Here is a 57671-nt window from a genome sequence, read left to right on the forward strand (position 1 = left end):
TGACGACTGGGAAGACAAAGTACGACAGGTACAAAGCTTAGACCCGATGCTCATGATCGAAGCGGTCAACAGCCTAGATCAAGACTCAACCCAAGTACTTTCACCTTGGTGTAAAACCGGCAAGACCGTCGCGCTAATGGGCTCTTCTGGTGTGGGTAAGTCAACTTTGGTTAACTCATTGCTAGGTGAAGCATCGCAGGCAACTGGTGGTATTCGTGAAGACGACAGTAAAGGACGTCATACAACGACATCACGATCGCTCCACTTGCTCGAGTCAGGTGGCTTGCTACTCGACACTCCTGGAATGCGAGAGCTACAACTTGCAGACTGCGCTGAAGGCGTAAGTGAAACCTTTTCAGACGTAGAAGAGTTAGCAATGCACTGCCGCTTCTCTGATTGTCATCATGAATCAGAGCCGGGATGCAAGATAAGGGCTGCTATTGAGAGTGGTGAACTGTCTGAAAGACGATTTACTAACTATCAAAAGCTACTGAGAGAACAAGCAAGAAACGGCGCTTCTCTAGCAGAGCAACGCGCTAACAATAAGCAGCTGTCCAAAATGTACCGAAACGTACAGTCAGAAAGCCGCAACATTAAGAAAGGCTCTGCTTAAACAGTTGACGCATGGCCGCGAGCTAAGTTCATAGCTCATCGTTTAACTGAAAACTTCAAGCCCCATGATGTTTATCGCAAGGGGCTTTTTTTCAACGTGATGGGGAAGCGACTATTTACGCACACAATGTTCTCACCAATCGCCATTTACACCCTCTAATTTACAGTATATTAGCTCCATCAAATATGAATTTGCAGATTTATAGCTCAATCAAAATACATTTATTTAACATTTAGCTCTAAAAACACCACGTAGTGCAAACAATCACACTAAAAGTAAACTATTCCTAGACACCCGCTACGATCCAGCTAATATGACCGCCCATTCCACTAGTGTATAGTCGGATTCGGTACAACTTTATAAAAGATACATCACTATAATAAATTAACAATTGCAGGTATTTTATGCAAAATCACAACATGCTCGCCCGCATCGCTCGTGGGAATCTTGTCCTACAGATCCTTGCTGGTATTGTTTTCGGTGTCGTTCTCGCCATGGTTTCTCCTTCAGCAGCTCAAGACGCAGGCCTTTTAGGTAGTCTGTTTGTTGGCGCTCTGAAAGCTGTTGCCCCAATTTTAGTATTCATTCTTGTTGCAGCTTCTATCGCAAACCAAAAGAAAGGTCAGCATACTCATATGCGTCCAATTATCGTGCTTTACTTGATTGGTACCTTCTCTGCAGCACTAACAGCAGTAGTACTGAGCTTCATGTTCCCAACCACTTTGACGCTAGTTGCTGGCGCAGAAGGTGCTACTCCTCCTCAAGGTATCGGTGAAGTTCTTCACACGCTTCTATTTAAACTTGTAGACAACCCAGTAAGCGCGCTAATGAACGCAAACTACATCGGTATTCTTGCTTGGGCTATCGGTCTTGGTCTTGCTCTGCACCACGCATCTGCAACAACAAAAGCGGTTTTCGAAGATCTAAGCCACAGTGTTTCACACATTGTTCGCTTCATCATTCGCCTAGCGCCATTTGGTATCTTCGGTCTCGTTTCAGCGACTTTCGCAACCACTGGTTTTGAGGCGCTAGCAAGCTACGGTCAACTTCTAGCGGTACTACTAGGTTCAATGCTAATCATTGCTCTAGTGGTTAACCCACTGCTTGTTTTCGTTAAAACAAAGCAGAACCCATACCCTCTAGTATTCCAATGTATTCGTGAATCAGGTGTAACTGCATTCTTCACTCGTTCAAGTGCTGCGAACATCCCAGTAAACATGAACCTTTGTAAGAAACTAAACCTAGACGAAGACACTTACTCTGTATCTATCCCACTAGGTGCAACCATCAACATGGCTGGCGCTGCAATCACTATCACTGTGTTAACGCTGGCTGCTGTACACACTATGGGTATTGAGATTGATATCTTCACTGCTATCCTACTAAGCCTTGTTGCTGCGGTATCTGCATGTGGTGCATCTGGTGTTGCGGGTGGCTCACTGCTGCTTATCCCTCTAGCATGTGGTCTATTCGGTATTTCGAACGATGTTGCGATGCAAGTGGTAGCGGTAGGTTTCATCATCGGTGTGATTCAAGACTCTGCTGAAACTGCGCTTAACAGCTCGACAGACGTAGTGTTCACAGCTGCAGTATGTAAAGCTGAGCAGAACAAAGCTTAATTAGCCTTTATTCGCTCGTAAGCCAAAGCTATATAAAGAAAAAGGGAAGCATCGGCTTCCCTTTTTTGTTGTCTGAATTTCATTATATCCACTCAAGCTGTATTAACTTATCACGATGGATAACATGTCCCATGGATAATCCAGTGAACACCACTAACTAGCTTCTGCTCCAATTAGACTGACTAAAATCTAGAGGGTCACTAGTCTGATTGGCTTGCTTCTCTACTGGTGCTTGCTCTGTATTCGATAGCGACGTTTCTAGATGGCTAGCCTCTACATTTAATGACTCACCCTCTTCATCAGACGCTTCTTTCACTTTCTTTGGAATCGGTATATTGCGTTTGTAGAGCTTATTGAGCGCTTTGATTATTGAATGCTTGGTGATCGCTTGTTGAGTAAGCTTCGTCATGATCGGTTTAGTCAGCGCTTGTAAGCCCACAACCGCATCGACACCCAGCTCACCACCTACTTTATCTCGCTGCTGCTTAGCTTCTGAATAGCCAAAGTGAGCAGATAGGAATAGCCAGATATAAGCAATCGCATTACCGTTGTCACCATGGTCTATCCATGCATCACCGGCTCTAAACATCGCCTCTGCACTGTTCTTTTCTGCTGCAGTTTCAAACCAGTACACCGCCTCACCATGATTTGGTTCTACGCCGACGCCATTTAAGTAGCTCATGCCAAGTTTAATCTTACCATCTAGGTTGTTTTTCTCAGCCGCTTTGCGATACCAATCAACAGAGCTTTCTGCGGAGTAGTCTGGGTTTTCTTTGTCTAGGCACCAGTCACCCATGAACAGCATCGCTTCGGTATTACCACCAGCGGCAGATTCCTCAATATAGGTGTAACCCTTGGGAATGTTCTTTACGGTTCCACGGCCATGAACCAGCGCTTTACCCATCTCAAATTTCGCCGACATATCGTTGTCTAAGGCCGCGATCGCAAGCTGCCAAAAGTTAGCTTGCTCTCTTAAGATCAGGTCTTCTTTGCGCTTCATACTTATACGCACAATGCCGTACATACCGTTAACGTTATCCAAATGTGCTGCTTTATCGTACCAATATAACGCTTCCTTAATATTGTTGCGCTCCGCCTCTTTCGCCAAAAATAGAATCGACGGGACATGTCCGGTTTCGGCTTTAAAGTGGCGCTCTTTTTGCTCTTGGATACGTGCTTTTTCAATCGCCTTTCGGTAAGCAACAGCACGCGCTTTACGCTCTTGTTCCAAGCGCTGTTTTCTCAGTGATAAAGAAATCAGCCACACGGCAATAAGTATTAACGAAAGAGCAGTCGCACCAATTGCGATTCCCATTGTACTCATAGAATGTTTAACCTAATTCGGTTTCGTTCTACCCTATATCGACCACAAGCAGACTATATTGAGTAGTTAATTTCTGAGGCTATTAGCCCTGATGGTGACAAGAGACGCAGTCTCTACACGCTCCGCCTTAAACTCGGTTCAGTATCTCAGGAATACATAACGATAAGAAGTCTGCAAAGACTAATCCGTACGCACTCCATAAATCGTGTGATCTTGCTTCAATAAAGATTGTTATCTCTAGCTTGCCTTTCATCAAATAAGGCTCAACCGCTCACCAGAAACCCATGGTTAAAGACCTGTACCTGAATGCAGCGGTGATGCATCCCCCACCAAGTGTGACAACGTCACTCTAACGTAAAATATTAAGATCTATGAAACGGGCACTGATCGTCGATCAAGAAGTAGAAATTGATGACCACTTGGGTACAAAAGCTTACCCAAGTGGTAATGAGGTGATTCACGAGCACTAACTGCGATTGAAGACGTACTCTTTGTGGAATAATAGCCGCTCACGCTAGCTATAGCTGAACTTTACATTGTAAATTAGTGAGCGCTAGAAAAGTAAAAAGAAGCCAGTTCGTGTGACGTTCTGGCTTCTTTTTTGATTTGATATGGCAGAGAAACCGCTAACCTTGCTGCATCTTCTCCCAAATCGTTGGTGACCCAATATAATCTTGCACTGAGGTGATGAACTCTTTTACTAGCTTGGTCTGCTTACGGTGTGGGTAGACAGCGTAAATGGCGGTATCCGCTGTTGAGATGGCGTAATCAGGAAGCAGTGTCACTAAGCCTAACTCTTTCATCGATGCGTACAGGTTTGATTGATCAAGGAAGCCATAACCTAAGCCATCTTTCACACAAGACACCATAGTACGAACATCACTCACCTTGTAGTTACCACGAATCGTCAGGCTCTGGAAAATGTTGCCATGCGGCTCTTCACTGATACGCAGATGATCCACCGTCATATCACCGTTGGTATAAATCACCGCAGGCAGAGACAACAGATCTTGTGGCGTTTTCGGCTTACCATGCCGCTTCACAAAGTCATTCGAGGCGACCAGCATGAAGTTACTGTCGGCTATCTTCTTCGCAATTAGATTTGATTCCACCAACTTACTGAAACGAAACGCGATATCAAACTGCCCAGCAATGATATTAGCGATCTTGTCGTCTAGTGAAAGTACGATCTGTACATCTGGGTACTTTCTCATGAACTGCGTGATGATAGGTTGCAGGTATTGCTGACCAAAATAGATGGGCGACGTAATTCGCAGCACACCTTTAGGCTCAGACTGATACGAATCAGCAATGCCTTGAATCTGATTAATGGTGTCTTTCAACACATAGGTTTGCGCAAGAATATCTTCCCCAGCTGACGTCAAAGAAAGCGAACGAGTAGAACGGTTGAGTAACTGAACACCTAAGTCTTGCTCAAGCTTTTTGATCTGTTTAGAAAGTGAGGAATTGTCCATATCGTGCAAGGTTGCCGCTTTAGTAAACGACCCTTGTTGAACCACATCTAAGAACAATAACAACTGATTGGTATTGGGCACTGAGCCGCTCCTGATATTTAAGATCGATTAACGTTCATCTTTAGGAGTGTCCATCACTACCATGGTTGTGATGGATTGAACCTGAGCACACTCCCCTAGCACATCGGCATGAAACTTCTTATAGCTCTGCAAGTCTTTAGTCTCGACTCGCAACAAGTACTCATTGGCACCGGTGATGTTGTGACACTCGACCACCTCTTTCTCCATAGCGACGTGCTCTTCAAACTCCAATTGAGCAGATTTTTTGTGGCTTGATAAACCAATTGAAACATAGGCGATAAAACCCACGCCCATTAAGCCGTTATCTAGAACCGCACGATAACCTTGAATGATGCCTTTGCGCTCAAGATCTTGTACACGCCTTAACGTCGCTGAAGCCGATAAACCAATTCGCTCTGAGAGCTCAATGTTGGAGATTCTGCCGTCCAACTTAAGCTCTTGCAATATCCTTTCGTCAAACCTATCCATAAGTACTTATTATTGTGCATTTAGTGATAATAGAGGAAATAAAAGCACATAATTGCCTCACTTTCCACCTACTATGTTTCTCAACACGTGAAAGTCATGACCGGTCAGTCACTTCGTTCATTTTATTGCTGGAGAACCATTATGCCTTTAGAACAACTTAGCGCACTTGCCTTGTTTGCGTTTGTCTCGACCTTCACGCCGGGTCCAAATAACATCATGCTCATGACTTCTGGTGCCAATGTTGGCTTTGCCCGCACCATTCCACACATGCTTGGCATTGCTCTAGGTTTTGCTGCTATGTTGCTATTGGTTGGCTTTGGTTTAATGGGGGTTTTCAACGCCTATCCGGTGACTCACCAAGTATTGAAATACCTGAGCCTTGCTTACTTGGTGTACCTCGCAATTAAAATAGCCAAGAGTGGAAAAGCGAAAAGCACTGAAGCTTATAAACCGATGACCTTCATCGGCGCGGCAAGTTTTCAATGGGTTAACCCGAAAGGTTGGTCAATGGCACTGACAGCCATTTCTGTTTATAGCAGTGGCAGTTCATGGTGGGAACTTGCAATCATCGCAGCCGTTTTTACGCTAGCTAACCTGCCATCGGTGACCTTCTGGACAGCAGCAGGCAAGCAGCTACAACACTGGCTAACAACGCCAGTCCGCATCAAAAGCTTCAACTATGGTATGGCAGGCTTGCTGTTAGCATCGACCATTCCGATGCTCTAATCGAATAACTTCTATATCTTAACGGTTAGTACTCCGCTGCTAACCGTTATTCTCGTTATAAATACCCCACAAGTTCACCAAGCCAACGACCAAACATCGCCTGCCAGTTAGGCGTTAACGTCCAGGCAAACGCCGCTACATTGATGACCACTGTCGACCAATAAATCGCTCTGAACGGCTGTTTTTGTGTTTTATGACGCAGCTTATCTTGTGCGATCAAAGCCCCTAACCAACCACCAGCTACCGAAAAGATGTGCAGGGTTTTCTCTGGCACGCGCCAATTACCATTAATCGCGGCTCGCTTGTCTTTTGCATACACAAAAAACGTCACGACACCGATAACGAAATACCACGCCAATAGCGCTTTTGAGCTTTCCGCAAACAACGCAGACACCGCTACTAGAGCCAAATAAGTGATAGCGATTTGAATAGATGAAGACAACATCAACTCCTTTTGGGTAACAGCTCACATACTGTGGCAATTACGCCCTGTAGATTTTGATAAGGATGAGTAAGGCGTATTGTAATTCGGTTAGCCTGCAAAAAATAAACAAGCCCTTTCATCCCTACATAACATGATGGAAGTTAAAGGAATTATAAATATGTGCAACCAAAAGTACGCCATCTACCAAGTTTTTACGCGTTTATTTGGCAATAAAAACACCCAACATGTCCCATGGGGCACAATCGAACAAAATGGCGTTGGCAAATTCAGTGATTTTACAGACAAAGCGCTGTCTGAAATTCGCAAGCTTGGAATGACTCACATTTGGTATACCGGAGTTCCTCACCACGCGTTAATCAATGACTACAAACACATTGGTATTTCAGACGATCACCCAAGCATAGTAAAAGGCCGTGCGGGCTCTCCTTATGCCGTAAAAGATTACTACTCGGTAAACCCTGATCTCGCTGATAATCCCGATCACAGACTAGAGGAATTTGAGGCGCTAATAAAAAGAAGTCACGACCACGGCTTAAAGGTGATCATCGATATCGTCCCTAACCACGTTGCGCGTCATTATGAGGGGCTGAATAACCCACAAGGCGTCAGTGACTTTGGTGCTCACGATGACACTACACTCGAATACCACAGAAACAATAACTTCTACTACATCCCCAACACCCCTTTTGAGCTTCCGAATATCGAGCCTGACTTTACTCCACTTGGTGGTGAACAACATCTAGCCCTAAACTCTCCATTTGTCGAAATGCCCGCTAAATGGACTGGTAATGGCTCACGCCTAGCTAAACCCAACTTCGACGATTGGTATGAAACTGTGAAGATCAATTACGGTGTGCGCCCTGACGGTTCAAAGGACTTCCCTGAATTACCGAGTAACTATGCTCAACGTGATTGCCGAGAACACTTCTATTTCTGGAAATTCATCGATGTGCCTAACTCTTGGGTTAAGTTCCGAGAGATCGCCTTGTTCTGGTTAGATAAAGGCGTCGATGGGTTTCGTTACGATATGGCTGAAATGGTACCAGTCGAGTTCTGGAGCTATCTCAACTCATCAATAAAAATGCAAAACCCCGATGCCTTTCTTATGGCAGAGGTATATCAGCCAGACTTATACCGTGACTACATTCACTTAGGAAAAGTGGACTATCTATACGACAAAGTAGACCTATACGATGGACTTAAATCTGTTATGCAGGGTAAAGCTTCAACAGCCATCATTCCCGAGATTCAGCATCAAATGATGGACATCGAACATCACATGCTGCACTTCTTAAATAACCATGATGAACAGCGCATCGCGTCTCCTGAATTTGTAGGCGACCCAAATATCGCCAAACCTGCAATGCTCGTCAGCGCCTTATTGAGCAGTTCACCAACGATGATTTACTTCGGACAAGAAGTCGGCGAACCGGGCGCGGAGAACGCAGGCTTTGGGCAACCCTCGCGTACATCCATCTTCGATTACGTCGGTGTCCCACAGCATCAAAAATGGATGAACCACGGCGCATTCGATGGCGGGCTATTGGACGATAACGAAAAGCAACTGCGTCACTTTTATCAGAAGGTGATGAACTTTTCGCTCGAGCACTCTTCAATGACTGGGCATTACCGAGACTTACACCAAAGCAATAATTTGAGTGATTCGGTTTACGCATTTCTGCGATATGACGACCAAGAACTCACCATAGTTGCTGCGAATTTCAGCCTGCACACTACAGAGCGTGTTTGCTTAGTTATTCCACGTGATGTAATCCAAGTAATCACAATTACGGATGGTAGTTACTTGCTTAATGAACATATCGAATCTATTCAGTCACAAGAATTACGTGTGGAGGAAGGAGTTGGCTGCTTCAATATTGAATTAAAACCGCTGGCATCCTTGGTTTGGGTATTACCATTAAATAATTAAAACCCTTGTCGATATTATATAGAAAAAAATATAGGCTAATTGACAATTAACTTAATTCCCAAGTTAAATTAACACCCAAACATTTCGATATCTTCCTCACATTTATAAGGATGAGCTCTCATCCTTATTCTCTACGCCCGGCCGCTACGCCCTATCCTATTGATATTAAATATATGAGTTCTTGATCCAAGTAAATCTACATAAACCAAGTACAAATCGTGATATCGACACTAGGTTTCTTATTTTTACTTATTAAAAACAACTTTACATATAGACATCACAAATAGTTGACCACCGTTAAGACTAGGATATTCATCTTCATAAAAAGTGAAATATGGATATCGAAACGTGAACAATATAAATATTAATCAATGTTTAACTCTACGAAATACCTTTAACAATACAAAGAAAAGAAGCTTCAAGAAATCGACCTTAACCAGAGCGATTTTACTTCTTTTCACCGCTACTTTAATCGCAGGTTGTGGCAGTGATAATAACAGCGACAACGGTACTGACACTGGCAGCAGTGGGCTATACCCTGCAGCAGAAAACGAAGTGGTTATCTACTATAAACGTGATGTCGCCGCAGCAAGCACTTCTGGATCGACTTATGACGGCTGGGGACTGCACCTGTGGAATGGTGAAGGCTGTACCAGTACCGATTTAGTCGGAATGGGGTTGAGTGAGACTGGAACCGATTGGAACAGCCCTTACGAATACGATGGCATTAGCGATACTTACGGCGCCTACTATGTATTGAAAGTCGATCCCGATGCCGCTGACCCGCATAAGTGTATGAACTTCATCTTACACAATGGTGACAAAAAAGCCTTTGGTAGCGCGAACTCGAAAGTTGAGCTAGATAAACTCGGTGAATCTCAAGGTGTGTTTGGTTTCCATGGCAGCAGCGAATTGTACTACGAGCCTATCTCAGAACGACCAGTGAATATTGATGGTCAAAAAGCACATTGGCTTGATGCAACGACCATAGGTTGGGAAGCGGCCAGCAATGCAGATTCTTTAAAACTCTTCTATGCATTGGATAACAGCATCTCAATGAATGATGACAAAGAGATTGTCGGTGGCACTGCAATTGAACTGAGCAAAGATGGCGAGCTATCCTCTGAATTAAAAGAACGTTTCCGCCACCTAGCAAGTTTACCAGCAGTCGCGATTGACGTTGATGACACAACACTGCGCACCATTTTGAAATCTCAGATCATTGTTGTAGCCTACAATGCCAATGGCGATGTTATCTCTTCGACCGAGATTCAGAAACCAGGCGTGCTTGACGCGGTATTTGCTAGTGAGGATGCCGGTAATGCAATGAGTGAAGAACTCGGTGCTATTATCGACGGCAGCGCAGCTACCTTTAAACTATGGGCACCTACAGCCCAAGATGTTGAGCTAGTCTTATACAGTGAAGATCTAAAAAGTTCACAAGTCATCCCAATGACGGAAAGTACTGAGACAGGCATCTGGGCAACAGAATCGGTGTCTAACGCCGTCAACATGTACTACCGCTACCAAGTGAAGGTTTACCACCCAACCACTGGCAAAATAGAAAATCGCCTTGTGACAGACCCTTACTCTCTCAGCTTGTCGAAGAACTCTGCATACTCTCAAGTGATTGACCTGAATGATTCAACCTTGAAGCCTACGAACTGGGACGACTACGAACGACCAACCGTAAAGAAAGACGAAGATCATGTACTTTACGAATCTCACCTGCGTGACTTTAGCTTCAGCGACAAACTCGGCACAGCGAGCCTAAATGGAAAATACCTTGCGCTTACGGAAGCGGATCGTGAATCAGTCAAACATCTTCAAGCGCTGAAAGATGCCGGTCTGACGACTTTGCATATCTTGCCAGCATTTGATATCGCCACCGTTGATGAAGATGAAGCAAGCCGCGTCGATATTACCGATACCGTTGGGAAACTGTGTGATGTAAAACCTGCCGCTGCCTTATGTGGTAATGAAGATGAAAACAGAGTTATCGAAGACGTACTCGACGGCTATGACCCTTCAACGGGCGATGCACAAGCGTTAATGAACGACTTACGAATGCTCGACAGCTTTAACTGGGGTTACGACCCATTCCATTACACGGTTCCTGAAGGAAGCTACGCAACGGATCCAAACGGATCAAAGCGTATTCTAGAATTCCGTCAAATGGTTAAGGCCACGCACGACATGGATCTCAAGCTGATCATGGACGTGGTGTACAACCACACCAACGCATCTGGAGTGAATGATAAGTCGGTACTAGATAAGATTGTCCCTGGGTACTACCACCGTCTTAACGTCAACACAGGTGGCGTAGAAAACTCGACTTGTTGTGACAATACTGCGACTGAAAACCTAATGATGGGTAAATTGATGGTCGACTCACTCAAGGTGTGGGCTGACGATTACAAGGTGGACGGTTTCCGTTTTGACTTAATGGGCCACCAGCCAAAAGACGTGATGGTCGAAGCGCTTGAAGAAGTGCGTAAAATTGACCCAAATACCCTGTTCTACGGGGAAGGTTGGGACTTTGGTGAAGTCGCCAACAACGCTCGCTTCGACCAAGCAAACCAAATCAACATGGCTGGTACAGAAATCGGTACATTCTCAGACCGTTTACGTGATGCAGTTCGTGGTGGTAGCCCGTTCGATGGCGGTGTTGACTCTGAAGGGAATCACCCACTTCGCTTTAATCAAGGCTTCGGTAATGCTGCGATTGCCAATGAAGAAACCAAGACAGATCAAGACTCCATCAACGGTCGTTTGCACAACCAAGACCTTGTTCGCTTAGGAATGGCAGGTAACCTCGCAGAATACGTGCTAATTGATTACAAAGGTGATACCAAACTGGGTAAAAACGTCGACTACAATGGCGCACCGGCGGGTTACACCAAGATGCCTTCAGAGAACATCTCTTACGTTTCAAAACACGACAACCAAACACTATGGGACAACAACGCATACAAAATCGCAACTGGCACAAGTTCGGCAGAACGCGCTCGCATGCAGTCGGTATCGCTTTCTACCGTAATGTTGGGCCAAGGCATACCATTCATCCACATGGGTTCGGAACTGCTGCGCTCGAAGTCGATGCAGCGTGACTCTTACGATTCTGGTGACTGGTACAACCGCGTGTTGTTCGATGGAACTGACAACAACTGGAATGTCGGCTTGCCTCGTGAGGACAAAGACGGAGCAAACTGGGATCTGATCAAAACCATCATTGCTGATCCAACGGCAAAACCAGACGCAGACGACATCGAGTTAACTAAGCAGCAATTCCTAGAGCTATTAAAGATCCGTAGCTCAAGTGAGCTTTTCCGCTTAGATACAGCTGACGAAGTCATGAAGCGAGTCGATTTCCGTAACGTTGGCGAAGACCAAGTCGCAGGCTTAATCGTGATGTCTATCGATGATGGTGTATCCGCAGGCGAAGACCTTGATCCCGCTAATGACGCCATTGTCGCAGTTGTAAACTCAACCCATGAATCTCAAACGTTCAAGATCGTCGGAGCAACAGGCTTTGCGCTTCACGATGTCCAACAAAACTCTGCCGATGACATAGTGAAAGGCGCGAGCTTTGCTAATGAATCATTCACAGTTCCAGCCCTAACGACAGCTGTGTTTGTACAAGCACAAAGCGGTGCGCAAGGCGCTGGTTTGCCGGTTGATAACTCAGACAAGGATGTATCTAGCATTCCTCCGTACGGTCAAACTACCGTGTACGTGCGTGGTGATATGAATGGTTGGAACCCTGTTGATGATTGGGCGATGAGCTTTGTTGCTAATGGGGTTTATTCTGTAACAGGCAACTTAGAAGCGGGTAGCTATGGCTTCAAGTTTGCGGATGCTGATTGGGAAACACCTAACTTTGGTTGCGATTCTGTAGAGCTTACAAGCGGGTCAATCGATATTGGCACAGGTGGCAATTGCCAATTGAGCGTAACGGAAGCGGGCAGCTACACCTTCACTTTGAATGCGATTCACGAGCTTGACGACAATGTAGACAAAGCTGTGGTATCTGTCACTAAGAATTAAGCTCCAAGCTGAGGTTCAAGTAACAGATAATAAAACAAGCGAAAGCTAGCCTTTGGGAGACGTCAGTCTCCCTTTTTTGTACCCAATAAACGCCAACCTAAGAAAGCCTTCTCCTAACACACATAAGTAACATTCAACCTTTAGTGATTGAGGAACCTTGTTGGCACTTGGTGAATATGAAGGCTTCTTTTTATTCACTTTCGGTTGCAGTTCCTGTACCCAGGATAAGCTTTCTTGAATCAAGTACATGAAATAGAGAAATGAGAGACGCTGTCTAGGCCAACGCCTACTTAATAGTAATCACGGATCCAAATGACATTGACCTACGTTAATCAGCTAGAGCGTTAGTGAATATCTATAAGCTCGCGTCTTCGAATCTCAAATATTTAACTAATTAAAGTATTTCATTTATCGCTAGCAATAAAAAAGGACCCTATTAGGGTCCCTTCTCTTAAATCAGACTTTGTAATTGTATCAGCTACTTTTTATTAACTGCTTTTACAAAGACTTCTTGTGCGCCTTCAATGCCTAGTGCTTTCGCTTCGTCTAATAGACCCAAAGCTTTTGGAATATTGTCTGCTTCGACAGCGGCTTTGATTTCATTGTGGTAGTAAGTTTGTGTCTCTGGCTGAATCGCCTCAACCTTCGCGGCTGCTGGCTTAGCATTTGATTCACTGCTTGAACCGAATGAGAAGAAACCAACTCGATCAATCGCTACTTCTATTTTGCCAACGTTCGAGTTTGGAACTGGAATATCTTCAACTTCTGGTAGGTAGTTACCACGGCCTTCCGCGTCCAAACGAGCTGGGTGAATGACATCAGTGAAACCATCAAGATCTTCTTGCTCGCTATAGATAACTAAGTAAACCGACTGAGATGTGGTCGGCGGGTAGAAATCGTTTTCAGCAACAAGTCGATTACCCAAATGTAATCTTGGTTTCGCGTATTCGAAGCTATCTTTACCATAGCGCTCTAACTCACGACCGTTCTTATCATAGATAACCGCATTAGGGACAAATGCAGTGTCGCCGATCATGCTTGTAATCTTAATAGAGTATTCACCGCGATCCGCCGGTAGCTCGATCGCGACTACAGGGCTATTTATACCCTGATAGTTCAAAATTTGGCTGTCTGGTGTTACATCGAAAATTGCCGAGCTTGGCAGCTTCATCGGGGCAAATTGAAGACCAGCAAGAGAGTTAACTTGTTCAGCTTGTGCCACTTGCACCTGCTCTACAACTTGTGCAGATTGACAACCGGCCAACGCAACACAGCCACTCAACATTAGAGCTTTAAAATACATAACTCTTCCTTCTTGTTATTTTTTTAAGAAATTTACTAACTTTAATTACCACAAAGAAAACTATTCACCTAGGGAACGATCCACTTAATCGTACATTCCTTAAAAAAATAGCCGACGCGAGCCGGCTATGAATTAGGACAGTTTAGGATTGGTTACGCTAAGTGTTTACCACCAAGCTTCAGCTTGGATACCGAACACATATTCTGTATCGTCGCCGTTGAATGCTTCTTTGTTTTCAGTATCTAGGATGTAAGAACCGTAAACGCGGATTTCAGGACGAGCCCAGAAGCTGTCACCCATAGCCCAAGCTTGAGCTACTGTGAATTTAGCGTTACCGAAATCTTCAGTTGCTAGACCACCGTCAGCGATGCGCTCACCAGCGTTGTAGCCAGCTTCAAATACTGTGCGCATTGTGTCATTCCACTTGTACATTGGACGAACTACAGCAGAGTACTGATCGATGTCGAAAGTTTTGTTTGTGTAGTTACCATCTTTATCTGCACCACCGATATCGCTACCCGCTAGGTAAGCTAGTTGGTGACCCATTTCCCAAGATTCGCCAAGGTTCATTACACCCCAGTTAATTAGACGGAAACCGGATGCTTCGTTAAATGCTTCAGTACCACGTGCGTAGTAAGAACCAGAACCCCAGAAGTTTGCAGCTTGTACGCCGTAACCGTTAGTACCGTACTGAAGTACTGTCTGGTGGAAGCCGTTGCTCGTTCCTTGGTGTAAAATTGCAGAAGCTAGTAGGCCGTCGTCAGCAGACTCGCTCGCGTTATCTGAATCAGTTGCGAAGTTGTACGCTAGTGCTAATTCTAGAGATGCATCTTGCCATAGGCCGATGTTCGCTAGACGAGCATCAAAGATGTAACCAGTTGAATCGTCAGTCGCGCCATCTTGGATTAGTGCAACAGATAGCTTTTGGTCACCGATTGAAATGTTTTCAACACCACCACCAGTACCAGATGTGTTTAGGAAATAGAAGTCAGTGATGTGGATATCTTTACGTTGGTAGTATGTTTTACCAGCCCAAAGAGTCGCTTCTTGGTCGAAAGATAGAACGCCTTTCGCTTTAACTGCAAACTGAGCAACGTTAAAATCAGAATCTTCCCAACCATTTGCGCCTGGTGCACCAGAAGCAATCATTGACTCAACGCGCCACGTTTGCTCACCAGTTTTTAGTTCTTCAGCTAGGCCAAACTCAGAGTAGTTGTCATTTTCGTTACCTAGACGACCAATACCGTTTTTGTTAACTGATACATCACCATTACCGTTGCCGCTGATACCAGTACCAGCACGCATGTAACCATTAAAGTCAACAGCGAACGCAGAGCCAGCAGCTAGCGTAGTCGCCACTGCAGCAGCAATCAAACTTACTTTTTTCATTCTTAACTCCATTAAGGACGATTTATTTTAGGTTTTTATATTTTTGCTCTCTTGCGGCAACCAAAGGCAGTTATGGTAGTCGTAAGATAGAGAGGTTTAGGGTTTCCCCTGATTCGTTTCAACGGGGTCAATATTAAGAGGGGATGACAAGTTTGACTTCCTCCACCCCCAACTAAATTAAGGGGGACTAGAGGGGAGTAGAAAATATACAGAATGGCGTTTTAAAGAGGTAGATCACTTAATCTAGGAGGAGTAGACAGCACGAAGATCTAATTATTCAGCATAAGTGAGATCTACTTCAAATATATAATTTGAACTTCATCGATCAATTATTTTTTTAACCGTAATTAATCTGTGAAGTTGCTTGACCTTACTGTGACAAAGCCTTTTACTAATAGTTCACTGATGTTGATAAACGAACAAGAAATCAAGCAATGACTAGAACGCTCGCTCGCCCTTATCCGCTAGGCGCAACGCTAGGTAACACTGGCTGCAACTTCTCTATTTATTCTCCTGACTGTAAATCTCTTTCACTCGCTCTTTTTGATGAGAACGAGGAGTTCACAACTTATAAATTGGACAATGAATACGCTGATATTCGATATGTATTTATCGAAGGTATTAAAGCGGGGCAAAAATACGGATTCATTGCAGAAACAGCTAATGGTCCAATATTACTTTCTGACCCTTATGCTAAAGCGATAAGTGAGCCGCTCCACTACACCACGCCTTATAGTAATGAGAAAAGCTTTACGATGGCGAAATGTGTCGTTGTTGATGATACCTTCGACTGGCAAGGCGTCGAAAAGCCACGAAGTAGCCGTGAAGAGACCGTTCTGTTTGAAACGCATGTTAAAGGCCTATCTCAACTTCACCCTGAAGTCGCAAGTAATATCAAAGGCCGTTACCTAGGGTTAGTCAGCCCTGAAATGCTTGCGTTCTACAAGCAACAAAACATCAACTCATTACAACTTTTGCCCATTGCGGCCTGCATGCACGAACCCCACCTGCTTGATATGGGTAAAGTGAATTACTGGGGCTACAACCCATATTTATTTATGGTACCCGACCCTCGTTATGCAGAGAAAGATGCCGTAACTGAGCTCAAAACTGCGATTCGTGAACTGCACCGCAACGGTATCGAAGTGGTCTTAGATGTGGTGTACAACCACACAGCAGAAGGCGGCGAAGATGGCACAACCTTTAACTTAAAGGCACTAGATAGCCGAACTTACATCAAGCACGGCTGCCATTATGCAAACTTCACAGGCTGTGGGAACACCGTCGACCTTACCCACCAGCCAGCACTCAACCTAGTCATGGACACGCTTCGTTACTGGGTAAGCGAATTCCAAGTCGACGGCTTCCGTTTTGACTTGGCAGCCACACTGGGGCGCGAAGGTGACAACTACAACCCTGAGGCTGCTTTCTTTAAAGCCGTAGCTCAAGACCCTGTGCTTAAAGAGACCAAATTGATCGCAGAGCCATGGGATATCGGCCCAAACGGCTACCAAGTGGGTAATTTTCCGTTTGGTTGGAACGAATGTAACGACAAGCTGAGAGACATTACACGTAGCTTCTGGCGCGGCGATCAAGGCTACCTTAAAGAGTTTGCTACACGCCTAATGGGGTCTCGTGATATCTACAGTGCAGCGCACTGGCCTTACAAACTAACCGTCAACTACATCACTTACCATGATGGCTTCACCATGCAAGACCTTGTCTCGTACAAGCATAAGCACAATGAAGAAAATGGTGAAAGTAACCGTGATGGGCATGGTGACAACCGCTCTGAAAACTACGGCGTAGAGGGTGAAACCGAAAACCTGTTGGTTATCGCGACTCGTGAAAAGCAGAAACGTAACTTCATGGCGAGCCTGCTGTTTGCTTTCGGTATTCCACACATTCTGACGGCAGACGTGTTATCCCATACTCAAAAAGGTAACAATAACGCTTACTGCCAAGATAGTGAGACGAGTTGGCTGAACTGGGAAGATTCCGAGCGCAAGACCTACTTCAAAACTTGGTTATCTGAGATGATTGCCGCACGACAGCAGTACATGGTGCCTTTTATCAAGGCATTCAGTGGCGAGAAACGTAACTCTAACCGCATCTTCTGGAGCCGTGTTGATGGCACGCTGATGGAGCATGATGATTGGAACCGCTTAAGTTCAGTAGCACTCCACATTGGTATAGGTAAAGATGGCGACGAACTGATTTACCTCATCAACCAAACCAATGCACCGGCACGTTTCAGCTTACCCAATGATCGTGAACAAAACTGGGTGACGATATGTGATACCAACCTGAGAAATGTCAAACCAGGTCACGCTGAAGGGGAAATGTTGCTCTCACCGACATCGATGGCTATTTTGCACTACTCACCAAACAAAACTGAGTTAAGTGAAAGTTAAGCTCACTCAATAATAAAGAAAAAACCATAAAAGCCAGTTATGTTTTTAGCTGGCTTTTTTGTTAGCTGAATATCACAAAACTCATTCTTTTATATGGAATCATTTGCATTGATGTGCTTAATAAAACTGTTTAGTATGGCCGTACTATAAAAATGAATCTATCACGTCTTTGGATATCATGGCTTTACCTAAAACACTTATTCGGCTTTTTAAACCATACATAATCTTATTAACCGGAGGAATGCTTTACCTCGCAGCAGCTCAATTAGAAAAAGTAGAGACCGCAGCAACCAACCAATCAGCATCAAACATTCGCATCGCAAGCGCGACTATTCGTTCCAACATCGAGGCCGTATTCGGCAAACTCTATTTCTTAGAAACCAGTCTAGGCTTACCCAACACCACCGATTTTAGCGACCAAAAATTTCGTGAACTCAGCGGTAATATTCTAAAAAGAACACCAAACTTCTCCGATATCATCCGATACCAACCTAACTCTCAGCATTACGTCTCTACCCGTGGCCTTCCTCTTTCCAATGAGCAAATCGCCACAATACAATGGTATTCAATAGACGGTGTTGTTGAAGATTTCTACATCTCTTCCGTTTACCAGAAAGCAGATGGTCGATGGGTTTTCGCGGTTAAACACACAGCAGAAAAGCTCAACGAAGAAATCTGGATTGAGTTTGATTTACTGCACACCACACAAGGCTTAAGAGATTTAAAAACGCTAAATAATGGCTATGTATTTGTTGTAGATAAAGCAACTGAACGACTCGTCTTCCATCCAGACCCAAAACGAATTGGCTCGAAGTCCATTAGCTATCATGCGGGTATTAGCCACCAACTTTCACAAGGGCAATTGGCCGGAAAGCATGAGTACTACTATCAAGATAATTTCAAAATATCGGTATTTGATGCGGACAACAGCTTGAATTGGGTGTTTATTGCGGGCACCGATCGTCACGACATCTTAACCAGCTCACATCAATTTACGTTAACAGGCGTTGTACTTGGCTCGCTCCTTCTATTGTGGATTGGTGCCAACTACCTGGCTTATCGTTTAAATGTCTCTTTATCTCAGCTCAATAAAGTAGAAGACCTTGCGAGCTTTAAACGCAAACTGAAGTCTATTTTGGATAACTTTACCTATCATAAAGGTATTCAATTCTGTCTCTACCAACCAGAGAACCACTCATTCAGTACACTTGATTATCATGGGAACAAATCAACGGTGCATTGTGACAAAGTGCTCTCAGAACGTTTTGTCGCAAATGCTATGGTCTATCGAAACGGTCAAGACGCCGATCCACTCGCCCGTAAACTCAAAATAGACCAGCGCCACTATTGTCTCCCTCTATACTCACGTCAGCAGTTAATTGCGGTGTTATATGTAAATGCGAACTTGCCTATTAGCCAGAATATCTTACGTATGATCAGAGATTACACGGAAGTCTCACTGTCTAACTTACTGCTTCAGCACCAGTTGAGTAGCAAAGACCTGATGACGCAACTGGACAATAAAAGCAGCTTCAACCTTGCATTGGAAAACTACGCCAACCAGCCAGAAACCTATATCGCTCTACTCGATATCGATAACTTTGATCACTTAAACCGTGCTTATGGTGAAGCCGTGGGTGACAAGATGATCAAGCTAACAGCTGAGGCTTTGCGCTCGTACTTTCCGAAGCCTAAAGAGCTGTGCCTTGCTCGTGTTGGAGGCAAAGAGTTCGCGGTATTATTCAAAGCAAACGACGCTAACGACGCCAAGTTCCAACTGGATCAATGCCGAATTGGCGTAGCAGAGAAAACGATTGTGACGCCAGACATCAGCCTCTCTTTAGGCGTGAGTGTCGGTTTTTCTCAAATAGAGGGAGAGCCAGATACAGCCCTAGCACTTGCGGAGCAAGCAAAACTTATCGCTCAACAACTCGGAAAAAATCGAGTTGAAGGGCACATCAGGGCAGTTGCAAAGGCTTCGTAAGTTGCCCTAGCAAATCCCTTACTCGGATACCGATGAAAACAAAGCACCTAGGGTTCACGCTCTCGGTGCTTTTGTTTTTATAGAAAGTCATTACAATGCGCGTTCAACACGACAACCTCACCTTTCCAACGATACGGACCTTATGAAGCTAAGTAACCGACTGCAAACTCTCCACTCCCTTGTCAGTAATGACTACCAACACATTTGGGACTGTTGCTGTGATCATGGCTTCTTGGGCGTTCAACTGTTGGCGGACAACAAAGCCCCTCAAATTCACTTTGTCGATATTGTTCCGTCCCTAATGAGCGAGCTAGAAAGCAAACTGCTGCGTTACTTTCCACAAAGCGAGATGGCACAACAAAAAGTCACTAGCCAATGGCAAGTCTACTGTATGGATGTCTCTGCAATCCCATTGGAAAAACACACAGGCAAGCATCTGGTCATCATTGCAGGAGTCGGTGGCGATCTAACACAGAAGCTTGTGGACGATATTCACCGCCAGCATCCAGACAAAACAATCGACTTCTTGCTCTGCCCTGTTCATCAGCAATTTGAGCTAAGAAGCCACTTAAAATCGCTCAAGTTCGGCCTGATTGATGAGGTGTTGATTGAGGAGAATCGCCGCTACTACGAAATTTTATTGGTCAGCAATAACCGAGGTGAAAGAGTAGATACTTCGACAGTAAGCGAGATTTCAAACGTCGGTGATAAGATCTGGACTCCAAACAACGATGAGCAGATTAAGGTATCTCAGCAGTACAAAGCAAAAACACTGCAGCACTACTTGCGTATCCATCAAGGGCAAGAGAAACAAGGTAAACCTAGCCAAGTGAAGCATATTATTGATGCCTACCAAGCGGTTCAGCCATAGTAAGGACTAACTTGATTGTTGAAGGTTAAGAAAGTCGAATCAATAAAAAAAGCCGATAGTTCAATGAGCTATCGGCTTTTTTAATACTATTTGTTCAGTTTGAGCTTACTGCTCTTGTTTCTTATAAAGCTTATCAGCCTCATCAACTGTCTCTACCTCAGAAGGCTTATCAACCCCATAGACCGTATCTAGGTAGGCATCTTTCTCTTTCCAAGTGTTGTTTAACCAACTATGGAAGCGACGTTTAAATGCCTTATCTTCGAAGTAGTTACCATTCACGTTCTCATCCATTGGATGCAATTTAATACGCACAACGACCTTAGTCATTTTGCCTTTCAGCATATCTTCAAACGGAGAGGTTTGGTTTTCAGGGTAAGCTAAAGTCACATCCACGATGCCATCCAAAATTGGACCCATTGCAGATAAGGCAAAAGCCACACCACCCGTTTTCGGCTTCAATAGATGGCGGTAAGGAGTTTTCGCTGACGCAAGTTTCTCGTGGTTTGCACGAGTCCCTTCAACAAAGTTGACCAATGTTGTCGGTGCTAATTTGAACTTAGTACACGCTTTATTGATTGCATTGAAGTCATCATTACGGCGTTCTGGGTTGCGTAATAGGAACTCACGAGAGTAGCGTCTCATGAATGGCATATCTAAGCCCCAGCAGGCCAAGCCAACAAATGGTACGCACAGCAATTCGTGTTTCAAGAAGTACTTCGTCATCGGCATTTTGTCTTTTAAGATCGAAGACAAAATCACAATATCTGCCCAGCTTAAGTGGTTAGACATCATCAAATACCACTGCTTGGTCGAAATATCTTCCCCCCCTTCCACTTGCCATTCGATGTCGTTGTTGGCGTTCAACATCCACAAATTAAGAGAAGCCCAACACCAGAATGTGAAGTTAGCTAAGCGAGTGCATGATTTTTGAATGACAGAGATTGGCAAAATAAGTTTGATTAGGGCAAACAGGCTCACAGCTAATGCGGTGAATGCAGTATTAATGGTCACGAACAATACGTTCAAGGCCATACGAAGATTATCAAGCATAAAACACAGTTATATTGAGAACGAAAGCCGCCATTATACGCATCTATAAATTATTCTCTTCAGTAATTGGTTGAATATCCTAGGGGTCAAACCACTCAACCTATTTCAACGATATTCAACTTGCTAAAGCCTATTAAAAAGAATCCAAAATACACCATAGTGTCATTTAAACACAATTTTAATATTGTCTTTTTGACAACACTTACTCCGACAATCACCCTTGAAGCTGGTATTGATAAGCATTCTCATTATTGGCATGGTACATGCAACTCTAAAGTGTAAATAGTTGAGTATCCTTAATGAGATAACTTCTCTTCTTATAGGTGATGATATGACAGATATTCCTCATGGTTTAGTCACAGGCAAAGTCCTAAACAAGACAGAATGGACAGATCAATTGTTCTCACTCCAAGTCAGTGCACCTGTCTCTTCTTATCAAGCAGGTCAGTTTACTAAGCTTGGTTTGCTCAATAACGAAGGTGAGTTCGTGAGACGTGCTTATTCCATGGTGAATGCACCAGAGCATGAGCAAGGCCATCAGCATCTAGAGTTTTTGATTATTAAGGATCAGAACGGTCAGCTCTCGCCTCAACTTCACGAATTGCAAGCTGGCGATGACATCTTTGTCGGCAAAGACCCAAGTGGTTTCATGACATTAGATGAGATCCCAGAGATCACAGACGATCTATGGATGCTTTCAACCGGAACCGCGGTAGGCCCGTTTATCTCAATGCTTGAGAGCATGCAGATACAGCAGAATGAGTTGGCTTCAGACAAAGCCTCTTCATTCAAAAATCTGGTTCTGGTGCATGCCGTAAGAACAGAGCAAGACCTCACTTATCGAGATCGTATAACTCAACTCGTTGATCACTTTCAAGGGAGACTTAAATATGTGCCAATTATTTCTAGAGAATCAGTTACCGGAACTTTGCGCGGACGAATCCCAGGTTTGTTACTTGGAGGCGACCTCGAGCAAGCCGCGTCTGTCACTTTCAATCAAACCCACAGTTTCTTCTACCTTTGCGGCAATCCGCAAATGGTTCGTGACACAAGTGACGCACTAACAAGTTTAGGTTTCGAGAAGCATCTACGCCGAAAGCCTGGTCAATTCAGCAGTGAAAATTACTGGTAAAGATAGGCCACCTAAAACACCGAAGTATCGATTTCAAAAAACAGTTAAAGTTAAATAAGAGGTTTTATATGAGTCATTTACGTATTCCTTCTCACTGGAAAATCCAACGTTCAACACCGTTTTTCACTAAGGACAACATCCCAGAAGCACTGCTCAATCATCACAATACAGCTGAAGGCGTGTTTGGTCAGATCTGCGTAATGGAAGGCACCGTCACTTTCTATGGCTTTGCCGATGCAGAAGCGACAGAACCAGAAACCGTTATCACTATTGAAGCAGGGCAATTTGCCACTAGTCCACCTCAATATTGGCACCGAGTAGAACTGAGTGACGACGCGCAATTCAACATTAACTTCTGGTCAGAAAAAGAGACCAAGAAGATGTTCAATACTCGAAAGTAAGACCGATTCTGCATTGATGAACTTATAAGCAAGCTACATCGTAATGTGATTTTTGATGTTCAGTAAATAACAACAAGAGACCAAATAACCATAGTAATTACAATGACTAATGGTGATAGACAATACAAAAAAACTCTAGCACACTGAACGGAGTTGTTAGTTTTTACCCCTTATCAAATAAACATAATTGGGGTATTCATTTTTTAGGTAAGAGAGGAAGCCATGCTCAACATTGCTTTTTTTAGCTCAAAATCATACGACGAAAAATCATTCAACCTTGCGAAAGGCGAACTCAACGCTGAGTTTCATTTCCATGATTTTCGCCTCACCACAACCACAGCGAAAATGGCGCACGACAATGAAGTGGTTTGTGCGTTTGTAAACGACGACCTATCGCGAGAAGTGCTAGAGATTCTTGCACAAGGCGGTACAAAACTGATTGCAATGCGCTGTGCTGGCTTTGACAAGGTCGACCTAGACGCAGCCAAAGAGCTTGGCTTACAAGTGGTGCGCGTTCCTGCTTATTCACCAGAGTCAGTAGCCGAGCACACTGTCGGTATGATGATGTGTTTGAACCGTAAACTTCACAAGGCATACCAACGCACTCGTGATGCAAACTTCTCTCTAGAAGGCTTGGTTGGCTTTAACTTCTACGGCAAAACTGTGGGTGTGATTGGTTCCGGTAAAATTGGCCTCGCGACCATGCGTATTCTGAAAGGCTTAGGCATGAACATCCTATGTTACGACCCATACCCAAATCCACTAGCCGTTGAGCTAGGCGCTAAATATGTAGAGCTAGACGAGCTTTACAAAGAGTCTGATGTGATTTCTCTGCACTGTCCGATGAGTAAAGAGAACTACCACCTGTTAGACGCGACAGCGTTTGAGAAAATGAAAGATGGCGTGATGATCGTCAACACCAGCCGTGGTGAACTACTGGATTCAACGGCTGCTATCGAAGCGCTTAAACAGAGTAAGATTGGCGCGCTTGGCCTTGATGTGTATGACAACGAGAAAGAGCTGTTCTTCCAAGACAAATCGAATGACGTAATTGTTGATGACGTGTTCCGCCGTCTATCGGCTTGTCACAACGTGCTATTCACAGGTCACCAAGCTTTCTTAACCAAAGATGCTCTGTTCAATATCGCGAACACAACCCTAACCAGTGTTGATGCTTTCTTTGCAGGCAACACCAGCGACAACGAACTCGTCGAATAACGGACTGAGTTAAAAACAAACTAGCTCTACAAATACAAAGCCACGCAGGTTCTTAAGAATAGCGTGGCTTTTTGGTTTATCTCAGTATCAAAACTAGATGCAGAAGTGGCAGTCCTCGATATCTAAACCATAGGTCCCTTTGCGAATCGCCAAGTGTTCTTCCCCTGCTTTCAGGCCCATCTCATAACCTGCATCCAATATCGCTTTATCCATAGTGAGTCGCTTAACCGCGAACGCCTCAGGTGGCGCTATCACCTTAATGATCGCATCTTCAGGCGGATTACGAATGAACTCCAAAGATTGGTTGTAGTTTTCAGCACGCACCGCCATCGATTCTGCAATGTTGGGGAATTTCTTTAACAGCTTTTTCAGCATCCATTGATACTTCTGCGGCTTCATTCGGTAGCTCAGTGGATGGGAAAGAATCACAGTTATCTCACGCGCACCTCGTCGATATGCTTCACGAACCGGAATTGAATCCGCGACCCCACCATCGGTATAACAACCACCAGAGAAACACGGTGTTTCACGATAAGCGATAGGCAGAGCGGTTGTTGCCTCAACCACGTTCGAGAGATTTTCTGGCTTGATGTGATAGTAGTCTGCACTGCCTGTGTCGACGTTAGTCACCGCCGCAATCAGTGGAATGCTTGAAAATAGCTCTCCACAATCCAGTGGGTAACGTTGGTTTGATTCATTCCATAACCACTTCACATCAACCAAGTTGCCACCTTTAGCAAAGCGGGCTGGGTTAAAGAACGTTTTATCGGTCGCCATCGTGGTAATGACACTGTAGCTGCGTTTTGGCGCCTGAGATAAGTAACCAACCAAATTAGACACACCCGCAGATACGCCAATCGCAAAATCATAAGGACGAAAATCGTCTTGCATAAAGGCGTCTAATACTCGGGCTGCAAAGATGCCTCTCATTGCCCCACCTTCAACGATTAATGCACTTTTACTCATCTCAAACTCTACTACTTTATAAACTGATAGCTGTAGGATAATCCCACCTAAATCATAAAGATAATGGGCATAATTTATTACTTCGATAGGAAAAAACTATTGTTAGGTAACTGTCTAAGATTCAATAATTTACTTAGACCAATGATCTAAAAAGGCCATTGAGTGATTAACTCAACGGCCTTCAATTTAATGAATTAAGCGAATCGATTACGACTTAAATTCACTCACATCGATTTCAAGCAGCTTACCAATACCTTCACCATATGCTGGGTCAGCCTTGTAACAGTGTCTTAGGTGACGCAGCTGAATCTCTTTAGGCACGCCGCCTAAGTTACGTGCTGTGTTATCGAATAGGATTGCTTGTTGTTCTGCAGTCATTAAGCGGAACAAATCACCCGGTTGTGAGAAGTAATCTTCATCTTCACGGTGATCCCAATGCGCTGCCGCACCATCAAGGTTCAATGCTGGTTCGGCAAAATCTGGTTGTTCTGCCCATTGGCCTTCATTGTTTGGCTCATAACCTAGCGTGCTGCCAAAGTTACCATCGACACGCATCGCACCGTCACGGTGGTAGCTGTGGACTGGACAACGAGGTGCATTCACTGGAATATGCTGATGGTTCACACCTAAACGGTAGCGCTGCGCATCACCGTAAGCAAACAAGCGACCTTGTAGCATTCTGTCTGGAGAGAAGCTAATACCTGGAACCACGTTAGCAGGGTTGAATGCCGACTGCTCAACTTCAGCGAAGAAGTTCTCTGGGTTACGGTTAAGCTCTAGCTCACCCACTTCAATTAATGGGTAGTCTGCATGTGGCCAGATCTTAGTAAGATCGAATGGGTTGTAAGGTACTTTCGCTGCGTCCGCTTCTGGCATCACTTGAACTTTAAGTGTCCATTTTGGGAAGTCTTGGTTATCGATACTTTCTAGCAGATCACGTTGATGACTTTCACGATCTTCGCCGATCAGCTTCGCTGCTTCAGCATCCGACAAGTTCTTAATACCTTGCTGAGATTTGAAGTGGAATTTAACCCAGAAACGCTCATTATCGCTGTTAATAAAGCTGAATGTGTGGCTACCAAAACCATGCATGTGGCGGTAAGTCGCAGGGATACCACGATCACTCATTACGATAGTGATTTGGTGAAGTGCTTCAGGCAGAGAGGTCCAGAAATCCCAGTTGTTCTTCGCGCTACGCATGTTAGTGCGTGGATCGCGTTTCACCGCGTGGTTTAGGTCTGGGAATTTAAGAGGATCGCGTAAGAAGAACACTGGCGTGTTGTTGCCTACCATGTCCCAGTTACCTTCTTCAGTATAGAATTTCAATGCAAAACCACGGATATCACGCTCTGCGTCAGCCGCGCCACGCTCGCCCGCTACTGTCGTAAAACGTGCAAACAAGTCGGTTTTCTTGCCCACTTCAGAGAACAGTTTTGCCTTGGTGTATTTGGTAATATCGTGGGTCACGGTAAATGTACCGTAAGCACCTGAGCCTTTTGCGTGCATGCGACGCTCTGGAATCACTTCACGATCAAAGTGAGCCAATTTCTCTAAAAACCAAACATCTTGTAGAAGCTGTGGGCCACGTTTGCCCGCCGTTTGAACATTCTGGTTATGAGCAACAGGACAACCCGCAGCTGTAGTTAGTTTTTTACTCATGGTCTATTCCTTAAGGTAAAAGATATCGCATCGTTGCCATATCTTAGATTTAAGCGGATTCAATACATTAAAAACCACTAAAATAATATGGATAAAGAATAGACCTGAGTGACCAGAAAATATAATCGTTTATATTTATCGTTGCTATCTATAAAACCTATCGAACAGGTGAGTTAACTAAGCCTTTGTATCACCGAATTTTATTTAAGAATTACATGACCTAACTTCAGCGTCGAAGCTATATTTCTTGCCGTCCTAATTAAGTTCAATTCAGCTTCTCGTAGTACTTGCTCGAGTGACTGTGGAGAGCGCACAGTCCCGAACAAACTGCTCATTTCACCATAAAGCGCTTCGACTTCAGTGCCCAGTGATCCGGCAATACCTATGGTTGGAATACCTTGTAAACTTGCACGCTTGGCAATGCCATAAGGTGTTTTGCCTTGCAAGGTTTGATTATCCATCTGCCCTTCCCCCGTAATCACAAGGTCGGTACCTTTCAATATCTCATCAGCTTGTAATACATCAAGTACCATCTCAATGCCGGGCTTAATCTGCATGTTGAATAGCAAGCTGAGTCCCATTGGAGCTCCACCAGCGGCACCATAACCAGTGCGGCTGTGAACGGGTTCATCACCACTAACACAACCCTGCGTTTCAGCGATTTGAGCAAAATTCGCAAGAGCTTTATCAAGCATTAAAACTTGTTCTGGGGTTGCACCCTTTTGTGGACCGAAGATATGACTAGCACCATTATCACCACACAATGGATTATCAACATCACATGCGACAATCAACTTTATATCGGCACAGCGTGAATCTAGACCTGTTAGGTCAATAGATGCTAACTCCGCTAGCACAGCACCACCTCGGCTGAGCTCTTGTCCTTCACTATTGAGCAACTTACCCCCTAACGCCTGAACAATCCCCGCACCGCCATCGTTGGTTGCACTGCCGCCCAAGCCTAGAATGATCGTTTGAGCGCCCTGCTGCATCGCTTCTAAAATGAGCTGACCTGTACCAAAGGAAGAAGCCACCAGAGGATCACGCTGCTCTGGCGTCAGTAAATCTAGACCAGATGCCGCCGCTATCTCAATCAGTGCGGTTTTGTTTGGATTACGCTCTGAAGGTTCAAGCATTGCCCATTCCGCATTTACAGGCATACCCAATGGCCCTTCAACCTGAGTTACTCGCTTTTTCCCTGCTAAACCTTGTAGCAAAACATCAACCGTACCCTCACCGCCATCAGCCAAAGGCAAGGTCACGTAATCCGCGTCGGGGAAGACTTCACGAAAACCTTGTTCAATACACGCCGCCACCGATACAGCCGATAAAGATTCTTTAAACGAGTCTGGTGCAATAACTATTTTCATACTGATAAATCCAAGGAAATAATAATTTTGATAGGTTGTCGATCCAAAAATGCCCCTATGTCAGATTAGCAAGCCAATCAAGCAATAAGGGCAGTATATAAAGGTAAGCGGTATTAGTTAGTAACGGCTGCCTTTACTTGTGATTTCTCTTTGCTTTTTAGCCAGATAAATACTGCTGCTAAAACTGCAATTGGAATCAATGGATCAATCAGTGTACCGCCTTTACCAAACACCAAGTTTAGAACCATGATGATGCTTGCACCAATCGCCCATGCGATAGTTGAAGACACAGACCAGATCTTGATTTGGTCGGCTAGTTCAGTAATCCCTAGCGTACGGTTGATGATGTGGAAGTACGAATCGTTCAAATGAGAGAAGCCAACCGGGCCTACCGCACATGCAAGTGCTACGAATACTGAGTCTAGACCTAACGTTTCAACCAATGGCAGCGTCATCGTTGCTGCAACCATCATAGATGCCGTTGCTGAACCTTGGATTAGACGAAGCATTGAAGCAATGGCTAGTGGTACAAGTAGAGGTGGAATGCCGCTGCTCGCGATAGCTTCTGCAACTTGAGAACCAGCACCAGATGCTTTAAGAACAGCACCCATAGCACCACCACAGCCAGTTACTACAAGAATTAGACCTGTTGTAGATAACGCGTCATCCATTGAGCTAACCATATCTTTACGCTCAATATGACGAGTAAGACCGTATAGCGCCATAAGAACACCGATACCAACAGCAACCACTGGGTTACCAATTAGTGAAATAACGGTATGCATTGCAGTGTCACCTTGGCCAACAAGCGTGTTGATTAGGATGAATGCGATTGGCAGAAGGATTGGACCAAATGATAAGAAGTTACTTGGTAGTTCTTTGTCGTCTGTCTCTTTTACTTTCTCAAGGTTTGCCCAATCTGCTTGATTAGTGATCCATGTTTCACCATTTGGTACACGGTAGTATTCGTTACCTACACGACGGATGTAAATCATAGATAGTAGCATCATAGGGATTGAAACCATTAAGCCCCACAACATGTATTGACCAAGGTCGACACCAAGAATTCCTGCAACAGCAACCGGACCAGGTGTTGGTGGCACAAGTGCGTGAGTAATCAGTAGGCCTAGAGCTAGGGTAACGCCTAAACCAACGGCTGATTTCCCCGTGTCTCGTGAAATTGCGCGAACAAGAGAGTGTAAGATGATGTACGCAGAGTCACAGAAAACTGGGATAGCGACAAGCACCCCTGTAAAACCTAGTGCTAAGTCTTCACGACCTTTGCCACACAGTTTTACAAACGTTTTTGCCATTCGAACAGCTGCTCCAGAACGCTCGAAACAAGCACCCATGATTACGCCGAACGCGATAATCAAACCAATGCCACCAAGTACACCACCAAAACCGGCTTTAATTGCATTAATCAACTCTGTTGGTGCCATACCAGCAAACAGACCCATGATGATACTGGCAATAATCATAGCAAGTGCGACTGGGATTCTCGTTTTAATGATCATACCCATCATGGCTAAGATGCCAATTACAATGCCTATCAGTGCTCCATCCATTTTTATATTCCTTTTGTCTCTTTCTTCATTTTTATGAAAATTGTAGGGTGGTGCATATGGGTGATATCGGGTCACCCACTGCACTTTATTGTTATGCTTTGGCTTATTTATAAGCCGTGTTATCTACATCAGTGCTTGCTTGTATAAGACTTGGCGGAACAACGCCCTTCATACTGAGTTAAAGGTAACTTTTTACCCAGCCAAGCCCCTCTTCTGTCGTGCCTCTTGGGTTATATTCACAACCAATCCAACCTTGGTAACCTGAATCATCCAAAACACTAAACAAGTGTGGGTAGTTCAGTTCGCCTTCCGATGGTTCATGCCTTTCTGGCACAGAAGCAATTTGGATATGACCGGTATAAGCAGCAACTTCACGAATCAAAGTACTTAAATCACCATCCATGATTTGCGCGTGATAAAGGTCGAGTTGCAGCTTCACATTTGGCCGATCGACCAACTTAATCAGTTCGACAGCATCACGTTGGTGAGCAACAAAGTAATTAGGAACATCACGGCTATTCAGCGGTTCAATCATCAATTCGATGTTTTGCTCAGCAAACTTATCTGCGGCAAAACGAATATTTGAGATAAAGGTTTCAACGTGTCGCTGTCTCGTGAAATTCGCATCATGTAGACCCGACATCGCGTGAATTTTCTTGCAGTTCAGGGCTTTAGCGTACATAAGTGCCGTATCAACGCTGGCTTTAAACTCTTCTTCACGGCCGGGAATCGCTGCAAAGCCACGTTCACCTGCATCCCAATCACCTGGGGGCATATTGAAAAGCGCCTGTTCAAAACCAAATTTATGCATTTTTTCTGCCAGTTCTTCAGCTTCAAACGCGTAAGGGAATAAGTATTCCACCGCTTTAAAACCAGCTTGGTGTGCTTTCTCAAAACGCTCCAAAAATGGCACTTCTGTAAATAGCATGGTTAGGTTTGCTGCGAATTTAGCCATTATTTGCCTCTCCCTTTTAGATCCATCACTTCTTCATCAGTGAGGTAACGGATGTCTTTGTCTTTCAGTAAAAACGCTAACTTGGCGGTCTCTTCTAACTCTTCTGCATTGTCCACGGCATCGACAAAGTCAGTGCCTGTTACTACTGGACCATGATTCGCCAACAAAAAGGCTCGGTAGTCGCCAGCTCGCTTTGCAAGCTCTTCAGCGATCTGAGGATCTCCTGGGCGCAAGTAAGGAATCACAGGTAGTTCACCAATTCGCATCACAAAGTACGGCGTAAACGCCTTAATCGCGTTGTTGCGATCCAACCCTTCAAGGCATGAAAGTGCAGTCAGGTATGTTGAATGCAGGTGCACAATCGCATTGCACTCTGCGTTGTTTCTATAAATCGCTAGGTGAAACGCGGCTTCTTTTGACGGTTTTTTACCTGATATATGGTTGCCATCAATATCAACAACCGACAATTCCTCAGCGACAAGGCGACCAAATGAAGAGCCGGTTGGTGTTGCCAAAAAATGCCCATTAGGTAATTTGATAGAGAGATTACCCGCCCCGCCTGTAGCGTAACCTCGTTCGAACATCGAACGAGCGAGCGTTACCATTTGCTCTCTTAACTGCTGCTCGTTCATCAAAACTTTACTCATCTGAATCTCGCTTATGAAAAGAATGATTGCGCTTTAGCGAAGAAATTCTCGTCACCAAAGTTGCCCGATTTAAGTGCTAATGAAAGCTCACCTTCAACCGACTTAACCCAAGGCACACCCGGTGCGATTTGAGGACCGATATGAAAACCTTTAACCGCTAAACTTTGCGTCACAACACCTGAGGTTTCACCACCAGCAACGATGAAATTTTTCACGCCATGTTGTTGTAGCTTGATAGCTAACTGGCTAAAAAATTGCTCTACGGCATGGCTTGAAGCTTGTGCACCGTATTCTTCTTGAATGGCTTTCAGTGCAGCCGCATCCGCGGTTGCATACACCAAAGGAGCAAGCTCACCTTGGTTGTTAGTCATCACCCAATCGAATACTTCATTGGCGTATTGATCGTTGGTTAAGCATGCCTTCACGTCGATAGCGAAATGAGGAGCGAGTTGCTTGTAAGCTGTAACTTGTTGATTAGTCATTACCGAGCAAGAACCCGAGAACACAACCGTTGGCGCTTTTATTGGGCTACCTGCGTTTTTTGCGTCGCTTTGGTCAGCAAGATGTTCAATCCAGTTTTTTGCTATGCCCGCTGCTAAGCCTGAACCACCTGTGATTAACTTCAGAGATTTAGCGGCTTGGCCTAACGTCACCAAGTGTTCTGCGTTAAAAGCATCAACGACCGCATAACGGTTGCCTTGAGCTTTTAATTCATCAAAACGAGCGGTGACTGCATCAGAGCCTTGTTCAATGGTTTGGAAGTTAACCAAGCCAGAAACACCCTCTGATTGTGCATCCATCATTCGAACGACACTGGAATCTGTCATCGGTGTAACCGGGTGATTACGCATGCCTGAATCACTTAATAGCTCACCAAAAACAAACAAGTGACCGTTGTAAACAGTGCGACCATTAACGGGCAATGCAGGACAAACCACAGTGAAAGATTCGCCAAGCTCAGCCAAAAGTGCATCGGTTACGGGACCGATATTGCCCTCAGCTGTGCTGTCGAACGTCGAGCAATATTTGAAGTAAAACTGTTGGCAGCCTTGAGATTGGAGCCATTTAAGCGCAGTCACCGAATCGGTTACCGCTTCATCTACCGGGCAAGAGCGAGATTTAAGGCTGATCACGACCGTATCCGCTGAAGCATCAAAGTCACCCTTCGGGATGCCGTTCAATTGAATAGTGCGCATCCCGTTTTCAACCAAGAAACCAGCAATGTCTGTTGCACCTGTAAAATCGTCTGCAATAACACCTAATAACATGATTACTTCTCCACTTTTGGTGTGTTAACACCCGGTAGGTCAATGCCTTGGAACACTTTGATTACTGCGCTATCGTCTTCTTGACCAAAGCCAGCATTACTCGCACTTACAAACATATTCAGTGCTGCACTTGATAGTGGAAGCGAGAATTTTAGGTCTTGAGCGGTATCCGATACCAATTTCAAGTCTTTTACGAAGATATCGACCATAGATTTTGGAGAGTAATCACCATCAACAACGTGCTTCATGCGATTCTCGAACATCCACGAGTTACCCGCTGCGTTAGTCACAACGTCATACATCAGATCGAGAGGGATATTCGCGCGAGCTGCTAATGCCATTGCTTCAGCGCCTGCAGCAATGTGAACACCTGCAAGTAATTGGTGGATGATCTTTACCGTCGCACCAAGGCCAATAGCTTCACCGATGTTGTAAACTTTTGCCGCCGTCGCATCGAGTACAGGAGCCAATGCCTCGAATGTAGTAATCGCACCTGAAGCCATGATAGTCATTTCACCTGCTTCTGCTTTTACCGCACCACCTGAAACAGGTGCGTCAAGCATCACAAGATCATACTCAGATAGCTGAGCTTCGATCTGCTTTGCGTCTTCCGCTGAAATTGTTGCTGAGACCATAACTGGCGTATTAGGTTTTAGTGCTGCCGCTAAGCCTGTTTTAAAAAGTACGGTGTTAACTTGAGCCGCATTCACAACCAGTACCAAAACAGAATCGAGTTTGTCTGCAAACTCAAGCGCACTTGTTGATACCGCTTTAGCGCCATATTCACCCAAAGTTTCAAGCGTTTGTGGATTCAGGTCGAAACCATATACATCAAGCCCTGCACGCACACATGACTTAGCTGCGCCCATGCCCATTGAACCTAAACCGATAACACCAACAGATTGAACTTCATTCATAACAAGATGCCTTTCACGTAATTATTGAATTCTAGATTTGTTAATTCTTGTTTATGTTTGTGATTATATGTGAAGCAACCGAGTGCGACTTAGTGATAAGTCACACTTTTAACAAAAATTAACACCAAGAAGTAATTTACCCCTTTCTAGGCATTCATTAGGGGAATTTTTGTTCGCTATCGCAGTTTTAATAACTCATTCACAACAGATATTCACAGATATTCACAAAATAGAGAAAGATTGATAGGATGATGAAAAATAAGAATATAGAAGAAAGAACATGATCCCAGCTGAACGTCAGAGAACCATTTTATCCCTGCTATCACACCAAGAAGTGATCAGTATTTCTGAGCTCGTAGAGCACCTAGAGGTATCTCATATGACTATTCGTCGAGATATCGTGAAGTTAGAAACATCAGGAAAAGTCATTTCTGTTTCCGGTGGTGTGCAACTCACCAAAGCACTTCACAGCGAATTGTCACACGACATAAAGGTAGAGCAACAAGCTGATGAGAAGGCTCAAATCGGCCTACTTGCCGCACAGCTTGTGCCGGAATTCTCTACTATTTATCTGGATGCAGGCACAACTTCACTAGAAATCGCCCACCATCTTGCTGGAAGAAACGACCTGTTGATTATCACCAATGATTTTGCAATTGCAGCTTACCTGATGAACAACACTCAGTCGAAGATCTACCATACTGGTGGCAAGATTGATCGAGAAAATCAGTCCAGCATCGGCGGTAAGGTAGCTGAGTTCTTGGCAGGCATGAATATCGACATCGCGTTTATCTCTTCTTCATCTTGGAATCTAAAGGGACTCTCAACGCCTTGTGAAAATAAGGTATTAGTTAAACAAGCCATTGTTCAAGCAGCCCACACTAATTATCTTATTTCAGATTCAACCAAATACGGACGTATTGCCAGCTTCCACGCTTTAGATATGGGTGCGCTTAATGGCGTAATTACTGATATTAACCTACCTAAAAGCGTCATCGATGAGCTACAAGACAAAGGGATCAAAGTCATTAACTCATAACGAATATTGCCACAAAAGTTCAGGCTCACGCATTGCCATTCAGAGCCTGAATGCTTCCCTCGAGAAAGCATTTATTAATCCACTCGATAAAAATAATTCTTACAATTAAGTCCCTTTATTCGTTAATAATATTGTTACTCAACGGCATAATAGTCACGAATCCATTAAATGAGTTAGGTTATGTTCTGCAAGCGCCTTTTAGCATTAGTTTTACCCATTTCTGTTGTCTTTTCTGCACACGCTGAAACCTTTGGTGAGCGAATAGCGCGCATCGAACAAGAAAACGCACTCGCGAAGACAATGAGCGAAACACAAGCTGAGTTAATACAGAAAGTCGTTCAAACTAATCACTGCGCTAAAGTAGCATTGGTTCATCACCAACGGATTCTAGGTCAATACAAGAACCCAACCTCTTCTTCAGAGCTATTCGTTAAATGGCGAGAACAGGGCAAGCAACTGGACAGTGAATATGAGGCCGAGTATCCCGGTTACCCTAAGCACGTATTTCAAGAATACCCAGCGGCTTCAAGCAAGGTTGATGGTTACCTATTCGCCCTAATTGACAATGGCTTGAATGAAAAGCCATGGATCGCTAAAGAGTTCAAACAGTGTAAAAACAACAAGCTGATTTCAAGAGCCTAATTCAATGTTGGCAAAGAGCGGGCTTCCAAAATAGAAGCCCGACAAACAACTTAAAGCACCTCAAGTTTCAGGCTAGTAAAGTAGAAACACCCCTTCATACCCGCCAATTTCTATCTGATTAACATATTCACCAATGTTGCCATCTGCATCGACTGGCTTCATCGGAACATCCAATGTAATCGTCAGTTTCTCTGTCTCATAAAAGCTTGCGCTCTTGCCGTGGAAATCGGTGCGATACAGCACTCGCCCATGATCAAACTCTCTCGCTAACACCATATCTTCTGGTCCACCAGCAACCACTTGCTCTTCAGATTGGTAAATAAAATAGGTAAACGTCGGCAATACATGCGTCATACCATCAGGTAAGTCTTGGTGCACCATCTCGTTCATCGATGCATAACCGACTATGGTGTAATCGGCGGGCACAGGCGTATTTGTCGAGAGCATAAAAGGGATGGCGTCAAAGCCTTGTGGAATGTGGTTCGCAGGCTCACCTAGCTCAACAGCCAAAAGCGAGCTTGGCTGATACGCCAAATTCTTAGGTATACCACTCCGCCAAAAGTTATCTGATGTGGTATTGCCGCTCCCATAAACATAACCATTATTCCATTGGTTAAAATAGCTATAGTGAGGGTGGCAACTCAGATGGTAAATCGTTAAAGCGGAGTACTGATCTTGCTTCCAGTTTTGCTCACTATTCCCGTAGTGATGAACACGTCCGTAGCGCGTAGTTGCCTGAAAAATAAAGCCTTGCTCAGCATAAGCGAGTGCAGAGTTATCCCAGTGTTTTGATATTCCTGAGTAACCGCTAAAGCCGGTAGAAGGGAAGATATAGTGCTCTCTGAGATATAGTGATCCGGCTTCGCGCAAGTGAGACTGACCGTTTCTTCCTAGCAAATTTGCCGTTCCTATATTCAATCCAATCAACGAAGCACTATCCAGCAATGATAGGTTTTTCAGGAACTCTGAAAATTGCAGTTTATAGAGCTCATCCGCTTCACTTGAGCCAGCGACAGCACCAAGCTCCTGAACATGCCCACCTGAGTAAACAAAGAATTGATTAGCGCCGATCAACTTATTGGTATCATCGTTGTAAGCACCATTCAGGCCTTGTTCACCCCAACTTTGTTGGTAATAGCCATGTATTGCCGACAGGTAGTCCAAATTAGCCATATTCGTTAGCGCCCAAGAGGAATCAGCACTCCACATTCGACCAAATGGAATGACTATCGATTCCCAACGAAAGCGAGCGGTGGCGTTTTTATTTGTGCGATTACGGTACTCGCTTTGTGACAAGTAGTTATCACCATTGAGGTCTGCAGCAACATCAAAACCACGGATTTTACGCCATTGGCTGATAGCACTTCCGTCTGGCGTGACTGTGGTTGCATCATTCAGTTTCACCGTCGGAAAACTGTTTTTTAGCTTCACATCTTTTAAACGCGGGCGGTCTTGTGGGTTATCCCCCTGCCAACGAACTCTAACAACATAAAAGCGTCCGCCATCTCTTACAAAAGTTGAACCAAAATACTGCCCACCACCATAGCTTGCGCCACTGCCATCATGTGTCGCCGCTCTCATCCAATCACTTGGTGGGTTCCAAATCACAGACTGGTTTTTGGTCATGTTGAGAGTTCTGTCTTTCTTACTCTCAAGCCTCTCCCACTGAGACACCATCCCATGAGAATCAACGGCAGCCGGGTATTCAATCCAAAACTCTCCACCCGTAGCGAACTGAGAAAACTTGAAGGTTAAACGATCAAACGGCTCCGCATGGTAGATATAAAGCGCCCCACCGCTTTCGAAATTCTCAAATACATCTGCATCCCAAGGTGGTTGTTGGTAAAGCCAAAATCCCGCGTGATCCTCACTGGCTGTATACCCAACAATTACGGGTTTTCGATTTAACAGTGTGTTTTCACCGTGCGTTTTGTCAACTTCGGCGATAACTGTATCTTCGGAAAAGTGAAGGAAATAGTCTTCGAAGTTAATGCCATCCAACTCGGCTTGATTGCGAAGATCGTTTTCCAACCAACCCGAATTCACCGCCATTGCTTGGTTATACATATAGCCAATGGTTATAGCGTGTTGGTTGTCAGTAATGTCTGAATAAGCGCCGAATACAATGTCGCTGTTGGCGATCTCCCAATCAATAACATCATCCGCAGATAAAGGGGAACCGTCGAGAGCAGTGCCGGGCTCATGTTGCCCAGGTATTACTACCGCTGTACCAACGGCAAACGAGTGACTAGCAACCAAGTATGATGAAATGAGTGCTAGTACCCAGAGAATGTAGGTTTTCATTATCAAAACTTCCTAATCGATACTGTCGTAACTCATATAACGAGACGAAAAGTCAGCCAACTTACGTGTCAATTTAGGAATCAAAATAAGAAAAAGTATTGGTTAGATATAAGTATTGATCAAGGGTGCTCCGCCTGAAAGCCAGTTACCTGCCAGCAGTCCATATAAATAGATATTCAAACTCAGCGCGTTACAAGGAAAACTAAAAACTTATAATCTTAATTTTTCTCGTAAGGTAACTTTCACAGATAGTGAAAATTGAAGGGCATTTATTCTCAAAATGAGAATTGGGGGATAGAAAGAGATTATGGTGTTTCCGAAGCAACACCACCAAAATCCGGTACCCTTGCTCAAATACCAAGATGTTTCAGGGGGGAGAATTACAGCCTCAAATTCCACTTACCTTGGTGGTCACGGTCGCAATTTTCTTGTGTATCGAAGCTTAGGTGCTTATCAATGCTCTTCAGCTTAATCCCAACCTGATTGAATGCACTTTGAATAACGGAAGCCACCTGCTGTTGACCACCAACCTCTAAGAAATTCGTTCTATCTTGATTGCTATCGAACACACAAACGATTTTTAAGCTTTGTGGAAAGGAAGAAAAATTGACCGTATGAGTCACCCAAAGAAAACCATTGTAGCCTTTCAACGTATCTTCACACACGTCAGTTAGCACGTCTCTAATTCGATTTTCGATCTTCTTGTCTGATTTACGCATAAAGCAAGGTCCCTATTTAACACCCTAAAATATAAGGTTTTTTGGTCAATGTAGTCTTAACCGATATTGGACACTGTGAGTGTTTCAAATGCAAAGTATTTATTAGGAATTAATGGCTAGAAGGATTAGAAAAATACCCCATGCTTGATAGCGTGCGAGGCATCAAACATAGGGTTTGCACAGGATTTAGTTAAGGTATTAGCTCGCCGCTTGTTCCCAATCAGTCAATAACTTCATGATTACGCGAGAGTCTTGATGAGTGGCCATTGGCGCTGCAAGTTGTGTGTCGCCTTGCTCAACCGCTTGGCGGATATTACGCACTTGATAATGGAAGCCGTCACCTTGCGCTTCGACTTTCACTTCGCGTTTCGACGTTTCGTATATCTCAACCGTAAATGTGTTGTCTTCGGTCGGTAACCATGGGTTAGTGTCGAGAGTGATACAGCCTTTGCTGCCTAAAATCGTAAAACCATGCTTTAAGCCGTGGTCTTCTGCAGTATGGATTTGCGCAGTGAACTGGTCATTGAAGCGCATCATCGCTGACGACTCGCAGATATTGCCATCTTGACCACATCGGCCAATTGCTGAGATCTGCACGTCATCAAACACACTTTCACCAAACTGGTGTTGTGCGACAGAGTGGAGCAGCGACATAGGGTAACAGCCAAGGTTATATAACGCGCCCTTACTCGCAGGGTTCACAAACTGGTCAATCGCCGCAACGTATGAGCCTTGAATTGAGCGTACTTCACCAATTTCACCAGTTGCCAGTTCTTGATGAAGCTTGGCGATCAATGGGTGATTTAAGTACATCAAACCTTCTGCGAAGAATACGCCCGCTTCTTTCACCGCTTGCAGAGCTTGTTCGGTTTTTTCCATATCAACCGACAACGACTTTTCACACAGAATCGCTTTGCCTTTTTGAGCGGCTTTAATTACGTATTCGTGGTGAACATGGTTAGGTAGTGCGATGTAGATAATGTCGACCGACTCATCTTCAATCAGTGCTTCATAGCTATTGAAGGTTCGTGTTGGTTGGTATTGCTCAGCAAACTCATTGAGTGTTTTCTCTGTGCGCCCTGCAACGGCATAAAGCTCGCTTTGAGCATCGCCCTTAATGGCGTCTGCCATAACGCCTGAGATAAAGCTAGTTCCTAGAACTCCCCATTTCATGCTTAGATCTCCTTCTTATGAGTTTCAAAGGCTTGTACTAATTCTGTTATATCACGCTCGATAAACGCTTGCGTGTGAGGCATCCCAAAGTGCTGGTTAATGGCCTCACGGTTAGCGTATTGCTCAAGCAAGATCACTCGGTCGCTTTGGTTTTGGTGATAGGTTGCAATCGCTTGTAGACAGCCCGGTTCGCTCTGCATATCTAGGCAAAACTGTTCGATGGCTTCAACCGCAGCATCATGTTCAATGTTGGTTTTAATCTTGAGTTCGGCAGTAACAAAGATAGTTTCGTTTATTTGAGGAATTTCACGCTCTTATTTTAATCAACTATTGGTTTGCCATTAATATAATTAACCCCTAATAATTGATAAACTCACCTTTTGTTTATTATTTATAAACCAAGAGTGTTTAATGGATAAGTTAACTAGCATGAAAGTCTTCGTTTACGTGGTGGAGCAAGGCAGCTTTCGTAGTGCCGCCAACCACTTCAATCTGTCGGCGACCATGATCAGTAAACATATCCATCACCTTGAATCGAGCCTCAACTCTCAGCTGATTCATCGCACTACGCGTAAGCAGTCTTTAACCGATTCAGGGCAGCTCTACTATCGAGAATGTAAACGAATTCTGGAAGACATCAGTAATGCTGAAAATCTAATTCAAACCTTAGAAAACCAGCCTCAAGGCACGGTCAAAATAAACTGCCCAGTCACCTATGGGAACAAGGTGCTTGCCCCGATAGTGGCGAAGTTCCTTGCCAATAATCCGACGATTAATGTCGAGCTCGTGCTGAACAACGATCTTGTTGATCCTTATTCCTCCGATATTGATTTGATTGTGCGAATCGGTGACCTGTCTGACTCCAGTTTAGTCGCCAGATATTTAGGTGATTACGAGATGTGTTACTGCGCAGCGCCTGAATACCTAAACCAACATGCAGAGATTCGTGTATTAGAAGATCTCGCACAGCACCCATCGCTTGGATTTAGTTACAGCAGCCGTCGTGATGTGAATGGTCGCGAACCCCAACTACGCAATACCCAAAACAGTGAGCCGCAACTCCTAGCCCCTAAGAACCACCAAGCGGCGCATAGCTCGGGGAATAAAGGCCAAGTGCGTTTGATGTCGAACAATGGAGATGTGTTGCGATATGCCGCCCTACAAGGCGTAGGTGTGTTGTTACAGCCAACTATCTTAGTCGCAGAAGAGATTGAACGTGGTGCTTTACTGGAGATCCTACCCGGTATGGCACCTTTGCCTAAGCCGATTCACTTGCTCTACAAAACCAAGCAACTGTCTTTGAAAAACAGAACCTTTGTCGAGTTCTTGTTAGCCGAGCTTTCTAAATAACTAGAGTGATTTAAGTAACTAAGGTGGGCTGCGTTACTAATGGCTTTGAACCAACGATGAAGGTTAAAGCGTTTGCCAATGACTCATCAAGTAACTGCCAAGGCCAGAAGGCGTAGTATTGTGAACGACCATCTCATCACATTGGTTGAACACCATGAAGTGTTTAAGCTCATCAGATAAGGCATGAATCAACGACTCATGGTTTTTGATTCTATCTTCCACAACCAAGTTACGAATATTGAGTAAACGGCTCTTTCTGTCGACCTTGCAATCCATTCGCGCCACCAGCTCTCCTTGCCATAGAATCGGCAAACTGAAATAACCAAACTGGCGCTTGGCTTCAGGAACATAGCACTCGAGAAGGTAGTCAAAGTTAAACAGTGATTGCATTCGCTTACGTTGAATCAACAGATTATCGAACTGAGAAAGTACCTTTAACTTGGTTCGTGATAGTGGCTGATTCAGTAGCTCAAACGCATTAGGCAACACGTAGTAACCAGCACCTTGAACATCCACTTTCACTATTCGCTTGTCTTCAAGCATCTGTTGGAGTGTCTTCTGTATCAGTGGCTTGGTGTTCTTAAGGAGATAGCTCATCTCCGATGCGATGCCCACACCGTTCGCTTCTAAATAACGAATAATCAGGTGCTCAATGTACTCTTGTTCTGTGGGTTCAGAGGTATCAATGCCACTCGGCACAACTCGCTCGGTTAGGTCATACACCTTATGAAAGTTCACTCGGCTTGGCACCATTCAGTCACCTTGCATAAACAAAGTTTCTAGGGCCTGTTTGGCAGGTTTACCGCCCCATCCGCCGGGGTTTGGTCTATCGCCTTCAAAGTCTTTCGCCATTAATGGCCCTTCGTTCTCAATACGTTTGAGAACATGAGCCATGAGTGCCTCGTCTTTTTTATACCAATGCTTCAGCTTACCGCTTGCGAACGCATTTTTTCGATGCAAACTGAAACGGTAATCTCGCATGGGTAAATACGCAGCAGCATGCGACCAATACTCAAGTACCTCACGACGCTCTAACAACTTATCAAGATGGCTAAGTTGGTAATCTGGATTACGATTCCACAGCGTATGATGGTGGGCTCTTTGAATCACAGAGATCGTATCAATTTGCACATAGCCAAGGTTTTCAATCGCAGACAGCGTGCTCGCCAAAGCGCCCCCATTACGTTTCTTTTTGGGTGGCAGCTTTTTAGGCGGTAGCTTTTGCGATAGCAGTACAATTTTTTTCGCTTGTGCGAGTGAAAGTGATTCCATGAACTCCAAACTTTAATTGATAGCAATGACCAGCTTATGATTCAGCAATAAGCTCTTGAAGGATCTGCTTGTACGTTTCGACCGTCTGCGCGCCAGTTACTGCACTCTTGCGGTTGAAAACCACAGTAGGAACCGCAGAGATACCCATGCGTTGCCATTCGAACTCTTGCGCTTCTATTTGCTTTAAGTTGTCGGTGTTCTTTAAGCGTTTCAGTGCCTTCGTTGCATCTAAGCCAACCGCTTCAAGCTCTTGCGCAATAACATCCAGATCTGACAGATCTTTTTGCTCTGAAAAATGCGCTGTGAAGAAGCGTAGCTTCAACTCTGTCTGTTTTCCGTGCGCTAGAGCAAAATCAAGCAGCGCATGTAAGTGGCGTGAATTCACCATTCTCATGCTGTCATAAAAATTGAAATCGAACCCTACCGCTTTGCCGCGAGCTGCCAGTTGCTCACGTGAGCGCTGACTTTCTTCTGCACTAGAACCGTATTTTCTCATGATATGCTCACGCAGGTTTTCACCCTCTTGCGGCATATCTGGATTCAACTCAAATGGCTGCCATTCAAGTTCAATCTGTTGTTCTAAAGCTAGCTCTGAAACAGCCTGCTCTAGGTTTTTGTAACCGACGACGCACCATGGGCACATTACGTCAGAAATAATATCGAGTTGAAGTTTCTTACTCATCGTCATTCCAAATATCGTTAATAAGGCAGATCCAATACAAGGTGGATATCCGTGTTGCCATTAAGACCACAACAATATGAACACTCGTTCAAATATCGACATATTCGCTATCAAATTTCTCTCAATTAACCTTTGACTTAAAGTTAACTTTAAGTTGTAGAGTGATACAAAACGGAGACGATGAGACAGAGATATGAAAAGAAAAACACCACCCTACCTTACCGGACGCTTCTTTGATGGCATTAGCTCAGGGCTATTTATGTTGGCACTTCCGTGGCTAATGCTAGCAACGCCCAATATGGGCACTTTTGTTGCGCTCACGGCTCTGGTCTGTACGATCACTACCTTTCTTGCTACACCCTATTTTTCAGCGTTGATCGACCGCCATTCTCGTAAAAATATTTTGATCATCGCGCAGGTAATCCAGGCTTCAACCGCATTTATTGTCGCTGCAATTTACTGGTTTGGCTTCGGTTCTATTGTCGTTCTGGGTGCCGCTCAACTCATTTTTTGGGTTTCTAGTAGCCTTGCCTGGCACACCAACAATGCCTTTACGCAAGAGAATTACGACCACCATGAATATGCCAAAATTTCGAGTCACCAAGAGATTATTTTGCAGTCGACAACTTTGGGTGCAGGCGCTCTTGGTGTTGTCTTACTCGAGCAGTGGAGCATTATTGAATTTGCGATTTTTGCAGGTATTGCCTCGAGCATTTCAGCAATAAGTTACTTGGTGACACCTTACAGAAGACAAATCACGGAGAGTGTAAATACACCATTCAAACAGCAATTGGTCGAAATTAAAGATGTGTTCTCTCAATCGCCTCAATTCTATGGTTTCCTGATTGTTTCTTGTCTCTCATATCCGATGGTGACCTTTTTGAGCCGTTTAATTCCGATTTGGTTTTCAGAACTGAATATCACCGGAGACTGGCTTGCACTTTACAATATCTCTCTCGGCATGGGGGCAATGATTATTGGGATATCTTTACCACTGATTCTGAAGTCTGCATCTCACAAAACAATCATCCAAATAGCGATGTACATCATCGGAGTCTCTTTATTGTTGATGAGCCAAGCAGAGAATCCTGCATATCTTATTGTTCTTACTTTCATTTTCGGTGCATTCAACGCACTCAATAGAATTGCCCGAACCAATTGGATGCACCATGCGGTAGCAATAAAACAAAGAGGAAGAGTAGATGGAGGGCTAGCGCTATTCGCTACATTAACCCAGAGCTTAAGTTATGTGTTGATTGCCGTATTGGCGCAAGCCGATGCGATTATTTATGGTTTTACCATTGCTGGGACCGTGGTTCTGGCTGCTACATTTTGGATGGGTAAACTTGGCAGACAAATTAAGCCGGAGTGTACCTTAGCGAATCAATGTTAAAGCGAATTATCAAAATTCGAGATTACCAATAAAAAAGCCGACTCATGTTAGTGAGTCGGCTTTGATAAAAATCTAAAAAGGATTTCAAACGTTACGCGAGAAGCTTCTCCAATACTTGGAATACGCCTGCATCAACATTACTTGGCGCACCAAAACGAGCTATCTCTTTTAGTTTTGGATGTGCGTTTTCCATAGCATATGAGTGGTAACTTTCTTTAAGCATCTCGTAATCATTTAGGTAGTCGCCAAAGCTCATGGTCTGTTCGTAAGTAAAACCTAATGTGTTCTGGAGATGCTTAATTGCTGCCCCTTTTGAAGCCTCAGCATTCATCACATCCAACCAAATTTTTGCGCTTACAACCACTTGGTAATTTTCACCAAACTTAGCGTCGATGCTTGGGTTTACTTTCTCTTGTGAGCCGTCAAAGTGGCAAATAGCCACCTTGATAAACTCATCTTCAACCGCCAACAGATCTTCTACCTGCTCACGGCGATGGTAGTACTTAGAGATTTCCTCTAGAGCACGCTCGTCTTTGGTTTCGATGTATGCCGACTTCTTACCACACAACACAACATGAGCGCCTTCGATAGCACGCGCTTCTTTGATGATATCTTTGATTGCATCTGTATCTAGCAAGCAGCTGTAGAGTTCTTCACCTTTGTGCATCACTAATGTGCCGTTTTCAGCAACAAACATCATGCGATCTTTAATAGGATCAAAAGTTTCCATTAAACTGTAGTACTGACGACCCGACGCAGCAGCAAAGATAATGTCTTGAGCTTCTAATCGCTCATAGAGGTTAAAAAATTCTGGGTCTAATTTTCCGTGTTCATTAAGCAGAGTGCCGTCCATATCAGCAGCGATAAATTTGATGTTCTGTTGTGGCATTTCAGAGCTTACCTATAAATAAAATTGTAAATTATGATTTTTCGTTATCTTGGGTAACGGTTCTGCGTTCGATTATATCGTTAGAGTAGCAAGTAAGTGCAATTCTTTTCGGTCGGTTTATTTGCCTAAATCTAAGATCTTGTTTATGCCTAATGAGATTTCAAATAGATAACTAATCGGATATCAAGCGTCATCAAAACAACAAGCTGAGCAGGCCAATTTAAGGCGACTTTTAAAATTCACATTGACCGCTAAAAGAAATAGGCTTATTATTAATCGTCTTTTAACGATTAGCATTAAGTGAGCCACCTAAGTATGACTGCAACATGCCAAGCAACAGAAAGCTGTTCTTTACCTCTTCCGCCAAGTAATGCAGAAAAAGAAATGGCAGCGTTAGCAAAAGCACTCGCGCATCCAGCTCGAATTCGCATACTTAGCATCTTGTCTGCACTAGAAAAGTCAGGCGGCTGCTTAAACAGTGATCTGGTGAGTGAATTAGGTTTAGCTCAATCAACAGTGTCAGAACACTTAAGAATATTAAAAAACTCAGGCTTCATTACCGCTGAGTCTATTCCGCCAAAGATGTGTTACCGCATCGACCGCGACAATATTCAACGCTTCGAATCGGTATTTAACAGCATTTTAAAATAGAAGTTCACGCTTGAATGATTGGCTTTGATAGCCTTTACTTTTAAGCGTGTTTTTTTATACTCAATCGTTTTTCGACGATTTACGATACTAACAAAGAGAGATTACCATGAAACCAAAGTTAGGTTTTCTAGATCGCTACTTAACACTATGGATCTTCATCGCCATGGGCCTTGGCGTGCTGCTGGGTACCCTATTCCCACAGATCGAACAGTGGAACGATTCAATGTCTGTTGGCACCACCAACATTCCACTTGCGATTGGACTTATCTTAATGATGTACCCACCTCTGGCTAAGGTTAACTACAACCTGCTAGGCACCGTGGTAAAAGATAAGAAAGCCATCAAGCTCTCTTTGATCATGAACTGGTTTGTTGGCCCAATCCTCATGTTCGTATTGGCACTGACTTTCTTAGGTGATCACCCTGGTTACATGGTCGGCGTGATTCTAATTGGTCTTGCTCGTTGTGTGGCAATGGTTCTAGTTTGGAACGACATCGGCGGCGGTAACAAAGAATACGGGGCAGCCTTGGTTGCTCTAAACAGTGCGTTCCAAGTGGTTAGCTACAGCTTTATGGCGTGGTTGTTCATCAGCGTTCTTCCTCCTGTATTCGGTTACGAAGGTATGCTGGTTGATATCTCAATGATCGATATTGCACACAGCGTACTTATCTACCTAGGTATCCCATTCCTAGCAGGCTTCCTAAGCCGTAAGATCCTTGTGTCGATGAAAGGTGAGCAGTGGTACACCGAGGTGTTCATTCCGCGTATTTCCCCAATGACACTTATTGCACTGCTAGCAACTATCGTTCTGATGTTCAGCCTAAAAGGCGAGATGATTGTTGAGTTGCCAATGGACGTGTTGTTGATTGCTGTTCCACTGACAATCTACTTCACTGCTATGTTCTTCATCAGTTTCTTCATTGGTAAGAAGATGGGCATTGAATACGACAAGAACGCATCAATTGCCTTCACTGCGACTGGTAACAACTTTGAGTTAGCGATTGCCGTAGCAATCTCTGTATTCGGTATCAACTCAGACCAAGCGTTTGCAGGCGTTATTGGACCACTGATTGAAGTACCTGTGCTGATTTACCTAGTGAACGTTGCACTTAAGATGAAAGACAAGTACTACAACGGTCTCACAGTGAAATCTGCGAACTAGAAAAATCGCGTATCGCTTAAAACAGAAAGGCTCACAAAGTAATTTGTGAACCTTTTCTCTATCCAGATTAATCCAATTTAAGTCTCATCCAGCTTATGTTTCGTCTAATAGGCCTTTCAATGCTTGTTCAAGCCAAAGCAAAGCAGGTCCTTTCGAGCGTGTTTTCGATAAAACCAAATCAACCGGAGGCGACCACGTTTTGTGGTCAAATGAGACGTTCACCTCAACTAAGCGCTGTTTACTCAACTCTTCTTCCACAAGGTGTTTGGGTAAGTACGCCCAGCCGACATCACTACCAAGGATCATTTCCTTGATGACGATAAAGCTGTTCGACCACCATACCTTGCCCGCTATAAGTGGAAACTGATCCATCATCTTACCTTTATCCCCCCTCAGCATGAGCTGACGATGAGGCAGTAAATCCGACAACTTCGCTACACCCGTTTTGGCTAGCTTGTGGCTTGGGTGACAAACAGCAACAAACGGTAAGTGCCCAATAAAGCAAGGTTCAGAACCGACATCAAAAGCCAAGTTGGTGAACATCAAACCAAGGTCTGCCTTCTCTTCAACGACGAAAGGATTCACTTCTGTTGTGGTACAAGCGATCAACTCAACCTCAGTAGCAGGGAAATGTTGGCTGAATTCACTTAGGATTCTGGATAGGTTGGGGACCAACAAGGAATCGTCTAATGCGATTTTAATAAGCCCTTCTTCGCCAGTTCCTATCGCACTAACGGAAGCATTAAGATCTTCAACCTGAAGGACGATTGCTTTCACTTGTTTAAACAGTTGCTCCCCTTCTTTCGTTAGCGAAGGTTTGCGAGTCGAACGATCAAATAACTCTACATTGAAATCTATTTCAAGATTGCTGATGCCTTGGCTGACCGCCGATTGCACCTTACCCAAATGACGAGCACTTGCTGAGAAAGAACCCAGCTCTACTGCGTAAACGAACATTTTAAGCTGTTCAATGTTATACATGCCACCAACCTATCATCACCATTGGTGATAGTTACTATCTTTCTATAATCACAATTAAAGATAACATACCTTTCAAACAGCAAATATAGATTCAACAGAAAGAGAAAGTACATGTCACACAAAGAACGAATTCTACATATGGTGCTATTTGAAGTGTTCGCACTGATCATGATGGCAGGGCTAGCAACCTACATTACTGGTCATGGAGCTGGGGAAATGGCGGGGTTAGCACTTGCGATGTCGCTAATAGCAATGGCTTGGAACTACGTCTACAACTACGGCTACGACAAAATCTTCGGGGCAGACAGAACAAAACGAACCAAGAAAACACGAGTTTTACACGGATTGGGATTTGAACTTGGTTTAATGACTGTAACGCTGCCAGTTTTGATATGGGTGTTAAAGCTCGATTTTCTGACCGTATTGATTATGGACATTGGCCTAGTCATTTTCTTTGTACTCTACGCTATCGGATTTAACTGGGCGTACGATTCAGTAAGAGACTACCTTGTTACACAAGGAAAAGTTAGCGCTCTCAACTAAGTCACCAATTCGCTCAAATATCATCACTGAGTGATAAACAAAACGAATTGCCAGATTCAGTATGGATCTGGCATTTTTTGTCATAGCTTAAGTACATCATTGTTTGTTAAAGCTTTTCCAACATTTGAGAACTAGGATAGGTCCACAAGATCCAAGTTTAATAAACCACCACTCGCGAATCAGCATCACAAATCCAGCCATCAACTCCTCGTACCAGTTGTGCATCTGCTTACATACAGGTACTTTTAGCGACCTCACAGGACATACATTCGCGCAATAGCGTCCATACAAGCTTCTTTTTCGAGCAAAAGTGTTCGGTTTAACATTTCAAGCCAGTTTAATTAACAATTTTATGCTCAAACGCTCACTTTTAATGCTCGTTTATTTTCGAGTTCGCAAATTTATGCACAATACGCGTGCTAGATAAGCAAAAATAACAAGGACTCGAACATGACAACAAACAAACAACCTTCTTTATTTGGGCAATGCCTCGCCGAATTTATCGGTACTGGTCTGCTCATCTTCTTTGGCGTTGGCTGTGTGGCTGCACTGGTATTAACAGGTGCAACATTCGGACAATGGGAAGTTAGTATCATCTGGGGCTTCGGCGTATCAATCGCAATTTACTGTACAGCTGGCGTTTCTGGCGCACACATAAACCCTGCAGTAACTATTGCGTTAGCCATGTTCCATGGATTTGATAAGGCGAAAGTTGTGCCTTACATCATCTCTCAATTACTTGGTGCCTTCTGCTCTGCAGCTTTGGTTTACAGCCTATACAGCAACTTGTTCACCGATTACGAAATTGCTCATAACTTTGTTCGTAGCAGCCAAGACGCACTATCAACTGCTGGTATCTTCTCGACTTACCCACATGCTTCACTCTCTTTCTTCGGCGCTTTTGCTGTGGAATTCGTGATTACTGCTGTATTGATGTTTGCCATTCTGGCACTGGGCGACGAGAACAATGGCGCATCACGTGGCGCAATGAACCCTCTACTGATCGGTATCCTTATTGCGGTAATTGGTGGCTCTCTAGGTCCACTAACTGGCTTTGCTATGAACCCAGCACGTGACTTCGGACCAAAACTTTTCGCTTACTTTGCAGGTTGGGATTTTGCATTAACCGGTGCTCGTGATATTCCTTACTTCATCGTTCCAATTCTTGCTCCTATTGCTGGTGCGTGTTTTGGTGGTTGGTTGTACCCACGTGTTATCGGTGCTCACCTACCAGTGGAAGGCCATGGCTGCACAATTCCAAACCAATGTGAAACAGAAGAAGAAGCTGAACAAGCTCAAGCTTAACCCCAAGCGACCTTACATTTACTAAAATATAAATAACGGAACAAAAAGGATTCTTACCATGACCGAGCAAAAATACATTGTTGCCCTAGACCAAGGCACTACAAGCTCTCGCGCTGTAATCCTCGATCAAGATGCAAACATCGTAAGCTCTTCTCAACGAGAATTTACTCAAATTTATCCAAAGGCTGGCTGGGTTGAGCATGATCCAATGGAAATCTGGGCGACTCAAAGCTCTACATTGGTTGAAGCTCTAGCTAAAGCAGGCATTCGCAGTGACGAGCTAGCGGGTATCGGTATCACTAACCAACGTGAAACCACCATCGTTTGGAACAAAGAGACAGGCAAGCCGGTATACAACGCCATCGTATGGCAATGTCGTCGTACTGCAGAAATTTGTGAAGAACTTAAAGAACGTGGCCTAGAAGACTACGTGCGTGACAATACAGGTTTAGTCCTTGACCCGTATTTCTCAGGTACAAAAGTAAAATGGATTCTAGACAACGTTGAAGGTGCTCGCGAAGACGCTGAAGCAGGTAAGTTACTGTTCGGTACAGTTGATACTTGGTTGGTTTGGAAGATGACTCAAGGCCGTGTACACGTTACGGATTACACTAACGCATCACGTACTATGTTGTTTAACATTAACGACCTATGCTGGGACAGCAAGCTACTAGACGAGATGGGTATCCCAGCATCAATGATGCCTGAAGTGAAACGCTCTTCTGAAGTTTACGGCCAAACGAACCTTGGTGGTAAAGGCGGTACTCGTATTCCAATCGCTGGTATTGCGGGTGACCAACAAGCAGCGCTTTACGGTCAAATGTGTGTTGAAGCTGGCCAAGCGAAAAACACGTACGGCACGGGCTGTTTCCTACTGATGAACACAGGCCAAGAGAAAGTAACATCGAAGAACGGTCTATTAACAACATTAGCGTGTGGCCCTAAAGGCGAACCAGCTTACGCACTTGAAGGTGCAGTATTCATGGGTGGCGCATCTATCCAATGGCTACGTGATGAAATGAAGCTACTGGCTGGCGCAGAAGACTCTGAGTACTTCGCAACTAAAGTTGATACGTCAAACGGTGTTTACGTAGTTCCTGCATTTACTGGTCTAGGGGCACCATACTGGGATGCTTACGCTCGTGGTACGATTGTTGGCCTAACTCGTGGCGTTAACTCTAACCACATCATCCGTGCAACACTGGAAGGCATTGCTTACCAAACTCGTGACGTACTGGATGCGATGCAAGCGGACTCTGGCATCAAGCTAGCAAACCTACGTGTTGATGGCGGCGCTGTAGCGAACAACTTCCTAATGCAATTCCAATCAGACGTGCTAGATACAGAAGTTCACCGTCCTGAAGTGACTGAAGTAACGGCTCTAGGTGCAGCGTACCTTGCTGGTCTAGCGGTTGGTTTCTGGGACAGCATCGATGAGCTTCAAGACAAAGCAGTACTAGACCGTACTTTCTTGCCACACCACGATGAAGAGAAACGTAACCGCCGTTACAAAGGTTGGAAACGTGCTATCAAGTGTGCACAAGTTTGGTCTGAACTGCACGATGACGACGAAGAGTAAAATCGAGCGTTCGAATAATCACTCTCTTTTCGATTGAATTGTTCGTTACTCAGTAAACGAAACTAAAAAGAGCACTATTTTGTGCTCTTTTTTGCGTTTGGGGCCTTTTTTTCATGTTTTGATCAACGTTTTTGCGGTTTAGACATAATTCCTTACCATCATTACTTCTCTCTGAGTATCAATTCGAGCACAATAGCGCGAGGTAATATTTAGAATTAGGTGCGCTAAAGTATTGCAGCGCGCAGGGAGTGGTAAGTTAAGTGAAGCAAATTCCAAGACACCAGCAGATTGTAGACCTGGTAAAAACACAAGGATATGTGAGCACCGAAGAGCTCGTAGAGAAGTTCGATGTTAGCCCACAAACCATCAGACGAGATCTCAATGAGCTGGCTGATAGCAATAAAATCCGTCGCTATCATGGTGGTGCTACTATTCCTCTTAGCTCAGAAAACACCTCTTACAACACGCGTAAAGCGCTTAACTTCAATGAAAAAGATGTGATTGCCGACGAGCTGGTAAAACACATTCCAGATGGTGCAACCTTGTTCGTTGATATCGGCACCACACCAGAATCCGTGGCACGCGCGCTGAACAAAAACCACAAACAACTCAGAGTCGTGACTAACAACATCAACGTTGCCAGTATCCTGCTACCAAACCCAGAGATAAAGGTTATCTTGGCAGGTGGTGAAGTAAGAAACCGTGATGGTGGTATCGTGGGTGAAGCAACACTCGATTTCGTGAAACAGTTCCGCCTCGACTTCGGCATTCTAGGGATCAGCGGTATCGACTTTGACGGCTCACTACTCGATTTTGACTACCATGAAGTTCGAGTGAAGCAAGCCATCATCGAAAACAGCCGCAGCATCTTCTTGGCGGTCGACCACAGTAAGTTTGGTCGTAACGCAATGGTGAAGCTGGGTAACATCTCTCAAGCACACATGGTATTCACGAATAAACAACCACCAGAAGAGATCCTGAACATCCTCAAGGATTCATCGGTCCCACTAGAAGTGATCGAGACTGCTTCTCAACCACTAGCCTCGGGCGAATAAAAAAACGCTCAGAAATCATGTTCATTAGAAGAGTCCACTGTTGATAGATCACCCTGTCGATAATGGGCTCTTTTGTTACTTAGAAAGTCGTACTTGAACATGAACAGTATCACTTCTATGCTCGAATCAGAGTTATTTGGAACCTTCGCTGTCATAAGCGAAGGTTTTTTTATGTGCAAATCACATAAAACGCGCATAAACGAAAATAACAAATGACCGAAAACGAAAGTTAATATAGGATTAAACTATGTTCTAAAATGCTCGTTCGCTCAGAAAGAGGTCAAAACCATGAGTGCTCAACAAACTAATTCAAACAATAGTACATCTTCAACTCTAGACTTAATCGTTATTGGCGGCGGCATCAATGGTGCGGGTATCGCGGCAGATGCTGCTGGTCGTGGTCTAAACGTTGGTTTATACGAAGCAAATGATTTCGCCTCTGCGACGTCTTCTGCAAGTTCAAAGCTAATCCACGGTGGCTTACGTTACCTTGAACATTACGAGTTTCGTTTAGTTTCAGAAGCACTCGCAGAACGTGAAGTGTTGCTGAGAAAAGCACCTCATGTTGCACAACCAATGCGTTTCCGTTTACCGCACCGTCCATTTTTACGTCCAGCTTGGATGATTCGCTGTGGCTTGTTCCTTTACGACAACTTGGGCAAACGTACGACTCTTCCTGGAAGTAAAACGGTGAACTTGGCTCAATCAGGTTTGCTGAAACCAGAAATGAAAACAGGTTTCGAATACTCAGACTGCTGGGTAGATGATGCGCGTATGGTATTACTGAACGTGTTGGCAGCGAAAGAAAACAACGCAGAAGTACGCAACTACTGCCGAGTCGAAAAAGCACACCGTGAAGGCGACATTTGGCATGTAACTATTCTTGATGTGATGACAAACCAACGTTTTGAGCGCAAAGCGAAAGCGTTGGTCAACGCAGCTGGCCCTTGGGTGAAACAGTTCTTTGATGATGGTTTGGAGCAAACATCACCGCGGAATATTCGCCTAATCAAAGGCTCACACATTGTGGTCCCGCGTGTTCATGACGAACCACAATCATACATTCTACAAAATAAAGATAACCGCATCGTGTTCATGATCCCTTACTTAGATAAGTTCTCACTCATCGGTACAACCGATCTTGAATACAAAGGCGATCCCCGCGAAGTAGCTATCGACGATGTAGAAGTTGATTACTTAATTGATATTGTAAACCAGCATTTTGTTAAGCAACTAGAGCGTGACGATGTAGTGTGGAATTTCAGTGGCGTGAGACCGCTTTGCGATGATGAATCTGACTCACCACAAGCAATAACCCGTGACTACACATTAGAATTAGATGCTGAGTTTGACCAAGCGCCACTGCTTTCTATTTTCGGTGGCAAACTAACCACTTATCGTAAGCTTGGTGAAGCAGCTGTAAACAAGCTAGAACCTTACCTGAAACATATGGGGGCACCTTGGACAGCTAACGACACGCTACCGGGTGGTAACTTCAGCTGCAGCCGCGAACAGCTTGCCACAATGATGCACACGAAATACCCTTGGGCATCAGAAGCACTGCTGCTTCGTTACGTGACCCAATTTGGTACTTACACATGGCATCTACTTGAAGGCGCTACGTGTGAATCGGATCTTGGTATTCAGTTCTCAAGCGAAGCACACGGTGTTTACCAAGCTGAGATTGATTACTTGATCAACCAAGAGATGGCAATGACAGAAGAAGACATCTTATGGCGCAGAACCAAGCTTGGCTTGTACATGAGCGAATCTGAGCAACAAGCATTGTCTGACTACTTAAAAGAGAAGTTACAACGTAAAGTGGTAAGCTTTTCTCAGGTAGGCTAATACCTGCCAACAAGCACAGTCCAAAAACCTGATTAATAACCAAGCTTAGCGTCCCCCGCGCTAAGCTTTTTTATTACTAGGTAATCAAACCACACCCAATTACTTAAGCAAGCGCCATCTCTTACAAACAAAAAAACTCCCGAAAGAGTTTTTATTGTCGATATCTAAAAGCTGTCGTCCATTAACTGTTCAAGCGAGCATATAACGCATCTTTCAGCACAGAACGGTCGTGCTTAAGTTGGTGCATTGAGCCATCATCAATGGGTGAATCTTTCAGCTCAAGTTTACGAATCTCTTTATCAAGGTTGTCGTATGTCTTCATGTCTGTTGCAAAGCCATCATCAGTTTTAGCAAGCTCAGCAATTTTGTCTTTCATTTCAGGAAATTCGTGAACAAGAGAGTGATTTTCACCTAGCATAGAAACCTCTTCAGTTGATTAAAGTGATTGGTATTACATGTTAATTATTAAGCTTAGCAAGGGACTCAAATAACAAATGAGATCCAGTACACAGCATAGAATATAGACAATTTAGACTCACAAATTTACAACATCCCCCTACAAAATCGAGGGTGTTAAATTGAATTGTCTCAGTAACGATATACTTTTCCCTCATATTTCATATTGGTCTCTCGAGTCTACAAGCACAGAGCGTGCTCGAATACACCAAAGCGTATCAGCGTCAGCATTCGTTGATAATCCACAATATAGTCGAATCAGTTGTTAGATTTTAAATAAAATACCCTCATCAGAAGGAAAGGGTATTAATGTGCTATTGATAAATAGCGAAGCTTTATCTCAATGTGAAATAATTAGTAGCCTACTGTTTAGATTCATATAAGTCCGTTGGAATTTCCGTCTCACAGCGCTCAAGGTCATAATCTTGGGTCGTGCCACTGTTACCTTGGAATCTCATTCTCACGATCATGCCTCTATCAACAAACCAACGAAGGTCTTGGCAAGAATAACGGTAGCTCAACTCCGAAATGTGTGCAGTTGACCATCGAGAATTTCCCGGCAGTGACTCAACGTAATAGATCACACCATTTTCTGTAATCGTCATTCCTTTTATATCGCTTAGGTGTTCAATAGCGGTATCAATTGTTTCTTGATCTGCTGTTGGTTGTAACTCTTCAATTGGAACACTCAAACAACCAGAAAGAGCCGTTGCTGACAGACAAGCCAAAAAAATAGATTTCAAATTCATTTTAATTCTCATTCAATTACATAGTCAAAATAACGCTAGAACGAGATTCTATTCACAAGATAAATAAATGTGTATTGGTATATCTACTAATTTATAATAAATGTGATGCAGAGTTCTAATTCACTCGACTTGGGGATTTCTAAAAGAAGAAAATGACTCGTAACCCACTCTTAGAAATATCAGTGTCTACATAAAAGCTAAATACTTTGACGACATATCAATGTGTTACTATTGAATCTGTGCGGCGCTTGCTCTATTGAAGCGTTCATTTTTCACTACAGCTAGCGATATCAACAAAGGCCAGAGGGAATTGCTCAACTGGCACATGAAAATATGCCCACATAGCGGTCGCCCGCGTATGTGCATTATAATCGACACATATACAGCCAGTCTTTGGACGCAAAAAAGCTCCAAGTTCAAAAACAAATGCGTTACGGAGTTAGAGGTTTACCCCACTAAAAAATGTCGTTATGGTGATTTGTAATGCATAATAAAAACAAGGACAGTCTGAGAGTTATGAACAGCACGATTGAAACTATTCTGGGGCACCGCTCCATTCGTCAATATACAAATCAACCGATTGAAAAAGCGCAACTAGATGTGATTATTCAGGCTGGTCTCGCGGCTTCGTCATCGAGCTTACTGCAGGCTGTTTCTATCGTGAGAGTGACAAACAAAGAGAAGCGCAAACTGCTAGCAGAATACGCTGGCAATCAGCCTTATGTTGAAAGTGCCGCTGAGTTTTTGGTGTTCTGTATCGACTATCAACGCCACGCTCAGATTAACCCTGAGGTAAAAACCGACTTTACCGAGCTAACTCTGATTGGCGCCGTCGATTCTGGCATTATGGCGCAGAACTGCATGTTAGCTGCGGAGTCGTTGGGATTAGGTGGCGTGTACATTGGTGGCCTGCGTAACAGCGCACAACAAGTCGATGAACTGTTAGAACTACCACAACACACCGCCGTGTTGTTCGGGATGTGCTTAGGTCACCCGGCACAGCAACCGGAGGTGAAGCCTCGCCTTCCAGCTCATGTGGTGATACACGAAAACCAATACCAACCATTGAGCCTAGATGAGATCGCTAGCTACGACGATTCAATGCAGAGCTACTACGCCAACCGCTCTAGTAACCAGAAGCAAAGCAGTTGGTCACAGCAGATCACACAGAAACTCTCTGGTGAATCTCGTCCTCATATTCTGCCGTACTTGAACAGTAAGCAACTGACTAAGAGGTAGCGTTCAAGACCTAGCTCAGATAAAAAAGCTCAGTTTCAATCACCACAAACAAAAATGTCAGCGCATTACACGCTGACATTTTTCTTCTCTATAGTTCTGATTTTCTTATAGATATTTCTCTATCGGAAGAAGCTGTAGGAAGCCTGATTGCATGCGCTCCCACTTGCCGGTTTCTGGTTCGCTGTCCCAACTTTGCTCACCTGAGTACCAATACACATCACCATCTTCTAGCTCCAAACGCCAACTGTTATCTTCGCTCATCGCCTGTTCGATAGTTTCAGCTAGCGTTTCAGCAATCGCTTTGTTTTCGATGATTAACACCGATTCCGTGTTTAGGTAGGTTGAACGTAGGTTGAAGTTAAACGAGCCAATACTCGCAATCCTGCGGTCAAATACCACTGATTTAGCATGCAGACCGTAAGCTGTCTCAGGTGCACATTTTGATACGTCTTGGGTAGATGCTTCACACAACTTGGAATCTGGTTTTAGCTCAAACAGGTCGATGCCATGCTCTAACATATCGTAGCGTCTGCCCGCGTAAGCAGAGTGGTTAGTAACCAAGTCATTTGACGCCATTGAGTTGGTCAATGCGTTTATCTCAACGCCTTCGTTATTCAACGTTTGCCACTCTTCTAATTGGCCATCATCAAATACCAAGTAAGCCGACTCAAGCAAGATCTCTTGTTTAGATTCACTGGCTAGTTGTCCTAACAGAACTGCCGTTGCTTTTGGTTCATCAGTATTGTCTGAATCGACAGGTACAGGGCGGTCGTAAGCGAAACGAGCATTCACCCAAGTCA

The 57671-nt window shown here is 44.2% G+C and carries 48 protein-coding genes and 1 pseudogene (2 of these 49 cut by a window edge); 23 read left to right on the forward strand and 26 right to left on the reverse strand.

Annotated elements, in window-relative coordinates; genetic code table 11:
• Positions 1–613: the 3' portion of a ribosome small subunit-dependent GTPase A gene (gene rsgA / locus JC606_RS03150; RefSeq protein WP_137406204.1), read on the forward strand. Its footprint begins 452 nt before the window's first position; 613 of the gene's 1065 nt are visible here — the last part of the coding sequence; the start codon falls outside the window, past its left edge; the stop codon is at positions 611–613.
• A gap of 404 nt (positions 614–1017) precedes the next feature.
• Entirely contained in the window at positions 1018–2232 is a 1215-nt protein-coding gene (gene sstT / locus JC606_RS03155) for a serine/threonine transporter SstT (RefSeq protein ID WP_004740432.1), read from the forward strand.
• A gap of 157 nt (positions 2233–2389) precedes the next feature.
• Here sstT and JC606_RS03160 read toward each other — a convergent pair whose 3' ends face one another.
• The 3 genes from JC606_RS03160 to JC606_RS03170 form a co-directional block, all read right to left on the reverse strand.
• On the reverse strand, positions 2390–3556 hold the full coding sequence (locus JC606_RS03160) for a tetratricopeptide repeat protein (protein WP_198777954.1): 1167 nt from the start codon (positions 3554–3556) through the stop codon (positions 2390–2392).
• 626 nt (positions 3557–4182) lie between these two features.
• A complete protein-coding gene (locus JC606_RS03165) occupies positions 4183–5112 on the reverse strand; it encodes a LysR family transcriptional regulator (RefSeq protein ID WP_198777956.1) in 930 nt (309 codons plus the stop codon).
• A 27-nt stretch (positions 5113–5139) separates the two neighbouring features.
• A complete protein-coding gene (locus tag JC606_RS03170; protein ID WP_004740425.1) occupies positions 5140–5580 on the reverse strand; it encodes an Lrp/AsnC family transcriptional regulator in 441 nt (146 codons plus the stop codon).
• A 141-nt stretch (positions 5581–5721) separates the two neighbouring features.
• On the opposite strand from JC606_RS03170, the gene JC606_RS03175 reads away from it, so the two are divergent.
• Positions 5722–6306 (forward strand): LysE family translocator, encoded by a 585-nt coding sequence (locus JC606_RS03175; RefSeq protein WP_198777958.1) that lies wholly within the window; start codon positions 5722–5724, stop codon positions 6304–6306.
• A 55-nt stretch (positions 6307–6361) separates the two neighbouring features.
• On the opposite strand, the gene JC606_RS03180 is transcribed toward JC606_RS03175, so the two are convergent.
• The gene (locus tag JC606_RS03180; protein ID WP_004740420.1) at positions 6362–6751 is read right to left on the reverse strand and encodes a DUF1294 domain-containing protein; all 390 of its coding nucleotides are present in this window, start codon (positions 6749–6751) and stop codon (positions 6362–6364) included.
• Positions 6752–6908: 157 nt separating this feature from the next.
• On the opposite strand from JC606_RS03180, the gene JC606_RS03185 reads away from it, so the two are divergent.
• Together JC606_RS03185 and pulA are read left to right on the forward strand one after the other, a co-directional pair.
• On the forward strand, positions 6909–8681 hold the full coding sequence (locus tag JC606_RS03185) for an alpha-amylase family protein (protein ID WP_198777960.1): 1773 nt from the start codon (positions 6909–6911) through the stop codon (positions 8679–8681).
• Between the two features lie 348 nt (positions 8682–9029).
• On the forward strand, positions 9030–12728 hold the full coding sequence (gene pulA, locus JC606_RS03190) for a pullulanase-type alpha-1,6-glucosidase (RefSeq protein ID WP_198777961.1): 3699 nt from the start codon (positions 9030–9032) through the stop codon (positions 12726–12728).
• A gap of 478 nt (positions 12729–13206) precedes the next feature.
• Here the strand turns inward: pulA and JC606_RS03195 are convergent, their stop codons facing one another.
• Complete coding sequence (locus JC606_RS03195; protein WP_198777964.1) at positions 13207–14031, reverse strand: MalM family protein; 825 nt, start codon at positions 14029–14031, stop codon at positions 13207–13209.
• Positions 14032–14196: 165 nt separating this feature from the next.
• Positions 14197–15420 (reverse strand): maltoporin LamB, encoded by a 1224-nt coding sequence (lamB, locus tag JC606_RS03200; RefSeq protein WP_061032119.1) that lies wholly within the window; start codon positions 15418–15420, stop codon positions 14197–14199.
• Between the two features lie 434 nt (positions 15421–15854).
• Here lamB and glgX point away from each other — a divergent pair, with 434 nt between their 5' ends.
• From glgX to JC606_RS03215, 3 genes are all read left to right on the forward strand, one after another.
• The gene (glgX, locus tag JC606_RS03205; protein ID WP_198777966.1) at positions 15855–17834 is read left to right on the forward strand and encodes a glycogen debranching protein GlgX; all 1980 of its coding nucleotides are present in this window, start codon (positions 15855–15857) and stop codon (positions 17832–17834) included.
• Between the two features lie 241 nt (positions 17835–18075).
• Entirely contained in the window at positions 18076–19818 is a 1743-nt protein-coding gene (locus JC606_RS03210; protein ID WP_198777973.1) for a sensor domain-containing diguanylate cyclase, read from the forward strand.
• 142 nt (positions 19819–19960) lie between these two features.
• On the forward strand, positions 19961–20689 hold the full coding sequence (locus JC606_RS03215; RefSeq protein WP_137406196.1) for a tRNA (adenine(22)-N(1))-methyltransferase: 729 nt from the start codon (positions 19961–19963) through the stop codon (positions 20687–20689).
• Between the two features lie 105 nt (positions 20690–20794).
• On the opposite strand, the gene JC606_RS03220 is transcribed toward JC606_RS03215, so the two are convergent.
• Positions 20795–21739, reverse strand: coding sequence for an acyltransferase (locus JC606_RS03220; RefSeq protein WP_137406195.1), 945 nt, complete (start codon positions 21737–21739; stop codon positions 20795–20797).
• Between the two features lie 331 nt (positions 21740–22070).
• Here JC606_RS03220 and JC606_RS03225 point away from each other — a divergent pair, with 331 nt between their 5' ends.
• The 3 genes from JC606_RS03225 (at position 22071) to JC606_RS03235 (ending at position 24490) form a co-directional block, all read left to right on the forward strand.
• Positions 22071–22871, forward strand: coding sequence for a ferredoxin--NADP reductase (locus JC606_RS03225; protein WP_198777975.1), 801 nt, complete (start codon positions 22071–22073; stop codon positions 22869–22871).
• A 68-nt stretch (positions 22872–22939) separates the two neighbouring features.
• Entirely contained in the window at positions 22940–23272 is a 333-nt protein-coding gene (locus JC606_RS03230; protein ID WP_198777976.1) for a DUF1971 domain-containing protein, read from the forward strand.
• Positions 23273–23494: 222 nt separating this feature from the next.
• On the forward strand, positions 23495–24490 hold the full coding sequence (locus JC606_RS03235; RefSeq protein WP_198777977.1) for a 2-hydroxyacid dehydrogenase: 996 nt from the start codon (positions 23495–23497) through the stop codon (positions 24488–24490).
• A gap of 93 nt (positions 24491–24583) precedes the next feature.
• Here the strand turns inward: JC606_RS03235 and JC606_RS03240 are convergent, their stop codons facing one another.
• From JC606_RS03240 to ltnD, 8 genes are all read right to left on the reverse strand, one after another.
• Entirely contained in the window at positions 24584–25456 is an 873-nt protein-coding gene (locus tag JC606_RS03240; RefSeq protein WP_198777978.1) for a patatin-like phospholipase family protein, read from the reverse strand.
• A 207-nt stretch (positions 25457–25663) separates the two neighbouring features.
• Entirely contained in the window at positions 25664–27115 is a 1452-nt protein-coding gene (locus JC606_RS03245; RefSeq protein WP_004740401.1) for a catalase, read from the reverse strand.
• 200 nt (positions 27116–27315) lie between these two features.
• Entirely contained in the window at positions 27316–28485 is a 1170-nt protein-coding gene (locus JC606_RS03250; protein WP_198777979.1) for a glycerate kinase, read from the reverse strand.
• 113 nt (positions 28486–28598) lie between these two features.
• The gene (locus tag JC606_RS03255) at positions 28599–30053 is read right to left on the reverse strand and encodes a GntP family permease (RefSeq protein ID WP_198777980.1); all 1455 of its coding nucleotides are present in this window, start codon (positions 30051–30053) and stop codon (positions 28599–28601) included.
• Positions 30054–30231: 178 nt separating this feature from the next.
• Positions 30232–31008, reverse strand: coding sequence for a 2-oxo-tetronate isomerase (gene otnI, locus JC606_RS03260; RefSeq protein ID WP_198777981.1), 777 nt, complete (start codon positions 31006–31008; stop codon positions 30232–30234).
• The gene (gene otnC / locus JC606_RS03265) at positions 31008–31655 is read right to left on the reverse strand and encodes a 3-oxo-tetronate 4-phosphate decarboxylase (protein ID WP_198777982.1); all 648 of its coding nucleotides are present in this window, start codon (positions 31653–31655) and stop codon (positions 31008–31010) included. The genes otnI and otnC overlap by 1 nt, the downstream gene beginning before the upstream one ends.
• 11 nt (positions 31656–31666) lie before the next feature.
• Positions 31667–32923: a 3-oxo-tetronate kinase gene (otnK, locus tag JC606_RS03270; protein WP_198777983.1), complete on the reverse strand. Its 1257-nt coding sequence runs from the start codon at positions 32921–32923 to the stop codon at positions 31667–31669.
• A gap of 2 nt (positions 32924–32925) precedes the next feature.
• Positions 32926–33840: an L-threonate dehydrogenase gene (ltnD, locus tag JC606_RS03275; protein ID WP_137406187.1), complete on the reverse strand. Its 915-nt coding sequence runs from the start codon at positions 33838–33840 to the stop codon at positions 32926–32928.
• A gap of 280 nt (positions 33841–34120) precedes the next feature.
• Between ltnD and JC606_RS03280 the strand changes: the two genes are divergently transcribed.
• Both JC606_RS03280 and JC606_RS03285 read left to right on the forward strand, forming a co-directional pair.
• Positions 34121–34879 (forward strand): DeoR/GlpR family DNA-binding transcription regulator, encoded by a 759-nt coding sequence (locus tag JC606_RS03280; protein ID WP_137406186.1) that lies wholly within the window; start codon positions 34121–34123, stop codon positions 34877–34879.
• Positions 34880–35059: 180 nt separating this feature from the next.
• Positions 35060–35521 (forward strand): hypothetical protein, encoded by a 462-nt coding sequence (locus JC606_RS03285; RefSeq protein WP_137406185.1) that lies wholly within the window; start codon positions 35060–35062, stop codon positions 35519–35521.
• A 72-nt stretch (positions 35522–35593) separates the two neighbouring features.
• Here the strand turns inward: JC606_RS03285 and JC606_RS03290 are convergent, their stop codons facing one another.
• The 4 genes from JC606_RS03290 to JC606_RS03305 all read right to left on the reverse strand — a co-directional run bounded on the left by JC606_RS03290 (position 35594) and on the right by JC606_RS03305 (position 40022).
• Positions 35594–37825, reverse strand: a complete 2232-nt coding sequence (locus tag JC606_RS03290; protein WP_198777984.1) for a hypothetical protein — start codon at positions 37823–37825, stop codon at positions 35594–35596.
• Between the two features lie 380 nt (positions 37826–38205).
• Positions 38206–38544 carry a Fis family transcriptional regulator gene (locus tag JC606_RS03295; RefSeq protein ID WP_137406183.1) on the reverse strand — a complete coding sequence of 113 codons (339 nt, stop codon included), beginning with the start codon at positions 38542–38544 and terminating at the stop codon, positions 38206–38208.
• Between the two features lie 198 nt (positions 38545–38742).
• The gene (locus tag JC606_RS03300; protein ID WP_198777985.1) at positions 38743–39717 is read right to left on the reverse strand and encodes a Gfo/Idh/MocA family protein; all 975 of its coding nucleotides are present in this window, start codon (positions 39715–39717) and stop codon (positions 38743–38745) included.
• Positions 39718–39719: 2 nt separating this feature from the next.
• Entirely contained in the window at positions 39720–40022 is a 303-nt protein-coding gene (locus tag JC606_RS03305) for a putative quinol monooxygenase (protein WP_198777995.1), read from the reverse strand.
• A gap of 106 nt (positions 40023–40128) precedes the next feature.
• On the opposite strand from JC606_RS03305, the gene JC606_RS03310 reads away from it, so the two are divergent.
• Positions 40129–41067, forward strand: a complete 939-nt coding sequence (locus JC606_RS03310; RefSeq protein WP_198777986.1) for a LysR family transcriptional regulator — start codon at positions 40129–40131, stop codon at positions 41065–41067.
• Between the two features lie 63 nt (positions 41068–41130).
• Here JC606_RS03310 and JC606_RS03315 read toward each other — a convergent pair.
• Both JC606_RS03315 and JC606_RS03320 read right to left on the reverse strand, forming a co-directional pair.
• Positions 41131–42339 (reverse strand): annotated as a pseudogene (locus JC606_RS03315) (winged helix-turn-helix domain-containing protein).
• A 34-nt stretch (positions 42340–42373) separates the two neighbouring features.
• Complete coding sequence (locus JC606_RS03320) at positions 42374–43021, reverse strand: DsbA family oxidoreductase (RefSeq protein ID WP_102424900.1); 648 nt, start codon at positions 43019–43021, stop codon at positions 42374–42376.
• 193 nt (positions 43022–43214) lie between these two features.
• Between JC606_RS03320 and JC606_RS03325 the strand changes: the two genes are divergently transcribed.
• Positions 43215–44414, forward strand: a complete 1200-nt coding sequence (locus JC606_RS03325; RefSeq protein WP_198777987.1) for an MFS transporter — start codon at positions 43215–43217, stop codon at positions 44412–44414.
• A gap of 91 nt (positions 44415–44505) precedes the next feature.
• Here JC606_RS03325 and JC606_RS03330 read toward each other — a convergent pair whose 3' ends face one another.
• Complete coding sequence (locus tag JC606_RS03330; protein WP_137406177.1) at positions 44506–45303, reverse strand: Cof-type HAD-IIB family hydrolase; 798 nt, start codon at positions 45301–45303, stop codon at positions 44506–44508.
• A gap of 315 nt (positions 45304–45618) precedes the next feature.
• Here JC606_RS03330 and JC606_RS03335 point away from each other — a divergent pair, with 315 nt between their 5' ends.
• Positions 45619–45954, forward strand: a complete 336-nt coding sequence (locus JC606_RS03335; protein ID WP_198777988.1) for an ArsR/SmtB family transcription factor — start codon at positions 45619–45621, stop codon at positions 45952–45954.
• A gap of 106 nt (positions 45955–46060) precedes the next feature.
• On the forward strand, positions 46061–47116 hold the full coding sequence (gene arsB / locus JC606_RS03340; RefSeq protein ID WP_128162758.1) for an ACR3 family arsenite efflux transporter: 1056 nt from the start codon (positions 46061–46063) through the stop codon (positions 47114–47116).
• Positions 47117–47209: 93 nt separating this feature from the next.
• On the opposite strand, the gene JC606_RS03345 is transcribed toward arsB, so the two are convergent.
• Positions 47210–48097, reverse strand: a complete 888-nt coding sequence (locus tag JC606_RS03345) for a LysR family transcriptional regulator (RefSeq protein ID WP_102478793.1) — start codon at positions 48095–48097, stop codon at positions 47210–47212.
• 111 nt (positions 48098–48208) lie between these two features.
• On the opposite strand from JC606_RS03345, the gene JC606_RS03350 reads away from it, so the two are divergent.
• The 5 genes from JC606_RS03350 (at position 48209) to glpD (ending at position 54427) form a co-directional block, all read left to right on the forward strand.
• Positions 48209–48640, forward strand: coding sequence for a PACE efflux transporter (locus JC606_RS03350; protein ID WP_137406172.1), 432 nt, complete (start codon positions 48209–48211; stop codon positions 48638–48640).
• A gap of 450 nt (positions 48641–49090) precedes the next feature.
• Positions 49091–49945: an MIP/aquaporin family protein gene (locus JC606_RS03355; protein WP_008215950.1), complete on the forward strand. Its 855-nt coding sequence runs from the start codon at positions 49091–49093 to the stop codon at positions 49943–49945.
• Positions 49946–50003: 58 nt separating this feature from the next.
• Positions 50004–51524 (forward strand): glycerol kinase GlpK, encoded by a 1521-nt coding sequence (glpK, locus tag JC606_RS03360; protein WP_198777989.1) that lies wholly within the window; start codon positions 50004–50006, stop codon positions 51522–51524.
• A 260-nt stretch (positions 51525–51784) separates the two neighbouring features.
• Positions 51785–52579, forward strand: coding sequence for a DeoR/GlpR family transcriptional regulator (locus tag JC606_RS03365; RefSeq protein WP_137406169.1), 795 nt, complete (start codon positions 51785–51787; stop codon positions 52577–52579).
• 288 nt (positions 52580–52867) lie between these two features.
• On the forward strand, positions 52868–54427 hold the full coding sequence (glpD, locus tag JC606_RS03370) for a glycerol-3-phosphate dehydrogenase (protein WP_137406168.1): 1560 nt from the start codon (positions 52868–52870) through the stop codon (positions 54425–54427).
• Positions 54428–54608: 181 nt separating this feature from the next.
• Here glpD and JC606_RS03375 read toward each other — a convergent pair whose 3' ends face one another.
• A complete protein-coding gene (locus JC606_RS03375; RefSeq protein WP_004740376.1) occupies positions 54609–54845 on the reverse strand; it encodes a YdcH family protein in 237 nt (78 codons plus the stop codon).
• A 400-nt stretch (positions 54846–55245) separates the two neighbouring features.
• Positions 55246–55632 (reverse strand): hypothetical protein, encoded by a 387-nt coding sequence (locus JC606_RS03380; RefSeq protein ID WP_004740375.1) that lies wholly within the window; start codon positions 55630–55632, stop codon positions 55246–55248.
• A gap of 516 nt (positions 55633–56148) precedes the next feature.
• Here JC606_RS03380 and nfsA point away from each other — a divergent pair.
• A complete protein-coding gene (gene nfsA, locus JC606_RS03385; RefSeq protein ID WP_198777990.1) occupies positions 56149–56871 on the forward strand; it encodes an oxygen-insensitive NADPH nitroreductase in 723 nt (240 codons plus the stop codon).
• Positions 56872–56976: 105 nt separating this feature from the next.
• On the opposite strand, the gene JC606_RS03390 is transcribed toward nfsA, so the two are convergent.
• Positions 56977–57671, reverse strand: the 3' portion of a protein-coding gene (locus JC606_RS03390; RefSeq protein ID WP_198777991.1) for a phospholipase D family protein. The gene runs 835 nt beyond the window's last position; 695 of the gene's 1530 nt are visible here — the last part of the coding sequence; the start codon falls outside the window, past its right edge — the gene reads right to left on this strand; it ends in the stop codon at positions 56977–56979.

It is taken from the genome of Vibrio sp. IB15, assembly GCF_016406055.1.
Classification (GTDB): Bacteria; Pseudomonadota; Gammaproteobacteria; order Enterobacterales; family Vibrionaceae; genus Vibrio; species Vibrio chagasii.

What these genes read in the sequence shown, in the direction of transcription:
- JC606_RS03195 (WP_198777964.1), bottom strand. Translation starts at nt 14,031, where the DNA reads ATGTATTTTAAAGCTCTAATGTTGAGTGGCTGTGTTGCGTTGGCCGGT.
- lamB (WP_061032119.1), bottom strand. Translation starts at nt 15,420, where the DNA reads ATGAAAAAAGTAAGTTTGATTGCTGCTGCAGTGGCGACTACGCTAGCT.
- JC606_RS03280 (WP_137406186.1), top strand. Translation starts at nt 34,121, where the DNA reads ATGATCCCAGCTGAACGTCAGAGAACCATTTTATCCCTGCTATCACAC.
- JC606_RS03180 (WP_004740420.1), bottom strand. Translation starts at nt 6,751, where the DNA reads ATGTTGTCTTCATCTATTCAAATCGCTATCACTTATTTGGCTCTAGTA.
- JC606_RS03245 (WP_004740401.1), bottom strand. Translation starts at nt 27,115, where the DNA reads ATGAGTAAAAAACTAACTACAGCTGCGGGTTGTCCTGTTGCTCATAAC.
- sstT (WP_004740432.1), top strand. Translation starts at nt 1,018, where the DNA reads ATGCAAAATCACAACATGCTCGCCCGCATCGCTCGTGGGAATCTTGTC.
- glgX (WP_198777966.1), top strand. Translation starts at nt 15,855, where the DNA reads ATGACTAGAACGCTCGCTCGCCCTTATCCGCTAGGCGCAACGCTAGGT.
- otnK (WP_198777983.1), bottom strand. Translation starts at nt 32,923, where the DNA reads ATGTTATTAGGTGTTATTGCAGACGATTTTACAGGTGCAACAGACATT.
- JC606_RS03255 (WP_198777980.1), bottom strand. Translation starts at nt 30,053, where the DNA reads ATGGATGGAGCACTGATAGGCATTGTAATTGGCATCTTAGCCATGATG.
- JC606_RS03335 (WP_198777988.1), top strand. Translation starts at nt 45,619, where the DNA reads ATGACTGCAACATGCCAAGCAACAGAAAGCTGTTCTTTACCTCTTCCG.
- JC606_RS03295 (WP_137406183.1), bottom strand. Translation starts at nt 38,544, where the DNA reads ATGCGTAAATCAGACAAGAAGATCGAAAATCGAATTAGAGACGTGCTA.
- JC606_RS03300 (WP_198777985.1), bottom strand. Translation starts at nt 39,717, where the DNA reads ATGAAATGGGGAGTTCTAGGAACTAGCTTTATCTCAGGCGTTATGGCA.
- JC606_RS03330 (WP_137406177.1), bottom strand. Translation starts at nt 45,303, where the DNA reads ATGCCACAACAGAACATCAAATTTATCGCTGCTGATATGGACGGCACT.
- JC606_RS03225 (WP_198777975.1), top strand. Translation starts at nt 22,071, where the DNA reads ATGACAGATATTCCTCATGGTTTAGTCACAGGCAAAGTCCTAAACAAG.
- JC606_RS03220 (WP_137406195.1), bottom strand. Translation starts at nt 21,739, where the DNA reads ATGCTTGATAATCTTCGTATGGCCTTGAACGTATTGTTCGTGACCATT.
- JC606_RS03350 (WP_137406172.1), top strand. Translation starts at nt 48,209, where the DNA reads ATGTCACACAAAGAACGAATTCTACATATGGTGCTATTTGAAGTGTTC.
- JC606_RS03175 (WP_198777958.1), top strand. Translation starts at nt 5,722, where the DNA reads ATGCCTTTAGAACAACTTAGCGCACTTGCCTTGTTTGCGTTTGTCTCG.
- JC606_RS03325 (WP_198777987.1), top strand. Translation starts at nt 43,215, where the DNA reads ATGAAAAGAAAAACACCACCCTACCTTACCGGACGCTTCTTTGATGGC.
- JC606_RS03320 (WP_102424900.1), bottom strand. Translation starts at nt 43,021, where the DNA reads ATGAGTAAGAAACTTCAACTCGATATTATTTCTGACGTAATGTGCCCA.
- JC606_RS03380 (WP_004740375.1), bottom strand. Translation starts at nt 55,632, where the DNA reads ATGAATTTGAAATCTATTTTTTTGGCTTGTCTGTCAGCAACGGCTCTT.
- glpD (WP_137406168.1), top strand. Translation starts at nt 52,868, where the DNA reads ATGAGTGCTCAACAAACTAATTCAAACAATAGTACATCTTCAACTCTA.
- JC606_RS03240 (WP_198777978.1), bottom strand. Translation starts at nt 25,456, where the DNA reads ATGAGTAAAAGTGCATTAATCGTTGAAGGTGGGGCAATGAGAGGCATC.
- JC606_RS03170 (WP_004740425.1), bottom strand. Translation starts at nt 5,580, where the DNA reads ATGGATAGGTTTGACGAAAGGATATTGCAAGAGCTTAAGTTGGACGGC.
- otnC (WP_198777982.1), bottom strand. Translation starts at nt 31,655, where the DNA reads ATGAGTAAAGTTTTGATGAACGAGCAGCAGTTAAGAGAGCAAATGGTA.
- JC606_RS03355 (WP_008215950.1), top strand. Translation starts at nt 49,091, where the DNA reads ATGACAACAAACAAACAACCTTCTTTATTTGGGCAATGCCTCGCCGAA.
- nfsA (WP_198777990.1), top strand. Translation starts at nt 56,149, where the DNA reads ATGAACAGCACGATTGAAACTATTCTGGGGCACCGCTCCATTCGTCAA.
- JC606_RS03215 (WP_137406196.1), top strand. Translation starts at nt 19,961, where the DNA reads ATGAAGCTAAGTAACCGACTGCAAACTCTCCACTCCCTTGTCAGTAAT.
- otnI (WP_198777981.1), bottom strand. Translation starts at nt 31,008, where the DNA reads ATGGCTAAATTCGCAGCAAACCTAACCATGCTATTTACAGAAGTGCCA.
- JC606_RS03285 (WP_137406185.1), top strand. Translation starts at nt 35,060, where the DNA reads ATGTTCTGCAAGCGCCTTTTAGCATTAGTTTTACCCATTTCTGTTGTC.
- glpK (WP_198777989.1), top strand. Translation starts at nt 50,004, where the DNA reads ATGACCGAGCAAAAATACATTGTTGCCCTAGACCAAGGCACTACAAGC.
- JC606_RS03230 (WP_198777976.1), top strand. Translation starts at nt 22,940, where the DNA reads ATGAGTCATTTACGTATTCCTTCTCACTGGAAAATCCAACGTTCAACA.
- JC606_RS03310 (WP_198777986.1), top strand. Translation starts at nt 40,129, where the DNA reads ATGGATAAGTTAACTAGCATGAAAGTCTTCGTTTACGTGGTGGAGCAA.
- JC606_RS03345 (WP_102478793.1), bottom strand. Translation starts at nt 48,097, where the DNA reads ATGTATAACATTGAACAGCTTAAAATGTTCGTTTACGCAGTAGAGCTG.
- JC606_RS03250 (WP_198777979.1), bottom strand. Translation starts at nt 28,485, where the DNA reads ATGAAAATAGTTATTGCACCAGACTCGTTTAAAGAATCTTTATCGGCT.
- JC606_RS03160 (WP_198777954.1), bottom strand. Translation starts at nt 3,556, where the DNA reads ATGAGTACAATGGGAATCGCAATTGGTGCGACTGCTCTTTCGTTAATA.
- arsB (WP_128162758.1), top strand. Translation starts at nt 46,061, where the DNA reads ATGAAACCAAAGTTAGGTTTTCTAGATCGCTACTTAACACTATGGATC.
- JC606_RS03185 (WP_198777960.1), top strand. Translation starts at nt 6,909, where the DNA reads ATGTGCAACCAAAAGTACGCCATCTACCAAGTTTTTACGCGTTTATTT.
- ltnD (WP_137406187.1), bottom strand. Translation starts at nt 33,840, where the DNA reads ATGAATGAAGTTCAATCTGTTGGTGTTATCGGTTTAGGTTCAATGGGC.
- JC606_RS03210 (WP_198777973.1), top strand. Translation starts at nt 18,076, where the DNA reads ATGCTTTACCTCGCAGCAGCTCAATTAGAAAAAGTAGAGACCGCAGCA.
- JC606_RS03375 (WP_004740376.1), bottom strand. Translation starts at nt 54,845, where the DNA reads ATGCTAGGTGAAAATCACTCTCTTGTTCACGAATTTCCTGAAATGAAA.
- JC606_RS03290 (WP_198777984.1), bottom strand. Translation starts at nt 37,825, where the DNA reads ATGAAAACCTACATTCTCTGGGTACTAGCACTCATTTCATCATACTTG.
- JC606_RS03235 (WP_198777977.1), top strand. Translation starts at nt 23,495, where the DNA reads ATGCTCAACATTGCTTTTTTTAGCTCAAAATCATACGACGAAAAATCA.